Source organism: Longimicrobiaceae bacterium, assembly GCA_036375715.1.
Classification (GTDB): Bacteria; Gemmatimonadota; Gemmatimonadetes; order Longimicrobiales; family Longimicrobiaceae; genus DASVBS01.
In genome coordinates this window covers 1-57,671 of sequence record DASVBS010000013.1, presented here as the reverse complement: position 1 = coordinate 57,671, position 57,671 = coordinate 1, and the positions used below count along the sequence as shown (strand labels likewise).

49 protein-coding genes (1 of these 49 running past the window's edge) are annotated in these 57,671 nt (G+C 66.4%); 22 read left to right on the top strand and 27 right to left on the bottom strand.

All coding sequences use genetic code 11. The annotated features are described in order from the left end of the window. On the bottom strand, positions 1-348 hold the 5' end (the start) of the coding sequence (locus tag VF167_02250; protein ID HEX6924223.1) for a transglycosylase SLT domain-containing protein. The gene continues 387 nt to the left of window position 1, outside the view; the window shows 348 of its 735 coding nt (coding positions 1-348); its start codon is at positions 346-348; its stop codon lies off the left edge, out of view. Positions 349-743: 395 nt separating this feature from the next. On the opposite strand from VF167_02250, the gene VF167_02245 reads away from it, so the two are divergent. Beyond that, positions 744-2,234 carry a hypothetical protein gene (locus VF167_02245; GenBank protein HEX6924222.1) on the top strand — a complete coding sequence of 497 codons (1,491 nt, stop codon included), beginning with the start codon at positions 744-746 and terminating at the stop codon, positions 2,232-2,234. 138 nt (positions 2,235-2,372) lie between these two features. On the opposite strand, the gene VF167_02240 is transcribed toward VF167_02245, so the two are convergent. Then, on the bottom strand, positions 2,373-3,617 hold the full coding sequence (locus VF167_02240; protein ID HEX6924221.1) for an acetate kinase: 1,245 nt from the start codon (positions 3,615-3,617) through the stop codon (positions 2,373-2,375). A gap of 473 nt (positions 3,618-4,090) precedes the next feature. Then, positions 4,091-5,215, bottom strand: coding sequence for an A/G-specific adenine glycosylase (gene mutY / locus VF167_02235; protein ID HEX6924220.1), 1,125 nt, complete (start codon positions 5,213-5,215; stop codon positions 4,091-4,093). A 157-nt stretch (positions 5,216-5,372) separates the two neighbouring features. Between mutY and VF167_02230 the strand changes: the two genes are divergently transcribed. Together VF167_02230 and VF167_02225 are read left to right on the top strand one after the other, a co-directional pair. Then, a complete protein-coding gene (locus VF167_02230; GenBank protein ID HEX6924219.1) occupies positions 5,373-6,668 on the top strand; it encodes a VWA domain-containing protein in 1,296 nt (431 codons plus the stop codon). Beyond that, the gene (locus tag VF167_02225) at positions 6,665-9,616 is read left to right on the top strand and encodes an ATP-binding protein (GenBank protein ID HEX6924218.1); all 2,952 of its coding nucleotides are present in this window, start codon (positions 6,665-6,667) and stop codon (positions 9,614-9,616) included. The genes VF167_02230 and VF167_02225 overlap by 4 nt, the downstream gene beginning before the upstream one ends. Here VF167_02225 and VF167_02220 read toward each other — a convergent pair. Further along, positions 9,610-10,212: a NifU family protein gene (locus tag VF167_02220; protein HEX6924217.1), complete on the bottom strand. Its 603-nt coding sequence runs from the start codon at positions 10,210-10,212 to the stop codon at positions 9,610-9,612. The two genes, VF167_02225 and VF167_02220, sit on opposite strands and share 7 nt — an antisense overlap. Before the next feature lie 64 nt (positions 10,213-10,276). After that, positions 10,277-11,428 (bottom strand): transglycosylase SLT domain-containing protein, encoded by a 1,152-nt coding sequence (locus VF167_02215; GenBank protein HEX6924216.1) that lies wholly within the window; start codon positions 11,426-11,428, stop codon positions 10,277-10,279. A 147-nt stretch (positions 11,429-11,575) separates the two neighbouring features. Between VF167_02215 and murB the strand changes: the two genes are divergently transcribed. After that, entirely contained in the window at positions 11,576-12,529 is a 954-nt protein-coding gene (gene murB / locus VF167_02210; GenBank protein HEX6924215.1) for a UDP-N-acetylmuramate dehydrogenase, read from the top strand. Positions 12,530-12,693: 164 nt separating this feature from the next. On the opposite strand, the gene VF167_02205 is transcribed toward murB, so the two are convergent. From VF167_02205 to sufC, 12 genes are all read right to left on the bottom strand, one after another. Beyond that, positions 12,694-14,529, bottom strand: a complete 1,836-nt coding sequence (locus tag VF167_02205; GenBank protein ID HEX6924214.1) for a DUF4900 domain-containing protein — start codon at positions 14,527-14,529, stop codon at positions 12,694-12,696. After that, positions 14,526-15,695, bottom strand: coding sequence for a prepilin-type N-terminal cleavage/methylation domain-containing protein (locus tag VF167_02200; protein ID HEX6924213.1), 1,170 nt, complete (start codon positions 15,693-15,695; stop codon positions 14,526-14,528). Before VF167_02200 ends, VF167_02205 begins: the two co-directional genes overlap by 4 nt. Further along, positions 15,692-16,057, bottom strand: a complete 366-nt coding sequence (locus VF167_02195; GenBank protein ID HEX6924212.1) for a prepilin-type N-terminal cleavage/methylation domain-containing protein — start codon at positions 16,055-16,057, stop codon at positions 15,692-15,694. The genes VF167_02200 and VF167_02195 overlap by 4 nt, the downstream gene beginning before the upstream one ends. Before the next feature lie 2 nt (positions 16,058-16,059). Continuing rightward, positions 16,060-16,692 carry a prepilin-type N-terminal cleavage/methylation domain-containing protein gene (locus VF167_02190; protein ID HEX6924211.1) on the bottom strand — a complete coding sequence of 211 codons (633 nt, stop codon included), beginning with the start codon at positions 16,690-16,692 and terminating at the stop codon, positions 16,060-16,062. Positions 16,693-17,051: 359 nt separating this feature from the next. After that, positions 17,052-17,264: a cold-shock protein gene (locus VF167_02185; GenBank protein HEX6924210.1), complete on the bottom strand. Its 213-nt coding sequence runs from the start codon at positions 17,262-17,264 to the stop codon at positions 17,052-17,054. A 535-nt stretch (positions 17,265-17,799) separates the two neighbouring features. Then, the gene (gene fadI, locus VF167_02180) at positions 17,800-19,083 is read right to left on the bottom strand and encodes an acetyl-CoA C-acyltransferase FadI (GenBank protein ID HEX6924209.1); all 1,284 of its coding nucleotides are present in this window, start codon (positions 19,081-19,083) and stop codon (positions 17,800-17,802) included. Further along, entirely contained in the window at positions 19,080-19,526 is a 447-nt protein-coding gene (locus tag VF167_02175) for an SUF system NifU family Fe-S cluster assembly protein (GenBank protein HEX6924208.1), read from the bottom strand. The genes fadI and VF167_02175 overlap by 4 nt, the downstream gene beginning before the upstream one ends. Next, positions 19,523-20,794: a cysteine desulfurase gene (locus VF167_02170; protein ID HEX6924207.1), complete on the bottom strand. Its 1,272-nt coding sequence runs from the start codon at positions 20,792-20,794 to the stop codon at positions 19,523-19,525. The genes VF167_02175 and VF167_02170 overlap by 4 nt, the downstream gene beginning before the upstream one ends. Before the next feature lie 96 nt (positions 20,795-20,890). Next, the gene (locus VF167_02165; protein ID HEX6924206.1) at positions 20,891-21,217 is read right to left on the bottom strand and encodes a non-heme iron oxygenase ferredoxin subunit; all 327 of its coding nucleotides are present in this window, start codon (positions 21,215-21,217) and stop codon (positions 20,891-20,893) included. Then, positions 21,218-22,567, bottom strand: a complete 1,350-nt coding sequence (gene sufD, locus VF167_02160) for a Fe-S cluster assembly protein SufD (protein ID HEX6924205.1) — start codon at positions 22,565-22,567, stop codon at positions 21,218-21,220. It abuts the gene before it with no gap. A gap of 86 nt (positions 22,568-22,653) precedes the next feature. Next, on the bottom strand, positions 22,654-24,063 hold the full coding sequence (gene sufB, locus VF167_02155; GenBank protein ID HEX6924204.1) for a Fe-S cluster assembly protein SufB: 1,410 nt from the start codon (positions 24,061-24,063) through the stop codon (positions 22,654-22,656). Positions 24,064-24,164: 101 nt separating this feature from the next. Beyond that, positions 24,165-24,932: a Fe-S cluster assembly ATPase SufC gene (sufC, locus tag VF167_02150; GenBank protein HEX6924203.1), complete on the bottom strand. Its 768-nt coding sequence runs from the start codon at positions 24,930-24,932 to the stop codon at positions 24,165-24,167. 403 nt (positions 24,933-25,335) lie between these two features. Here sufC and VF167_02145 point away from each other — a divergent pair, with 403 nt between their 5' ends. Together VF167_02145 and VF167_02140 are read left to right on the top strand one after the other, a co-directional pair. Continuing rightward, complete coding sequence (locus tag VF167_02145) at positions 25,336-26,193, top strand: patatin-like phospholipase family protein (GenBank protein ID HEX6924202.1); 858 nt, start codon at positions 25,336-25,338, stop codon at positions 26,191-26,193. Between the two features lie 31 nt (positions 26,194-26,224). Next, positions 26,225-27,682 (top strand): glycoside hydrolase family 140 protein, encoded by a 1,458-nt coding sequence (locus VF167_02140; protein HEX6924201.1) that lies wholly within the window; start codon positions 26,225-26,227, stop codon positions 27,680-27,682. Positions 27,683-27,686: 4 nt separating this feature from the next. Here VF167_02140 and VF167_02135 read toward each other — a convergent pair whose 3' ends face one another. The 3 genes from VF167_02135 to VF167_02125 all read right to left on the bottom strand — a co-directional run bounded on the left by VF167_02135 (position 27,687) and on the right by VF167_02125 (position 30,534). After that, entirely contained in the window at positions 27,687-28,400 is a 714-nt protein-coding gene (locus tag VF167_02135; GenBank protein HEX6924200.1) for a hypothetical protein, read from the bottom strand. Then, positions 28,397-29,128, bottom strand: a complete 732-nt coding sequence (locus tag VF167_02130) for an ABC transporter ATP-binding protein (protein HEX6924199.1) — start codon at positions 29,126-29,128, stop codon at positions 28,397-28,399. The genes VF167_02135 and VF167_02130 overlap by 4 nt, the downstream gene beginning before the upstream one ends. Before the next feature lie 80 nt (positions 29,129-29,208). Beyond that, positions 29,209-30,534, bottom strand: a complete 1,326-nt coding sequence (locus VF167_02125; protein HEX6924198.1) for an HDOD domain-containing protein — start codon at positions 30,532-30,534, stop codon at positions 29,209-29,211. 119 nt (positions 30,535-30,653) lie between these two features. On the opposite strand from VF167_02125, the gene VF167_02120 reads away from it, so the two are divergent. Together VF167_02120 and VF167_02115 are read left to right on the top strand one after the other, a co-directional pair. Beyond that, positions 30,654-31,310 (top strand): hypothetical protein, encoded by a 657-nt coding sequence (locus tag VF167_02120; GenBank protein HEX6924197.1) that lies wholly within the window; start codon positions 30,654-30,656, stop codon positions 31,308-31,310. A gap of 220 nt (positions 31,311-31,530) precedes the next feature. Continuing rightward, positions 31,531-32,367 (top strand): fumarylacetoacetate hydrolase family protein, encoded by an 837-nt coding sequence (locus VF167_02115; GenBank protein ID HEX6924196.1) that lies wholly within the window; start codon positions 31,531-31,533, stop codon positions 32,365-32,367. Here VF167_02115 and VF167_02110 read toward each other — a convergent pair. Beyond that, a complete protein-coding gene (locus tag VF167_02110; GenBank protein ID HEX6924195.1) occupies positions 32,351-33,952 on the bottom strand; it encodes an aldehyde dehydrogenase (NADP(+)) in 1,602 nt (533 codons plus the stop codon). The genes VF167_02115 and VF167_02110 overlap by 17 nt on opposite strands. Positions 33,953-34,321: 369 nt before the next feature. Here VF167_02110 and VF167_02105 point away from each other — a divergent pair, with 369 nt between their 5' ends. From VF167_02105 to VF167_02095, 3 genes are all read left to right on the top strand, one after another. Then, positions 34,322-34,858 carry a hypothetical protein gene (locus tag VF167_02105; protein ID HEX6924194.1) on the top strand — a complete coding sequence of 179 codons (537 nt, stop codon included), beginning with the start codon at positions 34,322-34,324 and terminating at the stop codon, positions 34,856-34,858. 200 nt (positions 34,859-35,058) lie between these two features. After that, complete coding sequence (locus tag VF167_02100; protein HEX6924193.1) at positions 35,059-37,218, top strand: hypothetical protein; 2,160 nt, start codon at positions 35,059-35,061, stop codon at positions 37,216-37,218. Positions 37,219-37,304: 86 nt separating this feature from the next. Then, positions 37,305-37,469 (top strand): hypothetical protein, encoded by a 165-nt coding sequence (locus tag VF167_02095; GenBank protein ID HEX6924192.1) that lies wholly within the window; start codon positions 37,305-37,307, stop codon positions 37,467-37,469. Positions 37,470-37,523: 54 nt separating this feature from the next. Here VF167_02095 and VF167_02090 read toward each other — a convergent pair whose 3' ends face one another. Genes VF167_02090 through VF167_02080 form a run of 3 tightly spaced genes read right to left on the bottom strand, consistent with a single transcriptional unit; the run spans position 37,524 to position 39,831 of the window. Next, positions 37,524-38,585 (bottom strand): PDZ domain-containing protein, encoded by a 1,062-nt coding sequence (locus tag VF167_02090; GenBank protein ID HEX6924191.1) that lies wholly within the window; start codon positions 38,583-38,585, stop codon positions 37,524-37,526. Further along, entirely contained in the window at positions 38,585-39,229 is a 645-nt protein-coding gene (locus VF167_02085; GenBank protein ID HEX6924190.1) for a hypothetical protein, read from the bottom strand. The genes VF167_02090 and VF167_02085 overlap by 1 nt, the downstream gene beginning before the upstream one ends. After that, the gene (locus tag VF167_02080) at positions 39,217-39,831 is read right to left on the bottom strand and encodes an RNA polymerase sigma factor (GenBank protein HEX6924189.1); all 615 of its coding nucleotides are present in this window, start codon (positions 39,829-39,831) and stop codon (positions 39,217-39,219) included. Before VF167_02080 ends, VF167_02085 begins: the two co-directional genes overlap by 13 nt. Positions 39,832-39,957: 126 nt before the next feature. Here VF167_02080 and VF167_02075 point away from each other — a divergent pair, with 126 nt between their 5' ends. From VF167_02075 to VF167_02035, 9 genes are all read left to right on the top strand, one after another. Beyond that, positions 39,958-40,620, top strand: coding sequence for a TetR/AcrR family transcriptional regulator (locus tag VF167_02075; protein ID HEX6924188.1), 663 nt, complete (start codon positions 39,958-39,960; stop codon positions 40,618-40,620). A gap of 108 nt (positions 40,621-40,728) precedes the next feature. Then, positions 40,729-41,253, top strand: coding sequence for a MarR family transcriptional regulator (locus VF167_02070; protein ID HEX6924187.1), 525 nt, complete (start codon positions 40,729-40,731; stop codon positions 41,251-41,253). A 74-nt stretch (positions 41,254-41,327) separates the two neighbouring features. Beyond that, on the top strand, positions 41,328-42,833 hold the full coding sequence (locus VF167_02065) for a TolC family protein (protein HEX6924186.1): 1,506 nt from the start codon (positions 41,328-41,330) through the stop codon (positions 42,831-42,833). After that, positions 42,830-44,002: an efflux RND transporter periplasmic adaptor subunit gene (locus VF167_02060; GenBank protein HEX6924185.1), complete on the top strand. Its 1,173-nt coding sequence runs from the start codon at positions 42,830-42,832 to the stop codon at positions 44,000-44,002. The genes VF167_02065 and VF167_02060 overlap by 4 nt, the downstream gene beginning before the upstream one ends. Positions 44,003-44,004: 2 nt before the next feature. Beyond that, positions 44,005-47,265 (top strand): efflux RND transporter permease subunit, encoded by a 3,261-nt coding sequence (locus tag VF167_02055; protein HEX6924184.1) that lies wholly within the window; start codon positions 44,005-44,007, stop codon positions 47,263-47,265. 36 nt (positions 47,266-47,301) lie between these two features. After that, entirely contained in the window at positions 47,302-48,150 is an 849-nt protein-coding gene (locus VF167_02050) for an ABC transporter permease (protein ID HEX6924183.1), read from the top strand. A gap of 273 nt (positions 48,151-48,423) precedes the next feature. Then, the gene (locus VF167_02045) at positions 48,424-49,191 is read left to right on the top strand and encodes an ATP-binding cassette domain-containing protein (GenBank protein HEX6924182.1); all 768 of its coding nucleotides are present in this window, start codon (positions 48,424-48,426) and stop codon (positions 49,189-49,191) included. Next, positions 49,192-50,154, top strand: coding sequence for an MlaD family protein (locus VF167_02040; GenBank protein HEX6924181.1), 963 nt, complete (start codon positions 49,192-49,194; stop codon positions 50,152-50,154). It begins immediately after the preceding gene. Between the two features lie 156 nt (positions 50,155-50,310). Then, on the top strand, positions 50,311-51,984 hold the full coding sequence (locus VF167_02035) for a sodium:solute symporter (GenBank protein HEX6924180.1): 1,674 nt from the start codon (positions 50,311-50,313) through the stop codon (positions 51,982-51,984). 21 nt (positions 51,985-52,005) lie between these two features. Here VF167_02035 and VF167_02030 read toward each other — a convergent pair whose 3' ends face one another. From VF167_02030 to VF167_02020, 3 genes are all read right to left on the bottom strand, one after another. Beyond that, entirely contained in the window at positions 52,006-54,516 is a 2,511-nt protein-coding gene (locus VF167_02030; protein ID HEX6924179.1) for an ATP-binding protein, read from the bottom strand. A 1-nt stretch (position 54,517) separates the two neighbouring features. Further along, the gene (locus VF167_02025) at positions 54,518-54,907 is read right to left on the bottom strand and encodes a hypothetical protein (protein HEX6924178.1); all 390 of its coding nucleotides are present in this window, start codon (positions 54,905-54,907) and stop codon (positions 54,518-54,520) included. A gap of 134 nt (positions 54,908-55,041) precedes the next feature. Beyond that, positions 55,042-55,881: a menaquinone biosynthesis protein gene (locus tag VF167_02020; GenBank protein HEX6924177.1), complete on the bottom strand. Its 840-nt coding sequence runs from the start codon at positions 55,879-55,881 to the stop codon at positions 55,042-55,044. A 269-nt stretch (positions 55,882-56,150) separates the two neighbouring features. Here VF167_02020 and VF167_02015 point away from each other — a divergent pair, with 269 nt between their 5' ends. Beyond that, a complete protein-coding gene (locus VF167_02015) occupies positions 56,151-56,432 on the top strand; it encodes a DUF4212 domain-containing protein (protein ID HEX6924176.1) in 282 nt (93 codons plus the stop codon). 152 nt (positions 56,433-56,584) lie between these two features. After that, a partial coding sequence (locus VF167_02010) for a VC_2705 family sodium/solute symporter (GenBank protein HEX6924175.1) occupies positions 56,585-57,671 on the top strand: 1,087 nt, incomplete at its 3' end.

The window sequence follows — 57,671 nt, the reverse complement described above, 5'->3', positions numbered from 1 at the left end:
CGCCTCGAGCGCCTGCTCGACGATGTCCCGGGCCAACTCGGGGGAGATGTCGTAGCGACGGGAGTAAGCTGCAGCGAGCGGCTCCCCACTGGGGGTAAGCGCCGCCGAGTCCGCCATGCCAGGGATCCCGGGAGGAACCTCGACCGCCCCGACGTACTCGGACTCGACGTACGGGACGGGTTGCAACTGCAAGTCGCTCTTCTCGCCGTGGCCGCGAATACCCGCACAACCGGTCGCGAGGCCCACAACACTCACCACCGCCAGAAAGGCAGGCAGCATCCGACCAAGTGGGCCGTCTACCCGCGCTCGCATTGGAGGCGGGGTCGGCCCCTCGCGGAAGCCCGTCATGCACACTCCACACGCTGGTAAACACTTCACCCCCACAAACAACCCCGGAGGTGCAGCGTAGCTCGGCAGCCGAGCCTTTCCCAGAACGGCCGCACAAGTTGTATTCGGGTTGCTGACGGCGCAACCCTGTAGCCGTTAAGCCGTTGTAGCGTAAGCGATTGCCAGGGAAGATGGGGATCGATCGCAAGGGAGGGATATTGAAATCGGTGCGTGCCGCGAAAAGTTTGCTGGCCGGGAGCGGAAGACGTCTATCACGCCCTTTGTGGCTCGGGGAGGGATGGAACGGGTCTCGCGTGCCGAAGGGGCGGGATCCGGCGGAGCCGGGTCCGATCCGGGCGTGGCGTCACCCGCTTCCAGGATTCTCCTTCTTTGGACTCGCTGATTCAGGAGCCGAAATGTTCCGGAGTAAGGTCTGGTTGGTGGCGGTATCTGGTCTGGCCGCTTCTGCCTGCGTCGGCTCACCCGCCGTCGCGCCGCCGCCCGTCGATGCGGATCCCGGAGAACTGCAGGCGGTGGAGCTGCAGCAGGAATGCCGGTCCGCGAGGGACCGGGTGGATTGCTACAGCCAGGGTTTGTTGAGGCTTCTGGAGCGTGAAGGTGTTACGGCGGCCATGTTCGCGCTGGAGGAGCTGGGTGAGAGGGATGCGTCAGTCCGGCGCGAGGGGCACATGTACGCGCACCATATCGGGCTCGCGGCCTCGCCCTCACCCGACAGCGTGGGCGAAACCTTCCGTCAGTGCCGGCCTTCGTTCCAGTCCGGCTGTTATCACGGCGTGATTCAGGCCTATTTCGCCGACCTGACGTCCGCCGGGGCAGAGATCGATGCGGAGGTCGTGAACGGCCTGTGCGCCGATTACCGTGAGAACGAAGCGGATCGCTGGCTCCTCTTCCAGTGCGTGCACGGGCTCGGACACGGTCTGACGATGCTGCACGACTATCACCTGCCGACGGCGCTCGAAGGCTGCGATCTGCTCGCCTCCGTCTGGGACCGGCAGAGCTGCTATGGCGGCGTCTTCATGGAGAGCATCGTGAACGCCACCACCCCGCATCACGCGGTGGGGCGCCCGCACGTTTCACCAGTAGCGGGTGCGCACGCGGACGGGCAGGCTGAGCCCGTGGGCGAGGCTGAACATGCCGAGCAGGCTGGCCAGGTTGAGCGCGCTGAACGCGCTGGCCACGGGGCGCACGCCGAGCATGTGGCCCAAGCTGGGCAGACAGAGCATGCTGGCCACGCTGGTCACGCCAATCAAGCTGAGAACGCGGCTCACGCTGAACACGCGGCCGCAGGTCACCAGCCAGGGGGAATGGAAGCGCACCAGCACCATGGTGGCGGTGCCGTGCAGACAGCCAGCCGTGAGCCGTTTCCCCCGTTGGACCCGGACCAGCCGCTTTATCCGTGCACCGTCCTCGAGGAGCGCTACCTGATCGCCTGCTACCAGATGCAGACCTCCGCGATCCTCTACTTCAACGGAGGGGACATTGCCGCCACTGCGCGGGCCTGCGACCAGGCGCCCGAGCGCTATCGAGGGCAGTGCTACCTCAGCCTCGGCCGCGATATCAGCGGGATTACCGTACAGGATCACGATCGCGCCCGGCGCGCCTGTTCGGTCGGGGATCCCGAGTACGCCGTCTGGTGCCACATCGGCTACGTCAAGAATCTGGTTGATCTGACCGCCGATCCGCTGGATGCATTGGAGTACTGCCGCGGTGCGGAGGGGGATCGCCTGAAGCAGGCGTGTTATCACGCGGTGGGGGAGGAGATCTGGGTTCTGACGAGCGATCGGCAGCAGGGGGAGGACTGGTGCGCCCTGGCGGAGCAGGGCCACGTAGACAACTGCCGCCGGGGTGCCGGGCTCGTGTCCTGGAGAGAGGTGGCCGCCGGGTAGCCCAACCCGCTTCGGGTCCCATCGCCGGCATCGGCCGGGTGGCGGGCCGGGGCGCCCTCGCCCACTGTCGCAGGGGTGTGAGACCCGCCCCCGCGCAAGGTGTCGCGAGGTCCGGCCCGGGCTCGCTACCGAGCTCGGTCAGTAGCGGGTATCCATTCCCAGGACGAGCCTCGCCGTGTCCCGGGCGATGAGCAGCTCCTCATCGGTGGGGATCACCCAGGCGGCGAGGCGTGAATCGGAGGTCGAGATCGGCCCCTCCTTCCCGTCCACCGTGGCGGCGTTCGCCTCGGGATCGAGCGTCAACCCGAACCAGTCCAGGCCCTCACAGATCATGCTCCGGACCTCTGCGGCGTTCTCCCCGATGCCACCGGAGAAGATCACCGCGTCCGCCCCGCCCATGGCGGCCAGGTAGGCCCCGATCTGCTTCCGCGCACGATAGCAGAAGATCTCAATGGCGAGCCGCGCGCGCCGGTCATTGTGCTCGTGCGCCTCGGCCAGGAGATCACGCATGTCGTGGGTGAGACCCGAGATGCCGAGCAGGCCGGATTGCTTGTTGAGCAGGCTTTCGACTTCCGGCAGGGTCATCCCCTCCTTGTTAGCGATGTAGTCCAGAATCGCCGGGTCGACGTCGCCCGAACGAGTTCCCATGACCAGACCCTCCAGCGGCGTGAAGCCCATCGAGGTGTCGACAGAGTCGCCGTACATGTTCGCGCAGGCCGAGCACCCGTTGCCGAGGTGAAGAGTGATGAGGCGCGGCTTCTCCCTTGGTTGGCCGGTCAACCGTCGATAGCGGTAAGCGATGTAGCGGTGCGACGTGCCATGGAAGCCGTACCGCCTCACCCTGTGGCGGCGATAGAGGGAATACGGGATCGCGTAAAGGTAGGCGTAATCGGGCAGGGTGAGATGGAACGACGTATCGAACACCGCCACCTGGGGGATCTGCTCTCCAAGGGCCGCCCGTACCGCCTGAATACCACGAAGGTTGTGCGGGTTGTGCAGCGGGGCGAGGTCGATCGCATCCTCGATGCGATTGCGTACCTCTTCGTCGATGATGACGGACCGCTGGAAGTACTCGGCGCCGTGCACCACCCGGTGGCCCACTGCGTCTATCTCGGCGAGTGAGCCGAGCAGGTGGCCGCTGGGCGGATGCGTGATCCAGCCGAGCACTGTATCGAGCGCCGCGCGAAGGTCCCGGATGGGTTGGGTGGCGCGATGGATCGGCTCCCCTGTCACCTCCAGGGTGATCACCGCATGCCCCCCGATGCGCTCGATCAGCCCACGGGCCAGCCGCACGTCCGCGTCGGCGGCGATCTGCTCGGCACTGGTCTGAATGAGCTGGAACTTCAACGAAGAGGAACCGGCATTCAGGACGAGGACGTTCATGGATGCGGGGCGACGAGTGGGGCAAACGACCGGATGTCCGCCAGATCCCCTGCAGACGATGGGCCGCGTGGGGAAGGATTACGGATTACGAATTACGAATTACGGGTGCCAATTCTGAATTTTGAATTGGATATGGGTCGGGTATTCCGACCTTGCAATGTCGGCCTTGCAGGAGTGTTGTGAGCGTCAGGCAGGAAGTCGTGATTCGTAACTCGTAATTCGCAGTTCCCGCGGCCCCTCGATGTCGGATGACAAACTGGAGAGTTGGAGTAGGGCATAAAATTATGAAAGGGCGCCTCGAAGGAGGCGCCCTTTCGCCTGCCGGCGGCTGGGAGGTCGTCGTGCCAACGAGGCCCGCATCCGTGCCCGCCGGAGAACGAGCGAAGAGAGCGGGGGTCAGATCGGCATTCTAGGGCCAGGGACACGAGCGGCCACCCCGGACCGGACCCGTGTGAAGACGGATCCGCAGGCCCCTACGACATCCGTTCCGCAGGGGTTTCAGCTTTTCGATGCCGCTGATCGTCCGAGCGTTGCCGTAGAGCGAGGGCGGCAATGCGCTGCTGGGCTTTAGGGAGGGCGAGGGAAGCGAGCTCACGGGGGTGTACCCAGCGCACCTCCTGATATCCGAGCGGCCGGGGGGTGCCCTCGAGGAGCGTGCCCCGCACCACATGGTAGCTCACGCGAACGTGCGTGAAGGTGTGAACCACCATTCCCAACTCCGATCCGGCCGCGATCCGGACGCCTAGCCGAGCGGCCAGGCCGCGCTCGGCGCCAGGGCCCGGAGCTTCTTCGGTGCGCAGGCAGTCGCCGGGAAACTCCCACAGGCCCGCAAGGCGCCCGCGGGAGGGGGCGCGCGCCAGCAGCAGTCGCCCGTCCGACTCGACAACTGTCGCCACGCGGGCTTCGTGGGGAAGCGGGCCCCGTCGCTTTGGTCGCGGATGCTGCTCCTGCGTGCCAGCCGCCCGGGCGGCGCAGCGCGAAGCAGCGGGGCAGGCTGTACAGCGCGGCGCGCGTGGCGTGCAGACGATCGCGCCGAGTTCCATCACCGCCTGGTTGAGGCAGCCGGGACGCGCGCCCCGGACCAGTCGCCGGGCGAGATCCCACAGCTCCGGCTCGCTCGGCTCGGGGCGCTCCAGCCAGCGCGCGAAGACCCGGCGGACGTTCCCGTCCACCACGGGTTGCTCGTGACCGAAAGCGATCGACATCACCGCACCGGCGGTGTATCGACCCACCCCGGGAAGACTTCGGAACGCATCGGGGTCCCCCGGGAGAGCGCCCCCGTAGCGCTCGTGGACCTCGCGCACGGCGCGGTGGAAGTTGCGGGCACGGGAGTAATAACCGAGCCCCTCCCAAGCCTTCAAGATGTCGTCGAGTGGAGCCTCAGCAACGGCTTGCAGTGTGGGAAAGCGCTCCAGCCATCGATGGTAGTACGACAGAACGGTATCCACCCTGGTCTGCTGTAGCATGACCTCGGATAGCCAGACACGATACGGATCCGGCGGTGTGCCGTTTTCGAAGCGCCAGGGAAGATCGCGGCGGTTCTCGTCGTACCAGGTGAGCAGCGCGGCGCGAAGCTCGCGCAGGTCGGAATCGGTCATGGTCTCGCATACCCCAACAATTGCCGTCCGGTGCGACCTCCTGTTGCGAGCGTTCGGGCGCGACCGGCTGTTGCATCAGGTGATAGCGTCATAGTTTGCATAATAGCGAGTCGCGACGCGCGGCCGCGCTGGTCTCCATCCTCGACCTTCCGGTGCCATGAGATTTACCAACTACACCCGATACACGGGTCACCGGGCCGACGCGCTGAACCTCGAGGCTCTCCTGGAGCACCTTTCCGACTTTCTGCTTCAGAGCGGCTTTGCGGGAGGTCCGTACTTCCACCCCTACTGGGGCGAATTCGGGGATGACGATCGCTCGCTCGACGCCCTGAAGGAGGCGCTGCTCCGCGCGCTGATCGAAAGCGGGCAGCTTACGCCGGAGATGATCAAGGAGCTCCGCGGGGAGGGCGAGGGGGACGAGGAGGTTCGCAACCAGATTGCCGAGCTGCTCGACCGGCTCGTGGAACGTCTGGTCGAGGAGGGCTACCTCAACCTCTCGCAACCACCCACGATGCCGGGAGGCAACTTCCAGCCTACAGACGTGCCGGGGACGATCGACGAGGCACGCTCGGCGGCGCAGCAGGTAGAGTTCAACCTGACCCAGAAGGGGATCGACTTCCTCGGCTATCGCACCCTTCGCCACCTGCTGGGCGCCATGGGGCGGTCCGGCTTTGGCGCGCACGACACTCCGCACCTCTCCACCGGGGTCGAAGCCGAGGCAGCCAGTCGCCCCTATGAGTTCGGGGATACGTTGAACCTGGACATTCCCCGCACGCTCACCAGCGCGCTGGCGCGCAACGGGCTGCGCGAAGACGGAACGCTGGAGCTCGATTACGGTGACCTGCATGTCCACCAGACCGAGTATCGCTCGAGCTGTGCGACGGTGCTGCTGCTCGACACCAGCCACTCGATGATCCTCTACGGCGAGGATCGGTTCACGCCGGCGAAGAAGGTGGCGCTCGCCCTGACGCACCTGATCCGCACCCAGTTCCCGGGCGATACGCTGCGCGTCGTTCTCTTCGGCGACCGGGCGGAGGAGATTCCCCTCTCCCGGCTGGCCCACGCCAAGGTGGGACCCTTCCACACCAACACCGCCGAGGGGTTGAAGCTGGCGCGCCGCCTCCTGCTCTCGCAGAACAAGGAGATGCGTCAGATCGTCATGATCACCGATGGGAAGCCTTCGGCGATCACCCTCCCCAACGGTCAGGTCTACAAGAACCCGATGGGTCTCGACGCGCGAGTGTTGCGCGAGACCTTCGCCGAGGTAGCCGCCTGTCGCAAGGCCGGCATTCTCATCAACACGTTCATGCTGGCTCGTGACGCCGCGCTGGTCGCGTTCGTCAACCAGGTATCGCAGATTGCGCGTGGAAAGGCCTACTTCACGACTACGATGACGCTCGGCCAGTACATCATGCGCGATTTCCTGCGCCGCAGGACGCGGAGAGCGGGGTGAGTTCTCCGTCCGGAGCGGTAGGCAGCGCCGATCCGGAGCCGTCGTCCTCTCCTTCTCCCGAACTGCTGGAAGTTCCGGCGGGCGGTACTGCCTTCCGGTGGCTTGCCGCGTCCCTACTGGGAGGCGCCGGCTTTCTCCTGAACCTCCTCCCCGTGCAACTGTCTCCCGGCATCGACATGCTGCTCGGGGGAGTGTTCGCGCTGCTCGCGGCGGTTGCGTTCGGACCTGCCAAGGGGCTGCTGGCTGGCGGGCTGGCGGGAGCCCGGAGCCTGGCGCTCTGGGGGCACGGGTGGGGGTGGCTCATCTTCACCCTCGAAGCCGGGTTCGTGGGGCTGCTGGCGGCGCGCCGCAAGGTACGCCCGATGGTGGCGGATATGCTGTACTGGGTGGTGGCCGGTGCGCCGGTGCTCTACCTGGCCTCTTGGGTGGCGCTCGACTACGACGCCACGACCTTCGGGGTCATCGTCCTCAAGCAGGTCCTCAACGGGCTGTTCAACGCGGTCCTCGTCGAGCTGCTGCTGCTGATCCCCTTCGTCCGCTGGGCGTTGCGGATTCCCCGCTTCCCGGGGCTCCAGTCGGTCATCGCCGTGATCACGGCGACGGCAGCCATCGTACCGGCACTCGTCTTCGGCATCTGGATCGGTCGGCGGGAGTGGTCGCGCAATCTGTCCGCTGCCGAGCAGCGGGTGTTGACTTACACCCAGGCCTACGCTTCGAAGCTCGAGCAGTACGTGCTGCTCCACGAGCATGCGCTGCGGTCGGGGGTGCTCGCCTCCGAGCGGTCGGGTTCCTTTGATTCCGCCCAGCTGCAGCGGATTGTCGGGGTCGTTCGCGAGCAGTTCCCCGGCTTCGTGGGGGTCCACGCTACCGACGCGTCCGGCCGGATCGTCGCGATCGATCCCGGCGGAGTGATCCCTGTCGCCCGCGAGCGGCCGGTTGTGGTGGCCGACACCGCCCAGGGCCCACTTGCCGGCGACCTCAGGCGAACCCTTTCCCCGGAGATCATGCGCTCCCCTTCGGGGAGCCTGATCCCGGTGGTACTGGTGTCGTACCCCGTGATTCAGGCGGACACGGTCGCGGGGCACCTGGTCGGCGCGCTCGACCTGCGCACCCTGCCCGAGTCGAACCCACGCCCCTGGGAGTACGAGCGCCTGGTAGTGGCCGACGGACAGCGCTCCGTGATCTACGACAGCCACACGGCAACAGGCGCGTACCCGTCGACCTTCTCCGAGGTGGACTCAGTCGTGTTCGCGTCGGTGACTTCGCGTCCGCTACCCGCCACCGCCTACTTCACCCGCGACTCCCAGCGGCAGAGCGAGCTCGGCGCGGGGGGGCACCCGGAGTTTCTCGCGGGCGTCGCGGCCATTCCGGGCCTGGGGTGGTGGGTGTGGATGGAGGAGCCCTTCACCCGGATCCAGAGCTTCGTAGCCGAGTCTTACCTGCGGCTGTTCAGCCTCCTCATCGCCGTCAGCGTGCTGGCATTGCTGGCGAGCAACGCTCTGGGAAGGTATCTGGCGGCCCCGCTCCTCCGCATGCGGAGCGCAGCGGGGGCGCTTGCCGCGGGCGACCTCGTTGCTCGGGTGGGCCGACTGCCGGTCTCGACTCCAGTGGAGATTCGAGAGCTCGGCAGTGCCTTCGACGAGATGGCCGCGGCGCTCACGGGCCGCCACGAGGAGCTGGAGGAGTTGGGAGACATCGCCCGCTCCCTTGCCTCCACGCTGGACCTGCAGACCCTGTTGCCGCGCATTACGGAAGCCGCGGAACGGCTCGTCGACGCGGATGGGGTGGCCATTTCACTGGTGTCGGGAGCGGGGACGCGGCTGCGCCTGGCCGACTACACGCTGGGCCTGCTGGCGAGCTCGGCGGGGCAGGAGATCACGATGGAGTCCAGCGTGGCGGGCTGGGTCATCCGTAACCGGCGCTCGCTCCTGATCCGAGAGACGTGGCACGACACGCGGGCGAGCAGTGCCGACGTGGACCCCGAGACCATGCGCTCGGTGGTGTGTGCTCCACTCCTGGGGCGGTCCGGCGCGCTCGGGGCGCTCACCGCGGTGAGCGCCCGTACCTCGACGACCAAGGTCTTTGGCAAGGCCGACCTCGAGCTGTTGGAGCGTCTTGCCGGCAACGCGGCTGTGGCAGTGGAGAACGCCCGCCTCCTCGAGGCCGCGGAAGCGGCGTCGAGGGCAAAGTCGGCGTTCATCGCGACCATGAGTCACGAGGTGAGGACGCCCCTGAACGGCCTGCTGGGAAATCTGGAGCTCCTCGAGCTCGGGATCTACGGAGAGCTCGCGCCGCGTCAGCGGGAGACGATCGCACGCATGCAGAAGGCTACGCAGCAGCTGCGCACCCTCATCGAGGATGTCCTCTCCTTCTCGCGGCTCGAGGCCGGCCGCTTCGAGGTGCAGCTCGCCGATTCCGACCTGTGGCACGTCGTCGAGGAGGTCGCGGCGATCATTCGTCCGCTGGCCAGGGAGAAAGGGTTGGACTTCGTGATGGAGAACGAGGTGCCGGAGGAGGAGCGGCGGGTGGTGAACACCGACCCCGACAAGGTACGGCAGATCCTGAGCTACCTCGCCGGAAACGCCGTGAAGTTCACCCGCGAAGGGCGGGTTTCAATCACCCTGTCGCAGGACGCGAAAGAAGTCTCCATTCGGGTATCGGACACGGGGATGGGTATCGCGCGGGAAGATCAGTCCCGACTCTTCCTACCCTTCGAGCAGCTGGACACCGGTCTGTCGCGGGCGCACGGCGGCGCCGGGCTCGGTCTCTATCTGGCGGGGCGCTATGCGGAGCTGCTGGGCGGCAGGATCCTGGTGCGGAGCGAGCCCGGAGTGGGGAGCGACTTTACCCTGGTGCTTCCACTCCAGCAGGTACGGGCCAGGCAGAACCTGTGGATGCCCTCGCCCGGTATCGCTTCCCCGCGCCAGGACGCTTCGCACCCTCAGTAGTAGGGATTTACCCCGGCGGTGTGGTCGGTGACGTCGATGATCTCCCGGATCTCGGGCACCTGCTCGCGAACCATCCGCTCAATGCCCATCCGCAATGTGGCCGCCGAGGCAGCGCACCCCTGACAGCCGCCCCCCATCCGGAGATAGAGCGTGTCATCGCTCACGTCGACCAGCTCGACGTAGCCTCCGTGCGCGGCGATCGCAGGGTTGATCACCTCGTCGATCACCTGCTGAACCCGCTCCGCCATCGGGCCCGAGATGCGCAGCTCGCTGGGCTGGTGCCGCGCCGCGGCGGCGCGTGCCCTGGGATCCTCGACGCGGAATCCACCGTTGCCGTCTTCCTCGACCCAGTCGATCGTCGCTCCGCTGAGCAGGTTGGAGGTGTCCAGGTTCAGGAAGACCCGGATCTCATCGACGTTGATGGCGATCTCGGTACGCAGTCGATCATCCCGCTCAACGAGCGAGATGGTATAGCTGCGGACAAGCGGCGAGGGGTTTGAGCGATCCAGCTCGATGCGAAGTGCCGGATCCTGCACCACTGCCTGATCTACCAAGCTCTGTATCTGGGCCCGCGCTGCGGGGGTAATCTCGATCATAGCCAGCTCCCAGGGTGGTCGTTCGCGACGCTGTACCCCGCAATCGCGCGTAGGTGCGCCTCGATCATCCCTCGGCGGGGATCTTCAGTGTCCTGCCGGCAATGATGCGGTTGCCGGTAAGCGAGTTAGCATCCTTGATCGCCTGTACGGTCACCCCGTGTCTACGGGCGATTCCGAGTAGCGAATCGCCCCTGCGGATCCTGTACTCGCGCACCGCGTACGTCTTCTGCTTACGGACCTCGGGCCAGTTCACCAGGAAGGTGGTGCGCGTGCCGGGCGGGACCCGGAGCACGGAGCGCTGATCGTTGCGCGTGCGGTTGAGCCTCAGCTGCGGGTTGAGCTGCTTAAGGTCACCAAGCTCGACGCCGGCGGCCTCCGCGATCGCCTGCAGCGGGGTACCGGGATCCACAACCACCTCCTCGTAGGAAAGCGGCGCCTCCAGCTCGACGTCTCCGAACCCGTACTTCTGCGGCTCCTTGGCGATGCGTGCGGCCGCGATCATCAACGGGACGTAATCACGCGTCTCGCGAGGTAGCCGGTCCCAGATCTCGTAATAAGAGTACTCCGTCCCCTTTTCGGAACCCGTCACTTCCCGCATGATTCGCCCGACGCGGTTCTCGCCTGTATTGTACGCCGCCGCGGCGAGATACCAGGAGCCGAAGCGGTCGTACAACTCGCTCAGGTAGGTGAGGGCGGCATCGGTCGCCTTCTCGGGATCGTTGCGCTCGTCCACCGCTCGGTTGATCTCGAGACCATAGCGCTCCCCCGTTTCGGCGATGAACTGCCAGAGCCCGGAGGCCGCCGCCGGGGAGTACGCGCGGGGATTGAAGCCGGACTCGATCATCGCCAGATAGATCAGGTCCTGCGGCATCCCGCGCTGCTCGAGCTTGGCGGAGATCATGGGGACGTACCGCCCCGAACGCTGCAGGAACCGCTCGAACTCGTCCCGCTTGGTGGTGGTGAAACGCTCGATCCAGTAGTCGACGCGTTCGTGATCCAGGTTGGGGAGGTCCCAGGTGACGTTGTCTGGCGCCGGAGCGGCGGATTCCACGTTGGTCGCGACCAGCGGCGAAACCCCCGTGACGGGATCGAAGCGTTGCTTGCCGGCCACTGTGCCCCCGATCCAGGCGGCCCCGAGGATCCCGGCAATCGCGAGCGTGGTAGCCTGTGCGCGGCCGAACCCCGCTGAGCTCTCGTCGATGCGTCCTCCCGCCATCGATCCTCCTTTGTGGGTTCGGCGAAGTCGTTGTACTACATGGAATTACAAATCACTACGGGAGCCCGGCGACACAAGTTCCATGCCTCGTAAAGCCTCGGAACAGGCCTTGCGCCCCTCCCCGTCCGACGTCTACCGACACGCTCAATGACGCTGAACCGCACGCTGCAACACGCCCTCGAGGAGCGTCTGGGTAGGGACAGGCTGGCGTACGATGAGCCGCTGGCCCCGCTGACGACGTTTCGCATCGGCGGACCGGCGGATGTCCTGTATCGGGCGAGAACCGCTCAGGAGTTGGTGGGTGCGCTGCGGCTCGCCCGCGAGTTGGGGGTGCCGCACTTCCTGCTCGGGTTGGGGGCGAACATCCTGGTGGGGGATGGGGGCTTCAGGGGGCTGGTGATCCGCAACGAAACGCGCCGGATCGAGTTCCTGGACGAAACCCGCGTTCGGGCCGAAAGCGGGGTGATTGTCTACCACGACCTCATCCAGGCCACGGTGGAGCGAGGGCTAGGCGGGTTGCACCATTTCGTCGGGATTCCCAGCACCGTGGGAGGGGCGATCTGGCAGAACCTCCACTTCCTGTCGCCGCCCCCTGAGCGTGAGCGAACGGTCTTCGTGGAGGAGGTAGTCGAAGCGGCAACGCTGCTGACCGCGGAGGGTGAGGTGAAGACCGTCGACCTGGACTATTTCCGCTTCGGTTACGACTACAGCATCCTCCACGACCGGCCCGACGTGGTGCTGGACGTGACCTTCCGGCTCCAGCCAATGCCGGAGGAGGTTCTGCGGGAGACCATCCGGGAAAACCTGCAGTGGCGCGATGACCGGCACCCCGACCTGTGGCTCTTCCCCAGCGCCGGGTCGATCTTCCAGAAGATCGAGGGGATCGGCGCGGGCCGCCTGATCGACGAATGCGGCCTGAAAGGCTACATCCACCCCGGCGGCCGCGCCCGCATCTTCCCGCGCCACGCCAACATCATCGTCAACCTCGGTGGCGCCCGCGCCCGCGAGATCCGCGAGCTGATCTCCCTCTGCCAGGAGACCGTGCAGCGCCAGCTGGGCTACGAGCTCACGCCGGAGATCGGATTCGTCGGCGAATTCTGAGCGGCGTCGAACTACGAATTGCGAATTACGAATTACGAAGTACGAATTACTGGAGGCGGTGCCGAGGGGTTCTGTCCGAGTTCAATTCAGAATTCAAAACATTCAAAATCCAAGAATTCAAATTTGAGCCTCGTAATTCGTAATTCATAATTAATAATCTGTAATTATCCAGCAGTGATCCGGTCGAAATACTCCGCGATATCGAACCCCGCGGGGTCGACCTCGAAGAGCCGGCCGCGGCCGAAGTAGCCGGTGGTCGGATAGTAGGGTGGCGGGGCGGTGGCGGCGCACTGGTCGTAGGAGTAGCGCTTGAGGTAGCCGGTGATCGAGGAGCCCGAGCGCTGGCCTACCGCCCCGCGGCGGCTCTGGATGATTCCCCCGGTGATGTAGAGGCAGCCGCGGCCCGCGTTGGATCCTTCGCAGTCGTCCGCGTTGGCCCACCCGCCGGAGTAGTTCTCCACCGAGAAGCTGCGCAGCGTGAGCAGCACGCCGTGAATGATCTCGTCCGGCGTGGAGTCGAAGGTGCGGTACATGTTGCCGGAGCTGGACACTTTATAAGGCGAGTTCAGGTGGTTGTCCGCCACGACGATCTCGCCGCCGGAGAAGAGGCCCAGGATGTCGTTGCAGGTCGCCGCCGCCGGGTCGGTGGCGTACGTCAAGTCATCCACGATGACGATGTCATCCGTGGTCGCGAGCGTGACCCGGCCACGGAGTACGCCGCTCACCGCGACCTTCCCCGTCACGTGGATCACCCCCTTGAAGTTGGGGTTGAAGGTGCGGCTCAGGGGGAAGAGGTAGTCCCGGTCCGCTCGGCTGGCGATGGCCGCCGGCATCGGGGCCGCCCACGTGCCCGGGTAGGGAACCCACTGGCCGCGGTAGTCGGTGGCCTGGAAGTTCAGGTTCAGCGAGAGCGAATCGGAGCCGCCCGGATAGCAACGCGCCGGCTGCTGACCGGACTGGCCCTGAAGGACCTCCATCTTGCTGGCGTTGTGGGTGCTGGAAGTGTTGTTGTGCCACGACGCCGTGTAGAACTGCACGGTGCTGCCGCTGATGTGGCGGTGCCCGCAGTTGGGCGAGTCCTCCGCCGGCGTGGCGGTGGAAGCGACCACCCAACGGGCCCCCGAGGTGGTGTTGCTATTCGCGCGGTAGACCTTGAAGAACCCCTCGTCGGGCCCGGTGGTGTTCCCGTCTCCGTCCAGGTCGATGGCCACGAATTCGATGCGCATCGTTGCCTCGCCCAGGCCACCGGCCGTGGAGCTCACCAGGTTTGTGTTCCCACTTGCTGCCAGCGCCCTCAGCTTGTCCAGTTCGGCGACATCCGGCAGCTCGATCCGCGTGACCCCTTCTTCGTAGCCCTGGCGGAAGCGCGCGCGATTCGCGTTGACGATGTCGCGCGCGGTGGTGACGGACCCGTGGAAGATAGGCCCATTGGGGGCATCGTAGATCCGGATGCGGTCATTCGAGTGGACCGGGCCGAAGAGCTGATCGCCCGGTGCGAAGTAGATGGGATCTCCCGACGGATCGGTTTCCAGATCGGTAAAGTAGGCGAACTTGGAGAAGCTCTCCTGGGCCATCTCGCGTCGGAAGATTGCGCGGTTCCCCCGCGGATCCTCCACGACCGACACGATGCTTCCGAAGATGCCGTACTGCCCCGTTGCTACGCCCGTGGGACCGACGTACACCCGGCGGGTGAAACCCGTGAGCCGCCTCCCTGAAGCGTCAGTCAGGGGCAGGCTGTCGCTGGGAAGCTCCCGGAAACCGGAATCCGGGTAGAGCTGAGGGCGCCGGTTGATCAACGCACGCGCCATCTCCGCGCCGGAGAACGCAGCGTACTCCATCTGCGCCTGCTTCTCCGCTTGCAGGTTGATGATGCGCGCGTTGCCAAGCATCGACACCGCCGAGACCGACAGCGCGGCCACCAGCAGTGCCAGAAGCAGAACCATGAACAGGGCAAAGCCCTCCTCGCCCCGGATTCGTCGGGGAATGAGCGGCTCGATCATGGCATTATCGTGACCGGAGATGAGGTGCGCAGAGGCGACATCGAGGGCGTGCAGTCCTGAGCGGCCACGGCATACTGGTAAACGCCGCCCACCTCGGCGCTCGCGTCAGAGAAGATGTAGGTGGCGTTTCCGGCCGGTACGCTGAAGATGGGCTCGTTCCATGGGCCGGTTGTGCCATTCCGCCGATAGATCGCATAGCGCACCACGTCCTGCTCGCCGCTCGACTCGTCCACCGACCGGCTCCAGATAACCTCCACCGATGGCGCGCCCGCGCTCCCCACCTGGTTGGCCACGATGGACGAGCTGAACAGCGGCGGCTCGCCGCAGGTCTGCAGCTGCATCTGTCCCGCGTTCGGCATGCGGATCAGCCGGCGCAGCGCGGCATCCTGTGAGGTCTCTCCCCGCCTCCCATCGGTGGAGCGCAACGAGACCTGCACGGCCCGGATGCGGTCGATGCGGGCGACGGCTCCGGTGTCCGCCGGGGACATGTGGATGGGCGCGGAGTGACGCAGCGGTAGCCGGTTCGGAGCCACCCAGTTCACCGTGGGAGGGGCGGTGTCGCTGACGAGTACTTCCTGGTAGCGGAAGAAGGGGCGCCCCTCGTCGCGCAGGAGGTTGCGAGCGACCACCTCGGCCGGGCGATCGTTCACCCGGCGATAGAGGATGAAGTCGTCGGAACGCGGCGTGCTCGCGTCGGGGGCGAAGTAGAAGATGATGGTCTCCGCCGCGCTGGTAGCGCCTCCGTCGCGGTAGGTGCTGTCCGGATAGGCGAAGCTGGTTTGCGGGAGGGTGTAGCGCCGCGCCCGCGTCAGCGATCCGACCTCCTCATCGCTCGCCCCGAGGTCGCGATATACGGCGAAGACGTCGGCCGAGTCGTTTGTGGCGTAGTCGGCGTTGAAGGCGATGGTGGCACTGTCGGCATAGACCAGGAACGGCTGACCCGGCACGATTCCCGTCCCCGCCGTGCGCAGGTTGCGCTCGAGCACGTCCGCTGCGAAACGGTAGTTCTGCAGGGCGGCCATTCTGCCGGATCCGAAGCCGAAGGCCATTTCCTGTTGCCGGACGAAAGACAGTATGGCCGAGACCAGAAAGCCCATGATCACCAGACCGACGACCAGCTCGATCAGGGTCACGCCCTGGCGATCGCGCAGGATGGATGGCTTCATGGGGCGCCCACCACTACAGTCTGGCGGACGGTATCCGCCCACGTGGGAGTGACCACGCTCACGGTGATCACCGTGTATCCATTGGCCACCCGTACGTCGGTCGATCGCCGGTAGCGCGGAAACCCTGGGACGGAGTCCTCCACGCCGTCGTAGCGGGCCGGAATCAAGGTGTACTGCGGGTCGCTCTGGACTTCCGTCAGCCGGTCGGCGGCGAGCTGCAGAGCTGTCGCTCGGAAATCCTCGTGACCCACGTCGCGCACGAACCGGTCGGTGATCGCGGCCTGCAGCCCGAGCACGGCGAAGCCGAGGAGGACCATTGCCACCAGCACCTCTATCAGCGTAAAGCCTCCTCTGCTCGACATTTTCAGAACTCCTGCCTCCACGATGATCCCTCCCGCCTGAACCAAGTCGGTCGGCCAGTCGCTCGCTCGATCCGCAGTGCCCGCGTGTCCTGCTGGTATCCGGAGTCGGATTGGGCGCGGGCGCTGGTGAGGTGGAATCCTCCCTCCTCGCTAGCGGCACCGTTTCGATAGAAGACCACTGCCGGCATGCCGTCCTGCCGCCCGGTGAACGAGATCGCTTCGGGGGTTTCGAAGAACGAAGGCGCACCCCCGCGTCCGAAGCGCACGCTCTCACCCAGCGGCTCGTACAGAACCGACTCCCCGTTGTCGATCAACAGGTTGTTGTTGGCATCGGAGTGCACGCGCACGCGGGAGTGCGCAAGGTCGAAAGCTACCACGACGTTGTGCCCTTCCTGAACGGCCGTCCGCTGCGCGGCGAGCAGAACCGATCCGACCGCCTGCATAGCGCCCTCGATCTGGTACCGCCCAAAATCGAGACGCGGGGCCGCGAGGGCGGTAACGATCGACAGCACCACGAGGATCGTCAGCACCTCGATGAGGGAGAAGCCGGCGCGCGGATCGTGCTCGCAAGCTGAGTCCGCGGTGTTGGCGTACAGAGGTGAAAGACCACCGCGGGGGGAGGGGCTGCGGACCATGGTTCCAGATGCTTGGGAATGTCCGACCATTGCTGCGACCATGCCCGAGGCAACGTGCTCACCATGTCGCGCGCGCGGGTGCTTCCCGCTGAACTACTGAGTATCGGCCGATGGGCTCGATCTGTTTAGCGGGGGCGAGTCCCTGTGGACTGCCTGAAGGCGGGCGTTTTGGCGGTGACTACGGGCCCGAGATAGGAAGTTGAGCGGAGCGGAAATGGGTGGAGCGGCAGTGCTAACTCGATGAACTGAGTGACTGTCGATGGGGCGGTGGTTGTGTCCAAAGAAACCGGCCCGCGCCTCGTGACGCGGGCCGGACTGTCAGGCCGTACGGCACCACCGGTGGCGCCGATCGCGACTGCTCAGCTCGTGATCCGTGCGACGTTCTCGGCAGCCGGGCCCTTTTCACCCTGCACCAGGTCGAACTCCACCAGTTCACCCTCGGTGAGCGACTTGAACCCGGTGCCCTGGATGGCGGAGTAGTGGACGAAGCAATCGCGATCTCCGTCCGCTGGGGTGATGAAGCCAAAGCCCTTGGCGTCGTTGAACCACTTCACCGTTCCGGTGGTCCGCATGAGGTACTCCTGTGTGACGATGGGACCGGACTCCACGTACTGGACGTCGCGGCTGGATACTCGTGGGCTATCAGATGCCCCCCACGTTGGGCACGATCGCGAAAAGCTGATGATCTGCTATGGTATTGGCCCGCTGGGGCAACCGATCGAGGATCTGCGGCGTGTGACGACGGCGGCACGTACGAGGATTGCGTGGCGACATTTCCATCCTACCACCCTGCCCGGCCCTACCTTCGAAAAGCCACGCGGCGACTGGGAAAGCCGCGGGTCAGCCGAGGTTTCGCCGTCAACGTAAATGCGACTTCCCGCTCTGTCAAGCCATTGTTGCTGACGAAATGAAGGGGGAGATTGGCCGACAAATCGCAATTAATTGTCGGATAATGGATTGCGTTTGTCCCTGGCGGCCGCGGTCAACTCGAGTCGCCTCCTGTCAACTCGAGCATCCCCGTCGAGTCAGGCAATCCGCGTCAACGCGAACTTCCCTGCATCGCGAACCCGTGAGTGGCCTGTCGCGAGTGGGAACCCTCGCTGGAGCTCAGGCCGCCTCGACCACCATCGCAAAGCCCATTGCACCGGCGGCGCAGACAGTGATCAGGCCCAGGCCAGCGCCGCGGCGCTTCATCTCGTTCAGCAGGGTGATGGTGATCCGGCCGCCGGTGGCGCCGAAAGGATGGCCAATCGCGATGGACCCACCCATCACGTTGATCCGGTCTATCGCCGGATGTCCGACCGGCTCGGAGAGACCGAGCCGCTCCTGCGCGATCTTGCGGGATTCCAGCCACTGGAGGTTGGACAGCACCTGAGCCGCGAACGCCTCGTGCATGTCCATGAGCTCGATGTCCGCCATGCTGATGCCTGCCCGCTTCAGAGCCACCGGCGTGGCGAACACCGGGCCCTGCAGGAGCTGATCGGATGGAGAGAGGGCGGCGTAGGCGTAGCCGCGAATGTAGCCGAGGGGCTCATAGCCCAGAGCGCGCGCCTTTTCCTCGCTCATCAGAAGCACCGCCGAAGCGCCGTCCGTGAGCGGTGAAGCGTTACCCGCGGTGACGGTGCCGTACCGGCGGTCGAACACGGGCTTGAGCTGCGCCAGCTTCTCGAGCGAGGTGTCCGCGCGAATGCCGTTGTCGCTGGTGATGGCTACACCGTCCACGTAGACGGGAGCTATCTCACGGGTCAGCCGCCCGTCCTGGGTGGCCGCCCAGGCGAGCTGGTGAGAGCGGAGCGCCCATCGATCCTGCTCCTCGCGGGTGATGCCGTTCTCCTGGGCCATCTTCTCCGCCGATTCCCCCATGGTAAGACCCGTGGTGGGCTCGGCGATCGCGGGTGTGATGGGCGCGAGGTGGCGAGGGCGGATGCTGGCAAAAGCCTTGATGCGATCCTGAAGGGTGCGGGCTTTCGACGCCGCCACCAGGGCGTCGCGCATCTCGTCCGAGAACAGGATCGGAACGTCGGTGAGCGACTCGGCGCCGCCGGCGATGACCACGTCGGCCATGCCGAGCGCGATCTGCTCAGCCCCGGAAGTGATCGCCTGACTGGAAGAGGCGCAGGCCCTACCCACCGTGAAGGCGGGCACGCTGGCGGGGATGCCCGATCCCAGGGTGACCTCGCGGGCAATGTTCGGCTCCTGGACCGATTGGATCACGGTTCCATAGATCACGTGATCGACCTCGTGCACGTCTAGGTTTGCCCGGTTGATGAGCTCGCGGACCGCGACTTTGCCGAGCTCGACCGCCGAGAGCGCCTTGAAGGCCGTCCCCGCCTTGGAAAAGGGGGTGCGGCACCCGTCCACGATGGCCACCCTCCGCCCGTCGCCATTCATCGAGGTTCCTCCTCCGCTTCGAGGGATCGCTGTGCTTCAGCCAGGGCGTTCCAGGCAAGAAGCGCGCACCGCACGCGCGCGGGGTAGCGGGCGACCCCCACCAGCGCCCTCAAGTCGCCAAGTGAGGGGTCGCGCGCTGCCTGAGCATCACCATGGAGCATCTCGGTGAACCGTTGCGCGATGGCCGATGCCTCGGCAAGGGTGCGGCCTTCGAGTAGCGACGCCATCATCGACGCGGAGGCCTGCGAGATGGAGCAGCCCTCTCCCTGGAAGCGAAGCGTTTCGATCCGCCCGTCCCGGATCCCGAGGAAGAGGCCGATCTCGTCGCCGCAGGTGGGATTCCGCATCCGCACGCTGGCGTCCGGGGTCTCCAGCGTGCCGCGGTGTCGCGGGTCCCGATAGTGCTTGAGGATCAGCGCCTGATAGAGTGACTCGAGGCTCATGAGATCTCGCCGCAGCCGAATAGTTCGCGGGCACGGTTCAGCGCTTCGACCAATCGGTCCACGTCCGCGTGCGTGTTGTAGAGATAGAAGGAAGCCCGTGCCGTGGCTGAGACTCCCAACCTCCGCATCAGTGGCTGGGCGCAGTGGTGTCCGGCGCGAATTGCCACACCCTCCGCGTCCAGGATCGTGGCGAGGTCATGAGGATGCACGTCGGCGAGGGTGAAGGAAATGACGCCGGAGCGCTCCTCGAGCGCAGTCGGTCCGAACACCCGTAGGCCCGGGACCTCACGCAAGCGCTGGAGAGCGTACGCGAGGAGCGTCCGCTCGTGACGGTGAATCCGGTGCATTCCGACCGACTGCAGAAACTCGATGGCGGCGCCCAGCCCGATCGCTCCGGCGATGTGCGGTGTTCCGGCCTCGAATCTATGGGGAAGGGGAGCATAGGTGGATCGCTCCAGCTCCACTTCGTCGATCATGTCGCCACCCCCGAAGAGAGGCGGCATCTGCTCGAGTAACTCGCGGCGACCCCAGAGTCCGCCGATCCCGGTGGGGCCGCACACCTTGTGGCCGGAGAAGGCGAAGAAGTCGCACCCCAGCTCCCAGACGTTGACCGGCAGGTGTGGGGCAGACTGCGCTCCATCGACGACCACGATCGCCCCGACCGATCGTGCACGATCCGCGATGGTTCGGATGGGGTTGATGGTCCCCAGCGCATTCGAGACGTGGGCGACGGAGACCACGCGGGTGCGAGGCGTGAGCAGTTGATCCAGGTTGGACAGATCGAGGCACCCCCGGTCGTCGATATCCAGGAAGCGCAAACGGGCGCCGGTGCGCTCCGCCACGAGCTGCCAGGGTACCAGGTTCGAATGGTGCTCGAGCACGGACAGCAGGATCTCGTCTCCGGGGCGGAGATTGGATCCACCCCATGACCAGGCCACGAGGTTCAGACCCTCCGTGGTTCCCCGCGTCCAGATGAGCTCCGCCGGGTCATCGATGCCGAGAAAATTTGCAACCCGTACCCTGGCCGCCTCATATGCTTCTGTGGCGCGCGTCGAGAGCTCGTGCAGTCCACGGTGCACGTTGGCGTTGTCCCGGCGGTAGAATCGCTCGATCGACTCGATGACCGCGCGAGGCTTCTGGCTGGACGCGGCGCTGTCGAGATAGACGAGCCGGTGGCCGTTGACCTGCTGCTGCAGAACGGGGAAGAGGGCAGCGAGCGTCGTTGCCTGCTCATCCTGGTCGGTGTCGAGGGGCGCGAAGGTATGCATCGTGGCTCCCGTGGGACGAAAACAGAGAAGGGGGCGGACAACGTGCGCACCCCTTCCAAATACCTGGCAGATCCGGCCGGTCGGCTGTGATTGCAATCACACCCTCCCGTTCTCCACATCGACGTAGATCTCGCCGTTCTCGACCCGGCAGGCGTACACGGCCACCGGGCTGATCGCAGGCAGACACAAGGCCTTGCCGCTGCGGACGTCGAACATCGCCCCGTGCCATTCGCAGGTGACCGTGCAATCCTCCGTGTCCAGCTCGCCGTTCGAGAGAGGGAAGTCGCGGTGTGAGCAGTTGTCCGCGAAGGCGTAGATCTCTCCTTCGCAGTTCGCCAGGCACACCCTCCTTCCGCCCGCTTCGACCCCCAGCAGTGAACCCTCCGGCAGCTCGGATAGAGCCGCCACCCTCTCGAAGGCCATCTACGCCCGGCGCCCCCCGAAGAGCTTCCTCTCGATGGCCCGAACGATCTCGGCCCGCACCTCTGGCACCTCGAGCTGCTCCAGCACCTCCCCGAAGAAGCCGAAGATCACCAGCCGCATCGCCTCCGGGCGGGGAATACCCCGGCTGAGAAGGTAGAAGATCTCCTCCTCGTCGAGCTGACCCACCGTCGCCGCATGTGAGCAGCGGACGTCGTCGGCGCCGATCTCCAGGTTCGGCAGCGAATCGGCGCGCGCCCGGTTAGAGAGGACCAGGTTGCGGTTCGTCTGGTATGCGTCGGTTCGCTGTGCCCCGGGGTGCACTCGGATGAGGCCGCGGAAAACCGAGCGCGCCTCGTCGTTCAACGCCCCCTTGAAGAGCAGATTGCTCGACGCGTGGGGGGCGACGTGATCCTGCAGCGTCTCGTGATCGAAGTGCTGCTTCCCCTCGCCGAGATACAGGCCGAGCATGTCGACGTGAGCGCCCGGCGCCTGGAGGCGGCAGCGCACGTCGGCGCGGGTCAGGTCCGACCCGAGCGTGGTGTAGAGGGTGGTGATACGAGCATCCCGACCCGCGACCAGCCGGTCGGTGGTAAGGTGGATGACCCCGGAACCCCAGCGCTGCAGCGACACGTAGGTGACCTTGGCTCCCTCGCCGGCCAGGATCTCCGCGGCCGCGTTCGAGAAGCTCTGCCGTTCGAAATCGGCGGAGCCCACCTCGTCCATCACCACGACCTCCGCGTTTTCCTCCGCCACGATCAGCGTGCGGCCGAAGAGGGCGCTACCTTCGTCACTGATCCAGCGGAAGGAGCGCACCGGCAGCTCGACCTTCACGTTCCGGGGAACGAAGAGAAAGGTGCCGCCGGTCCAGTTGGCCGTGTTGAGGGCGGCGAACTTGCCGTCCTCCGCGTTCACCGCCGTCCCCAGATAGCGCTGTACGAGGTCCGCGTACTCGCTCACTGCCTGCTCGAGGCTGGTGAGGATGACCCCTCGGGTTGCGAGCTCTTCGGAGAGCTCGCGCTGGACGACCGAGGCGTCCACCTGCACGACGGAGGCGCTGCTCTGCCCCGCCGCCTCGATCAGGGTTCGCAGTCCTTCGGGAAGCTCGTCGAGCGAGCGCACCGGCGCGTGCTCATCCGCCAGGTCCAGCGACTCGATCTGCAGCCGACGGCCGATGTCCGTGTACCGCCACTCTTCCTCGCGCGTCGTCGGCATCGGCATCGCCACGAAGGCATCGTACGCCTGCAGCCGCTGCGTCCGCAGCCACTCCGGCTCCAACTTCCGCGTCGACAGGATCTCCGTCTGATCGCGCGTGAAGACGCCGAGGGACTCAGCTAGTGTCGTATCCGCCACGATAGTCTCCGATAATTGCGAATGACGAATTACGAATTACGGTACCGAGCGGCCGGTGATCCGTAATTCGTAATTCGTAATTGTTGTCAGCCGACGCTTCCTTCCATCTCCAGCTCGATCAGGCGGTTCAGCTCGACCGCGTACTCGAGGGGCAGCTCCTTGGCGATGGGCTCGATGAAGCCACGCACCACCATGGTGGCTGCCTCGTCCTCGGACAGGCCACGGCTCATGAGGTAGAAGAGCTGCTCGTCGCCGATCTTGGAGACGGTGGCCTCGTGGCCGATCTGGGCGTGATCGTCCTCGATCTCGATGTACGGATAGGTGTCGGTCCGCGCCTGCTCGTCGAGGAGCAGCGCGTCGCACTCCACGTTGCTCTTCACGTGGTGGGCGCCAGGCGCCACCTTCAGCAGTCCGCGATACGAGCTGCGACCGGAGCCCTTGGAGATCGACTTGGAAACGATGCGCGAGGAAGTGTGAGGCGCCATGTGGACCACCTTTCCACCCGCATCCTGGTGCTGCCCGTTGCCCGCGTAGGCGATGCTCAACACCTCGCCACGAGCTCCCTCGCCCATGAGGTAGCACGAGGGATACTTCATGGTGAGCTTGGAGCCCAAGTTGCCGTCGACCCACTCCATGGTTCCGTCTCGCCCGACCGTGGCGCGCTGGGTCACCAGGTTGTAGACGTTGTGGGACCAGTTCTGGATGGTCGTATAGCGGCAGCGCGCCCCGTCCTTGACGATGATCTCGATCACGCCGGAGTGGAACGAGTCCTGGGCATAGGTCGGCGCGGTGCACCCTTCGATGTACTGGACCTGGGCGCCCTCCTCGACGATGATCAGCGTACGCTCGAACTGCCCCATCGACTCCGCGTTGATGCGGAAGTAGGCCTGGAGGGGCATGTCGAGCTTCACCCCCTTGGGCACGTAGACGAACGACCCGCCCGACCACACGGCCGTGTTGACCGCGGCGAACAGGTTGTCCCGGTAGGGCACCACCGTGCCGAAGTACTCCCGCACGATGTCCTCGTGCTCGCGCAGGCCGTCGTCCATGCTCTTGAAGATGACGCCCTGCTTCTCCCACTCCTCCTTGAGCGAGTGGTAGACCACCTCGGACTCGTACTGAGCGCCGACGCCGGCGAGGATGCGCCGCTCCTGATCCGGAATGCCGAGGCGATCGAAGGTTCGCTTGATCGGCTCGGGTACCTCGTCCCAGCTCCGGCCCACCCGATCGGAGGGGCGGATGTAGAAGTAGATCTCGTCGAAGTTCAGCCCGGACAGATCGCCGCCCCAGGTGGGCCAGGGCCGCTGCTGGGCGTGCTTGAGAGCCTTGAGCCGGTTCTTCAGCATCCACTCGGGCTCGTTCTTCTGAGCCGAGATCTGCCGCACGATCTCCTCGTCGAGACCCTTGCGCGTCTTGAAGACGTACTCGACCTCGTCGCGGAAGCCGTACTTGTATTCGTCTAGCCCCAACTGGGCGACTGCTTCATTCGCAGGCATGGTGCTCCTTCCGTTGGTGGGGGCTATCGGCTAGCGGCTACCGGCTGACGGTCGAAACCGTATCCGCCACCGCCAGGGACGACACCCGGTACGCTGATGCTTCACGCGGTGGTGAGCTCACGGGCCCACTCGTACCCCTTCTCCTCGAGCTCCAGCGCCAGCTCCGGCCCGCCGGAGCGGATGATCCGCCCGTCTACCATGACGTGCACGAAGTCCGGCTTCACGTAGTTCAGCATGCGCTGATAGTGCGTGATCAGCAGCACGGACATGTCCTTCTCATGCTGCGCCTTGATCTTGTTGATTCCGGCGGAGACGACCTTGAGCGCGTCGATGTCGAGCCCCGAGTCGGTCTCGTCCATCACCGCCAGGGTGGGCTCGAGCAGCGCGAGCTGGAGGATCTCGTTGCGCTTCTTCTCGCCACCGGAGAAGCCTTCATTCACCGAACGCTCGGCGAACTCGGGGTCCATATCCAGCATCTCCATCTTCTCCAGCAGCAGATCCTGGAACTCGAAGATGTCGATCTCCTCACCGCGCTTCGCGTTGAGCGCGGTGCGCATGAAGTTGGCGATGGAGACGCCAGGGATCTCGACCGGGTACTGGAAGGCGAGGAAGATGCCCGCCTGCGCGCGCTCGTCCGGCTCCATGTCCAGGATGCTCTCCCCGCGGAAGAGGATGTCCCCGTCCGTCACCTCGTAGGCGGGATGCCCGGAGATCACCTTGGAGAGGGTGCTCTTGCCGGAGCCGTTCGGCCCCATGATCGCATGAATCTCCCCCTCCCCGATCTCGAGGTCCACGCCACGCAGGATCTCCGTACCTTCTTCTGCGATCTCCGCGTGGAGATTCACGACCTGAAGCAGGGGTTCAGCCATCGTTGTTCGTCTCCTCGTGCCGGCGCAGCCGACCATCCGAAAGGGTTCAGCGGACGAGCCGCGATGTTCGGTCCAGACTATCAAGAATGATTCTACGTATCAACCCGGAACCTATGCCCTACCAGTGGGAGAGTCAAGGCGTCGCCGCCGGTATCTGCGGGGACTGCCGCGGGGCCTCGCTCCGGGCCGAATCACCCTGATTGCCGGGTGAAAAACACATCCGATGCAGATCCCGGATTGCGACCAATAAACCTGCACTCCCTGGGGTGCGCCGTGATCTTGGTCGCTTTCGCCGCTTCCGCGCAAATTTGAGAATCCCGCGTCCCACGCCTGGATCTTGCTGGGGCGGTCTCCGGTATGAACGGGGCGAAGGCACGACGTTCACCCGACAAGCACGATTCGAATGACCTCACCCGAGTCGGTACTGGCCATCCCACCGACTCCCCCGCGGACGATTCTCGTGCTGGGAGGCGGTGGGATGAAGGGCATTGCTCACATCGGGGCCTGGAAGGCGCTCGAGGAGGCGGGGATCGTGCCGGATGCCATCGTGGGAACGAGCATCGGCGCGCTCATCGGCGCGTGCCTGGCGGGCGGGATGGGGTGGCGAGAGCTTTCTGAAGTGGCGCGGCGGCTGAAGCGCCAGGACATCGTTTCGGTGAACCGGCGCGCGATGTGGCTGGGGGGCGTGCGCGAGCCGGCAGTCTTCGAGGGAGAACACTTTCTCAACTACATCCGCCGTTCCCTTCCGGTCCAGGACTTCGCTGAGCTGCGCATTCCCTTCCGCCTGAATGCGGTCTCGCTGGTGTCCGGAGAGGAGGTATGGTTCGGCACCGACAAGCGCGCCGACGTCCCGCTGGCAGAGGCCGTGTATGCGTCGTGCGCGCTGCCGATGTATTTTGCGCCGGCCCGAATCGGGGACGACGTGCTCGTCGACGGCGGTATTCTCGACGTCTTTCCGGTGCGACAGGCGCTCGAATGGGGGGCGGAGCGGGTCATCGGGGTGGATGTCGGCTCCGACTTCCTTCCCCCCAGCGTGGGCTACTTCGAGCAGGGGATGCTGGCCATCCACGACCGGGTGCTCAACCTGAACCTGCAGGAGCAACGTGCGCGCTGCCTGGAAGAGCTGAAGGATGCGCCGCTCCTGTACATCCGACCGAAGATCGGCCACCTGCACAGCTTTGATTTCGAGCGCACGCAGTTCTTCCTCGAAGAAGGCTACCTCGCGGCGCGAGAGGCGCTGCGTGATGCGGCAGCAGCCTGAGAAAGCTCCGTAACCTCCAACCCTCTCCTGGATGCCATCTCGTCCGTTCCTCCTTCGTGCGGGCACGCTTCTGCGCGTTGTCATCCCGCTCGTCGTCCTGCCAAGCACCGTCATCACTCAGGCGTGCGCACAGGGCGCACAGGAAGGTGCTCCCCCGCTCTTCACCGGCCCCTCGGTCGATCTGAGCCATGGGCCGTTGCGGGTCTCGGACGACGGTCGGAGGCTGGTGCACGCCGACGGTACGCCCTTCTTCTGGTTGGGCGATACCGCATGGCATCTGTTCCACCGGCTCGACCGGGAAGAAGCGGAGGTATATCTGGAGGATCGCCGCAGCAAAGGCTTCAACGTGATCCAGGCGGTTGTGCTCGCCGAGCACGGCGGACTGACCGTTCCGAACCCCTACGGAGATCTCCCCCTCCACGACAATGACCCGACTCGCCCCGTCGAAGCCTACTTCGAGCACGTGGACTTCATCGTCCAGCGTGCCGCGGAGAAGGGGATGTTCATCGGGATGCTGCCGACCTGGGGAGACAAGTTCAACCAGCGCTGGGGCGAGGGCCCGGAGATCTTCACGCCGGAGAACGCCCGCGTCTACGGAGAGTTCCTGGCGCGCCGCTACAGCGGGAAGCCGATCATCTGGATTCTCGGCGGGGATCGAAACCCGGAGACTGAGGAGCATCTCGCCATCATCCGCGCGATGGCGGCCGGCATCGAGGCCGGGTGGGATGGCGATCCGGTGATCACCTACCATCCGATGGGTTCCAGCGCCTCGTCGACCTGGTTCCACGAGGACGAGTGGCTCGACCTGAACCTGTTCCAGTCGGGCCACTCCGCGCGCGACATCGCGAACTATTCAATGACGCTGCACGACCTTGCGCTGCAGCCCGCCAAGCCGGTGGTGGACGGTGAACCGCGCTACGAAGACCACCCGGTCGATTGGAATCCGGAGAAGGGTTGGTTCGACGACTTCGACGTGCGACAGGCGGCCTACTGGTCCGTGCTGTCCGGGGCGGCGGGGCACACCTACGGCAATCACGACATCTGGCAAATGTGGGAGCCCGGGCGGGAGCCGATCTCGTCCGCCCGCACGCCCTGGCGGGAGGCGCTGGAGCACCCCGGTTCGCGTCAGATGGGCATCCTGCGCCGATTGATGGAATCGGGACCGTTTCTACAGTTAATCCCCGATACCACGTCGCTGCGCTCGGGCCGCGGTGAGGGCGCCGGCCACCAGGTGGCGGCGCGTGCCCGGGACGGGAGCATCCTCTACGCGTACACCCCGCTGGGTGAGCAGATCGCGGTGGCGACGGACTGGGCCCCTACTGCGAGGCTGCGGGCCAGCTGGTTCGATCCTCGAACCGGTGCGCGGACCGCCATCGGCACCGTGCCCCGCGGCGGAGAGCACAGGTTCGATCCCCCGGGGGAGGTAGGTCGAGGCAACGACTGGGTGCTCCTCCTCGAGGCGGAGGCGGGGGCGCCTCGAGGAGCGTGACTCGCTAGAGGCGCGGGCGGAAGCGAACCAGGAGCGCGGCGGCCGTGAGCCACACCAGCCCGTAGGCAGCGGCGTATACCACGGCCGGCCAGGCGATGCTGGCCAGGATCAATCCGCGATATACCTCCTGCAGGGCATGCTGGGGCGGGAGGGCGAAGAGCAGGATAGAGTAGACCCTTGCCGGAAGGCTCGCTTCGAGCCAGGTGAGAATCGCCGGCACCGGGGTGGGCAGGAAGAGCAGGAACACCAGCCATCCCTCGCCACCTCTCAGCAGGGCGGAGAAGAAGGCCATCAGCCCTCCGTACACCAGCGCCGCCAGCAGGGCGAGCAGCATCCCCGGTGCGCCGCCGCGAACCTCTCCCCAGGCAACGAGCTGCCCAGCGATCAGGAAGACCAGCGCCGCGCAGAGCGTGACGGCCAGCGCCAGGAGCCAGCGGGTGGCGTAGAAGGCGAGTGGTGAAGTGGGGTGCGAGAACAGCAGAGCCGTATATCCCTCCCGCACGTCCCGGGAGATGAACCCGCTCAGCAGCAGGATCATCGACAGCGCCGACAGGTAGGCGAGCGTGGCGGAGATGCCGATGGGCCCCACGTCTCCCAGGAACTCCGGGTCCACCGGACCGTGCTGGTGGAAGGCCGGTTCCAGGAAATAGAGACCCACCGTAAGCAACGCGACCGTCGCGATCCGCCAGCGAAGATCCCAGAGCATTATCGGGATCACGCCGCCCGACCCTCCTCCCCCACCAACCGCAAAAAGGCGTCTTCGAGCGAGGATCCCTCCCGCGGGGCGAGCTCCGCGATCAGTTTGCCCTGGTGGAGGACGACAATCCGGTCGACCACCTGCTCTACGAAGGGGAGGTGGTGCGAAGCCACCACGATCACTCGCTCGGGATCGGCGGCACGCCAGCGCCCGATCAGGGCGCGCAGCTCGGCGATGCCCAGCGGGTCGAGCCCATCAGTCGGCTCGTCGAGGATCAGCAGCTTGCGGTCGCAGAGCATCGCCTGCCCGATCGCCAGCCTCTGCAGGTTCCCCTTCGAGAGCTCCCGCGTGCGCCGATTTCGGACGGTGTCCAGACCCTGTTCCCGCAGGGTGACAGCCAGGCGGACCGGTAGGTCGTCGCCCACGTTCCCGAGCAGGGCGTAGGCGCGGAGTGCCTGCTCCACCGTCCATTGCCGCGGGATCGACACGCGCTCCGGGACGTACCCGATGCCGTGATTCTCCACGTAGTGACGCGGGGGGAGGCCATTGATGCTGATCCGACCGGAGGTGGGGCTCAGATACCCGAGCAGCAGCCGGATCAGCGTCGTCTTGCCGGCTCCGTTCAGACCGATCAATCCCACGGCGGACCCGGCTTCGATCTCCAGGTCGAGCCCGTCGAGAGCGCGAACGGAAGACCGGAGCTGCCACGGCCGCCGATAAACATGGGTGACCCCCGCAATCCGGATCATGCGGAGAAGCTACCCGGCGATCTTGTCCTCGTGAAGGGGAGTGTGCGGATGCAAAGGGGGTCTGCCGCTCAGCGGCTGCCTCAGCGGCTGGCGGCAAGCCGGCGTGGCCAGCGCAGGAAGGAGCGCATCCGCTGGAGCAGCCCGCGCATCGCCGTGGGGTGCCGGGTTGCCGGCTCTGGATCAGGCTCCGGCTCCGCCCGCTCGCGCACGGGAATCGGGATCGATTCCTCCGTGATGCGTGCATTCCCCCACGGGAGCGCTTCGAGGTACAGGCGGCTGACCTCCTCGACCGGGATCTGCAGGGCGCTGGCAAGCGCCTCCATCTCGTCCCACCGCCCCGCTTCGTAGGCCTCCACCAGTGCCAGTACCTCGCCGTCGGGTCCCTCGCGTGAGAGCAGCGCCGCCTTCAGCTCCTCGGCGAAGGGAATCTGCTCCACGATATGCTCGATGGAGGTCTCGAGCAGCAGGTCCAGGCGCGAGAAGAGACCGAGGGTGAAGAGGGTGTCGGCGGCCCAGGGGCGACCAACCGGCTCCGCCAGCAGCTCGCAGTGACGCGCGCGCACCACCGCGGCGGCAGCGATCTCTGCGCTGACCCCGGAGGTGCTGAAGGGAACCAGCAACAGCAGCGACAGCCAGCGGGCGAGCGCCTCGCGTCCCATCAACCGGATCGCGTACGAGATCGAAGTGATCTCGACGCCGCCGACCGCCGCCGAGTTTACCATGCGCAGGAAGCGGTAGGTGAGGCCCGGATCGCGGTGGAAGGCTTCGATGATCTGCGCGTCCTCGACGTCGGGGTTGCGGAGATCCTTCAGCAGCCGGAAGGCGCGGAGGTGCTCCACCGCCAGGTCACGCTGGGAGATTTCCTCGGGCTGGTTGAAGGCGTAGCCCTGGAACATGCGAAATCCCAGCCGAGCGCAGTCGTCGCGCATGCGGGCGTTCGACACCCCCTCGGCAACGAGTTGCAGCCGCCGAGCCCGTAGCTCCCCCGCCAGCAGCCGCAGTCCGTCACCGGTGGTTTCGCGTACGTCGACGCGGGCCACCTCCACGACGTCCAGCAACTCCTCCTGGGGCTCGCCCGAAAAATCGAGGTCGAGTGCCAGGTGATACCCGAGGTCGGCGTACTGCTGGCAACGGGCGATCACTCCCGGATCGCTCTCGGCGCCGTCGATCACCAGCACCACGCCCCGCCGGTCGAGCAGCTCCACCGCGCCGGTGAGCAGCATCTCACGCGTGACGTTGAGGAAAGCAATGTTTCCCTTGGTCAGCCGGTCCACACCAGATTCGAGGAGGGCGTCGAGCGCAGCGTGGTTCGAGGCCTCTGCATCGCGGTCGCGATGAAAGATCTGGTAGCCGATGATCTTCTCCTGGTGGTCGAAGATCGGCTCGCGGGCAAGCATGGTGTTCATGGCTCTAAGGTTCGGGCGGGACTGACCGATCCTTAACCATGGATGCATGTCCCGCCGGCGCCAGCCGCCGGGCCAGGGGTGAGACCTTCACGCACCGTCACCTCTATCGCTCGCTCCGGATGAGTTACAAACCTGCTGGCCGCCGGTCGAAGATCCGCGGCTCCGAGCTCCAGGAGCAGCTCGACGCGCTCGAGAAGAGAGCCGCCGGACAGGAGCGTCATATCCAGGCGAGGCTGTACAACACCGCCGCGGACCTCTGCCTTCGCGCGGGCGACCACAGTCGCGCCAAGGCCTACTCCGGCCGTGCGATCGACGCCTACCTGGAGGCCGGGTACTTCGGCGCCGCCGCGGCGATGTGCCGGAAGCTGATCCGCCTCGAGCCGGACGTGATCCGGGCCCGCGCCACCCTGGCCGTGCTCTATCTGGGGAAGAAGCTGGTGGAGGATTCCGCCTTCGAGGTCGAGCTGGTGGACGACTATATCCGGGCGGCGCGTCGGGAGGGGGACGAAAAGCTGCTGACCTATCGCCTCCGCGTGATGGCGCACGCAACCGCGAATCAGGAGCTGAGGGTGCTGATCGCGCAGCGCCTACTCGAGCTGGGTGACGAGGAGGCCGGCCGCCGGATCCTCCACACCATCTACCGCGAGATCAACGGGCTGGTCGAGCCGCCGCATCTCGACCCGGCGGAGCAGTGGGAACGGCTTCTCAGGGCTGCGTTGATGAGCCCACAGGAGCTGACCGAGAGTGGTCTCGAGGCGCTCGAGGAGATCGCCTGAGGACGCAGCGGCGAATCAAGAGAAGCGGGTATTCGCGGGCACGAGCAGCGATCTGCTCGTGCCCGCTTCTGTTTCGAGCCCGATCGTCAGCGGCACGCGGCAACCGCTGGCCGGGAGGCGCGACGACGGCCCGCCAGGAGCGTTGGGGGTGGTGCGCTCGGCTTACCTCACCCCAGATTGCCGGGGTCAGCGATCACTCGCATCCACGGAGGCGGCTACGATGAAGGTGTACCGGACTTCGGCAGGAACGGTGGCCGAGGTAGATGGCGAGCACTTCGCGCTGGAGCGGGTCGCATGGTCGGGTCTCTTCACCACGGCCGACCCTGTAGCGGTCGTCAGGCGGGCGGTGGCGGCGCTGCCGGAGGGATCGGAGCGGGCCCAGCCCACCCGGGAGGAGCTGCTGGCGCCAATCGATCGGCAGGAGGTCTGGGCGGCGGGCGTAACCTATCTGCGCAGCCGCACTGCGCGCATGGAAGAATCTCGCGACGCCGGTGGCGGCACCTTTTACGACCGGGTGTACAACGCTGAACGCCCGGAGCTGTTCTTCAAGGCCACGGCTGGGCGAGTGGTGAGCCCCGGCCGCGAGGTGCGCATCCGAGCCGATTCCAGGTGGAACGTTCCCGAGCCCGAGCTGGCGCTGGTGATCAATGCTCAGGGGAGGATCGTGGGGTACACGATCGGGAACGACATGAGCTCGCGCGACATCGAGGGAGAGAACCCGCTCTATCTCCCGCAGGCCAAGTGCTACGACGGGTCCTGCGCCCTGGGACCCGGCGTGCTGCTCGCGGAGAAGCCGCTCCCCGGCAGCACCGAGATCTCCATGGACGTGCTGCGAGGAGGCCGCACGATTTTCTCCGGTTCCACCACGCTGTCGCAGATGAAGCGGTCGCCGGACGAGCTGGTGGAGTACCTCTACCGCGAGCTGAGCTTTCCGTACGGCTGCATCCTGATGACCGGGACCGGGATCATCCCGCCCGACGACTTCACTCTGTTGGGCGGTGACGAGATCCGCATCACCGTGCCTCCGATCGGAACGTTGGTCAATCGCGTGGCCTGATGGGATCGCGGGTGAGCTCCCCGTTCACCATCCTCCAGATCCCGCGCTCGTTGGCGTCGCGAAGCTCGACCGGGAGTACGGCTTCCGGGAAATCCTGGTAGGTGACAGGGCGGGCGAAGCGCTCGATCGCCGCGGTGCCGACGGAGGTGGTGGACGGCGCGGTCGTGGCAGGGTAGGGTCCGCCGTGCTGCATGGCGTGAGAGACCTCGACTCCCGTGGGGTAGCCGTTGAAGATCAGGCGCCCCGCCCGCTGCACCAGGAGCTCCACGAGCTCGCGCTGGCTGTGCAGGTCCTCCTCGGTACCGTGGATCGTGGCTGTCAGTTGCCCTTCCAGGGAACGCGCGACCTCGAGCGTCTCTGCAGGATCTTCCGTGACGACCACCAGGCTGCTGGGGCCGAACACCTCCTGACGAAGCTCCGGCTGTTCCATGAAAGCGGTCGCGCGCGTCTTGAAGACGGCGGCTCTGCCGAGACGCTCCCCCACGTCGGTATCCGCTGCCTCCGCCACCACCTCCACCGCCGGGTTTGCGCGGAGCGCCTCCACCCCCTGCCGATATCCACTGCAGATGCCGGCGTAGAGCATCGGGCCGGCCGGCACGGCAGAAATCCTCTCGGCGAGCCGTTTCAAGAAGGTGTCGAGCTCGGGACCGCGCGCCGCTACCACCACTCCGGGGTTGGTGCAGAACTGGCCCACCCCCAGCGTGATCGAGCCGGCGAGCCCCTGGGCGATCTCGTCGGCGCGCTCGCGCAGCGCGGAAGGGAGGAGAAAGACGGGGTTGACGCTCCCCATCTCGGCGTAAACGGGTATCGGCTCCGGCCGCGCGGCCGCGGCGTCGTACAGCGCGCGGCCGCCCCGCAGTGATCCGGTGAACCCGATGGCGCGGATGAGGGGGTGCCGCACCAGGGACAGCCCCACTTCGTGGCTCTGGCCCTGGAGCAGCGTGAAGACTCCCTTCGGCATCCCCGTCTGTTCGGCGGCCCGGAGGAGCGCCCGCGCGGTGAGCTCGGAGGTGCCGGGGTGCGCGGGGTGCGCCTTCAGGACCACCGGACAGCCCGCGGCGAGTGCGGAGGCGGTGTCCCCCCCGGCCACGGAAAAGGCCAGGGGGAAGTTGCTCGCCGCGAAAACCCCGACCGGACCGAGCGGGACGAGCATCCGGCGAAGGTCGGGACGGGGGACCGGCGTGCGCTCGGGGAGGGCCGTGTCGATCCGGGCCCCGACCCAGGAGCTCTCCTCGACCACGTCGGCGAAGAGGCGGAGCTGACCCACCGTTCGCCCACGCTCGCCGGTCAGGCGGGCTTCGGGAAGGCCGGTTTCCGCGCTTGCCCGCGAGATAAGCAGGTCTCCCAGGGCGGAGATCTCGTCGGCAACGGCCCGCAGGAAGACCGCTCGTCGCTCGGGGGATGTGCGTCGATACTCATCGAACGCCGCTGCGGCCGCATGGACCGCACGATTCACTGTGGCCTCCGTTGCTTCGTGGAAGGCCGGGTCCAGCGACTCGCCGGTGGTCGGCGAGACGGCGCGGAAAGTGGAGCTCCCCTCATCGGGGGCGGGTTCGGGGACGAGGCTGGTGCCGAGGAGGTTCATCGTTCGCGCAAGCCTGGGTCATTGAGCAGTGCACCCGCAAGGTAGACCTGCCGGGCGGGGCGAGCAATGCAAGCCTGGGCCGTCGCGATCCGGAAAGAGTGTTCCACCTGGCGGCAAGAATTTCCGGCAACTTCCGCCGGGTCAGTGACGGGCAGGTGGTGGGGAACTCGAGGCTGCTAGAGGAATATCCCAGTATTCATGCGGCTTGTTGTCACCTTGCGAGCTACCCGTCCTGGCTGGCACCCTATGTGATATGCGACGCGTGCGAGCGCGCCCGTAGCGGCCGTGCCAGAGCGCTGCCTGATCCGGGGGCGCTCCAGACCGCACCCGAATCGTCGAGCGACCATGCGCAAGAAAGCTCCTCCGTCCATGTCGACCCTCGTCCGGGCTCTCGCCTGCCTCGACCTCGGCGACCAGTTCGCGAAGGCGGGAGAGCGCGACCGAGCCCTGGACTACTACGGACGCGCATTGAATGATTACCTCGGCGAAGGCCTCCACGGGATGGCCGCCGCAGTGGCGCAGCGCATGGTGGAGCGTTACCCGGATGTGGTGCGCGCGCGGATGACACTCGCGGTGTTGTCGCTTGCGGAGGGGCTGCGGGTGCTGCCTGCGGGTACGCTGAAGAACACCTGCCCCGACTTTCAGGATTACGTGCGGGCGGTACGTGAGGCCGGTCAGGAGGCGATCGCGGTGCGGGAGCTCCGCAGGCTGGCGGCCGCAACGGAGAGCGTGACGGTAAGAGAGCGGCTGGCGGAGTTCCTGGTGGATCTGGGCGACGAGGAGGGTGCCCGGGCGATCCTCGACGGCTCACCGCTCGCTGCCGCGTTCCTTCCCGAGGGCGCTGAGGAGGTCGACCAGAACACTCGCTGGGTACAGATCCTTCTCGGCCCCGCCCGGGCGGCCTGACCTCGACGGTCGCGAGCGCTCCCTCAAAGAAGAACTCGGAACGAGAAGCAGGCGCGGCCCGTCCCCGGTGATCGGGGGCGGGCCGTGCGCGTTTCTGACCCCTGCTCTATCTTTTCTACCTTCTCCGCACGTGCGCCCGGATCTGCTTCACCTGGATGTGGTCACGCAGCGTCCTGCCTTCCTCCTGCGAACGTCAGTAGATGAACCGGCGATTCTTCCTGCAGTCGGTATCCGAGGGCATTGCAGCCTGCGCTCTGGGTCTGGCCGCGTCTCCCCTGCACGCCGCCACCAGGGGTGCCGTGACTCCCCAGGGAATCGATCGCCGCACCCGGGTGGATCGCCACGCGCCGCTGGTGCGCGCCGTCGACCCAACCGCCACCCTCAGCGTCGGCAACGGGCGCTTCGTCTTCACCGCCGACGTCACCGGTCTGCAGACCTTTCCGGATGCCTATCAGGAGCTGCCTCTAGCGACCCAGGCCGAATGGGGCTGGCACTCCTTCCCGAATCCGGAGGGATACACGCTGGACCAGGCGACGACCCTCTATGATAGCCACGGCCGCAAGGTGCCCTACCCAGACCAGCAGGGCTCGCCCGCCGGGGCGTGGCTGCGCGAGAACCCCCATCGCCTGTCGCTGGCACGGATCGGGTTCGACCTCCGCCGCGGGGACGGCTCCCCGGTGCGTCCGGAGGATCTCGCGGCAATCGAGCAGCGGCTCGACCTCTGGAGCGGGGTTCTGAACAGCCGCTTCAGCGTGGATGGCCGGGAGTATCGCGTCGCGACGTGCGCCCACCCCGACCGCGACCTTCTAGCAGTGCGGATCGAGGGGGCGGATTTCGCGGCGGATCGCGTGGCGATCCGCTTCGCCTTCCCCTACGGCTCCCGTATCCATACCGGCGATCCGGCCGACTGGACGCAGCCGGAGCGGCATTCCACTACGCTTCGCAACCGGGGCAGGAACAGCCTCGAGTGGCACCGCCAGCTCGACGCGGACGAGTACTTCGTGCGGGTGGCATGGCAAGGCGAGGGCGAAATGTCACGGGAGGCCGACCACCAGTTCAGGCTCGCTCCCTCCGCCGGCTCAACGCGCTTCGACCTGGTTGTCGAATTCAGCCCGGAGGCCAGGACGGAGGCTCTCCCCGACTTCGGGGGCGTGCGGGAGGCGAGTCGCCAGAGCTGGGCCTCGTTCTGGAGCAGCGGTGGGGCGATCGACCTGTCCGGCACCGCCGATCCCCGCGCCAGAGAGCTGGAGCGACGGATCGTCCTCTCCGAGTACCTCACGGCATTGCAGTGCTGCGGGACCATGCCTCCGCAGGAGACCGGGCTCACCTTCAACAGCTGGCACGGCAAGTCCCACCTGGAGATGCACTGGTGGCATGCGGCGCACTTCGCACTGTGGGGAAGGGTGGACCTGCTGGAGCGGAGCCTCCCCTGGTACACGCGGGTGCTCGACCGTGCGCGCGAGACGGCGCGCAGGCAGGGATACCGCGGGGCTCGGTGGGGAAAGATGGTGGGACCGGACGGGAGGGAGAGTCCGTCGGGAATCGGCCCGTTCCTGATCTGGCAGCAGCCCCATCCGATCTACTATTCCGAGTTGGTCTACCGGGCGAAGCCCCAGCGCGCCGTGCTGGAATCGATGGCGGAGATCGTCTTCGAGACCGCCGAATTCATGGCGTCCTTCGCCTACCGGGAGGGAGCGACGGGTCGATACGTACTCGGCCCTCCTGTGATCCCGGCGCAGGAGCTGCACCCGGCCCGCACGACCTTCAATCCGACCTTCGAGCTCGCCTACTGGAGGTGGGCGCTGGAGGTGGCGCAGCGCTGGCGGGAGCGGTTGGGTCTCCCGCGGCAGCGGGAGTGGGACCGGGTCATCCGGGGACTCTCGCCTCTTCCGACCCGAGACGGCGTCTACCTCAACGCCGAGTCGGACGCGGTGACCTGGACGGACATCGACAAGCGGCGCGACCATCCGTCGCTGTTGGGCGCGCTTGGCTTCGTGCCGGCCACCGAGCGGGTGGACCCGGAAACCATGCGGCGAACGCTGCGCCGGGTGATGCGGGAATGGCAGTGGGAGGAAACGTGGGGTTGGGACTACCCTCTTACGGCGATGACCGCCGCCCGCCTCGGAGAGCCGGAGATCGCGATCGAGGCCCTGTCGATGGACACGGTGAAGAACCGCTTCCATCCCAACGGGCACAACTACCAGCGGCCGGGCCTCACCATCTACCTTCCGGGAAACGGAGGGTTGCTCTTTGCGACCGGGATGATGGCCGCCGGCTGGGAGGGAGGGCCTCAGACGCCCGCGCCAGGTTTCCCGAGAGCCTGGACCGTGGCCGCGGAAGGGCTGTTGCAGGCGCCGTAAAGGCTTAAGCGCGCAATCCGTCGAGTCGATACTGCCGATAGAACGGCTAGGTTTGTCTCCCCAACGGCCCTCGACTTCAGACGGAGATGATCGTCGCGCTTACCGCGGCCTTCCTGCTCACCCTCGAGCTCGCCCGACGCGGGCTCGAGCCGGAATGCCCCTCCTGTCACGGCAAGCGCTGGGAAGCGCTGTCCACTCGACTGCACTGCCTGCGTTGCGGCTGGAACGGCGCCGGGGAAGAGGGCCAGTAGAAGGCCCGATCCACCCCGGCGTCTTCCATCCTCCCGGTGCGCCGCGACCCTCCGCTACTCCCAGCGAATCGTCAGGTCGCGACGCTGCCGCTCCCTGAGCACTTCCAGGCGGATCTCGCGGTCGGTCCGATCTCCCGCGCGCGCCACGATTGCGCGTAGCTGCTCCACGCTGCGGACCGGGCGGTCGTTCGCCTCGAGAACGACGTCTCCTGCCTCGAGCCCGGCACGATCGGCCGGGGTCCCCTCGGCCACTCGGAGCACCAGCAGTCCTTCGTCCGTTCCGAAGTAGCTGGACAATCCGTCGTTCATCTCCTCGAACTCGGCGCCTGCCACCGCCCGCCGACCCAGGGCGAAGACGCGTGGACTGCCCCCGCCCGGGACAACCACCACAACATCCTCGTCCAGAGAGCGGATGGCGGGGCCGAGCTCCGTGCGCAGCTTCGCCCGTAGCTCCTTCTGCAAGCTGTCGGCGTGGACCGCCAGACTGTCGAGCCTGAACCGGTTGCGCCAGAAGAAAGCAATGCTGTCCCCCTTCCAGCCCCTCATGGGGCCGAACTCACGGAACTGGCGCTGCAGCTCGACTCGGCTCCTCTCCAGCTCTTCCTGCAGTCGCTCCCATTCTTCCGGCGACACGCCGGCCCAGGGGCGGTCTCTGAGGCGGCCGAGCTTTTCCTGATACTCGTGTAGCTCCTCCTGCCAGCGCTCCCACTCCTCCTGCGAGGCACCCGGTGGGCGCGGTAGATCGAAGCGGGCGATCGCGCTGGGCGGGCGCTGGTCCGCGATGACCAGCATGTCCCGATCGCGCTCGTCACCGCGACGTACCCGCAAGCGAACGGTATCGCCCGGGGCCAGACGCAGGTTTTCGAGCACGCCCTGCACATCTTCGTCGCCGTTCCAGCGGACGATACGATCGCCCTCGCGTAGCCCTGCCGTCGCGGCAGGAGAGCCAGGATAGACGCGCTCGATGCGGATCGATTCGTCGCCCCCGTCGTCGTCTGCGGTATAGGTGAAGCCCAGCCAACCGCGCCGCGGTGCCTCCTCCTGTGCGGAGAGGGGGTGCGCGGCGACCAGCAGGAACAGCGCTCCAGCGGCTAGCATGCAGGCTCGCGCTTTCATCAGAACCACTCCTGTTCGTCGTCAGACTCCTGCGCCGGCCGCCTTTCCAGCTGACGCAGGATGGCATCGCGCTGCTCGAGCGCGGTCAGATGATATCCGTTGATCACCGGGTCCGCGGGCGCCTCGTCGAGCGCGGCGCCGGTCATGAGCACGATCCCCTCGAGCGCCGCCAGCCGGCTTACCGGGTCGGCGGCGGGAATGGAGCCGCCCAGCCGGGCGTAGGCGGCAAGGGCGTCGGTGTAGCGCGCTTCCGCCTCCTCCACGCGCTGGGCCGCCTCCGTGAGCGTGGTCGGGGGCGAGCGATCCGCGGCCGCCGCGCCTTCCGCCGCGACCGCGCCACGCCCGAGATAGCCGGTGAGCCCCCCGGCCGCGAAGAGCGCGACCGAGGCGGCAATGCGCAGGCTGCTCCGCATGCGGTGGCGGCTGGAGAGGCGCAGCCCCTCCAGCGCCATCACCGCGCGCAGTCGGGCGGCCAGGTGTGCCGGCGGCTCCAGATCCGGCAGCTGCCGAAGCGTCTCCGTCTGCAGGCGGAGCGCGTCGAGCTCCGACGAGCAGGCGGCGCAGAGCTCCAGATGAGCCGACTCCTCGTCGGTCGGCTCATCGTCCACCAACCGGGCCAGCTCCTCGTCGTTCAGATGCTGCATACTTCCTCTCCCTCAACAGTCTGACGCAGATGGGCTCTCAGCTTCGCCCGCGCCTTCGATAGTTGACTCTTGCAGGTTCCCGCGGCGACCCCGAGCAGCTCGCCGATCTCCTCGTGGGTGTAGCCTTCCACATCGTGCAGGACCAGCACCCGCCTCATCCCATCCGGTAAGGCATCGATCGCCTCTTCGATGCGCATCCGTAGCAGCGGCCGCGAGCCGCCGACCGAAGCCGGAAGGCTGTCGGGCAGCTCCAGCTCGCGCAGGCGGTTCCGCTCGCGCTTGCGCCGCCCGTAGAGGGCGCAGTTGACGGCGATGCGGTGCAGCCAGGTGGAGAACATTGCCTGACCGCGGAAGGTCGGCAGCGACCGCATCACGCGCAGCCACGTCTCCTGCGCGGCGTCCTCCGCCTGCGCGTCGTCGCCGGTGAGCCGGCGCACGACGCTGTAGACACGCGAGGCGTGCCTCCGATAGAGGGCGTCAATGGCGTCGGCGCTTCCCTGCTTCGCCTGTTCGATGAGGTCGTGCTCGGTCATGATCCGGTCGCGGGTCCACACCGTCTGATGCCCCACGATACCAGACGGTTGCCCGCGCGTCGAGAACATTCGTTTCCCGCGCTGAACAGTGTTACGTAAACCCCATTGACTTTCACTGAACACCGTTTATCGTGGGGGACCGTTTTTTCGCGCGCGGCAGAAAAGGCGGTCGGCAACTCACCCAACGCTGAGATCATGAGCAGTACGCAGAGGCGGGAACAGGCCAAGGAAGCGTTGCGGACGCGGATCGTGGAGGCAGCGCGGGACATCGTCTCGGAGCTGGGGCTCGATGCGTTGTCCATGCGCGCCCTGGCGGAGCGGATCGAATACTCCCCGGCGACCATCTACCTCTACTTCCGCGACAAGGACGAGTTGCTGCGGGAGGTGGTCCAAGAGGGTTTTCGCCGGCTGACTGAGAAGGCGCAGGAGGAGACGGAGGCCGTGGGACCCGAGGCCAGCCCCACCGAGCGGCACCGAGCGCTGGGCCGTGCCTACGCCCGCTTCGCCCTGGAGAATACCGCCTACTTCCGGGTGATGTTCGAGTTGCCGACCGTCGCCCGGGTGGGCCACGAGAAGTGCAGGCCGGAGGGACGGGCGGAGGCCGCCGGACCCTGGTGCGACGTGGTGAGGACGGTCCAGCAGGCCATCGATGAGGGGTTGATCGAGGTCAAGAACGCGGAGCACACCGCGGTGATCGCCTGGGGTCTCGTGCACGGGCTCACCTCGCTGTACCTGAGCGGCCACCTCAGCGAAATGGTGGACGGCCACGACTCCTTCCTCGAATTGCTGGAGCTGGCGATGGCCTCCCTCGGCTTCGGCTGGCGACCCAGAGAAACCTCGGCGCGCGAAGTCTCGTAGGGCCAAGGGCCCGGTCAACAAATGATCTGTTCAGAACGTTTAGTATTGACTTAACGGAACGAGTGCGTTAGCGTTCCCCGGGTAATTCATCGACCTGAAGGGGAAGGCATGCACGAATCAGTTCGGGAGTTCGTTGAGAAGATGGGACTCACGCTGGAGGCGGAGGGGCTTCCGCGGACCGCGGGGCGATTGATCGGGTTCCTTCTCGTTCATCCCGAGTCGTATTCGCTCGACGAGCTCGCGGAAAAGCTGCAGGTGAGCAAGGCCTCGGTCAGTACCAACGCTCGGCAGCTCGAGGAGCACCGGATCCTGGAGCGGATCAGCGCCCCGGGCGACCGGCGAGACTACTACCGGATGAAGCCGGACGCCTGGGAGGGGATGTTGCGGGCGGCGCAACAGAAGTGGAGCACCACCCGCGAGCTGCTGACGGCGGCGGCGGCCGCGCTCCCGGACGAGATGGAGGAGGGTCGCAGCCGACTGATCGAGGCCGAGCAGTTCCATCTCCTGCTGATCGATGGAGTCGAGCGGATGCTGGAGCGCTGGAGTCGCAGGCAGGCGGAGTTCCAGCTCGCAGGCGCGATGAAGGACGAATCCCGAAACGACGGCCCCCGGCGGGCTTCGGAGGAACCATGAGGCGACTGGGTAAATCCATCTGGGGTGTTCTCACACTCTGGATTCCACTGGCGGGATCAGTTTACGGACAAGAAGTGCCGACTCCTGCGGCTCCGGGGGATACGGTGGAGTTGAGCCTGGAGGAGGCGGTGCAGCGGGCGCTGAGCGAGAGTGAAGAGGTGAGGCTGGCGCGGTCGCAGGTGGCGCTTGCCAGCGCGCAGATCGGGACGGCCCGGGCGGCCATTCTGCCCCAGGTGAACGCCAGCTTCGGGTATACGCGCACGCTCGCCTCGGTCTTCCAGGGAGCAGGCGCCCCCGAGATCCCGGATTCGCTGCGCTTCGATCCCGATCCGTCGCTGCCGCTCGACGAGCGGGTGGCGTATCTCGAGGACCGGACCCCGATCGCGGCTCTGGGCGCGCTCGGCAGCCTGTTCAGCGACCTCCCCTTCGGGCGCGAGCACGCCTACACGGCCTCGCTGAGCGGGTCGCAGCTCCTCTTCTCCGGCGGTCGGGCGTCGGCGGCGCTGAACATCGCGCGGGACTTTCGTGCGGCCTCCCTCGCCACGCTGGCGCAGCAGGAAGCGCAGATCCAGTTGCAGATCCGCAGTGCGTATTACCAGGCCCTGCTGGCCCAGGAGGTCGCCGCCATCGCGCAGGCGGCCTACGAGCAGGCGCAGGCTTTCCTGGAGCAGGAGCAGCTCCGCTTCCGGGCCGGACAGGCGTCCGAGCTGGATGTGATGCGGGCGGAGGTGGAGCGCGACAACCTGCAGCCGCAGGTGGTGCAGGGCCGGAACGCGGCGGATCTGGCGCTGCTGAACCTGAAGCGGCTGGTGAACCTGCCGCTGACGCAGCCGTTGCGGCTCACCACCCCGCTGGAGGTGCCGGCAATCAGCGATTCTTCACAGGTACGGCCTGCGGAGGAGCTGGTGCGGGCGCAGCAGGCGTCGATCGCCGCGGTGGAGGAGCAGGTGGATATCCGCCAGCAGCAGGTGCGCATCGCCCGCGGGGCGTTCTTTCCGAACATCTCGCTGTCGACGGCCTATGCCCGTCAGCTCTATCCGAGCGGGCCACTGGCTTTCAACGACCCGTGGCAGACGGACTGGACCGTGTCGCTCCAGGTGTCGCTTCCGCTCTTCTCGGGCGGACGACGCGCCGCGGAGCTCGGGCAGGCGCGGGTGCAGCTCGAGCAGAGCCGGCTGCAGCTCGCCCAGCTTCGCGAAGCGGTGCAGCTCCAGTACGAGCAGGCGTCCGGCGAGAAGCAGCGCGCGCTCGCGGCGATGCAGGCGCGTCAGCGCACCGTCGACGTGGCGCAGCGGGTCTACGACCTGACGGTTCTCCGCTACGAGAGAGGCCTGGCGACCCAGCTCGAGGTGTCAGACGCGCGGCTGTCGCTGTTGCAGGCGCGAACGAACCTCGCCCAGGCCATCTCTGACTTCTATACGGCGGATGCGGGCCTGGTTACCGGCGCGTCGCTGGGCGATCTGTCGGGGGCGGCAGGTGAAGCCGCACAACAGGCCCAGTCCGTACAGCAGACGCAGGGATCGCAGGGCATTCAGGCGGGCATGATGGGCGGCGCCCAGACGATGGGAGCGGGTCAGTGAGAAACTATCGGAACCAGCGGATCGCGATGAACGGATACAGCAGCAGTTCACTGAGGCGGGTGCTGGGCGCAGCGCTCGGGGCGACGCTCGTGCTCGCCGGGTGCGGTCCCGGTGAGACCGCCGCGGGCGCCGCTCCGGAGAACGACGGCGTCGTGCTCGCTCCGAGCGACCTCGCTACTGCGGAGGAGACCGAAATCACCGGGGGAATCGTGCTGACCGGTACGCTGAACCCGTACCGGATCGTAGAGGTCAAGGCACAGGTCCCGGGAACCATCATGAATCTGCAGGTGGACCGGGGCGACGCCGTCCGCAGCGGTCAGACGCTGGCCGTGATCGAGGCCGAGGGTATCCGCAGCCAGGCGGCTGGAGCGACCGCCGCGGTGGCGGCGGCGGAGGCCAACCTCGCGCTGGCCGAGCAGCAGCTCGAATCCGCCCGTACGCTGTTCGAGGCGGGGGCCATGTCGGAGATCGACTTCCGCGCGGCCCAGGCGAGTCACGAGGCCGCCCGGGCCCAGCTCGCGTCGGCGCGGGCGCAGGCGGCCGGGGCGGGGGAGCAGGCGCGGCGCGCGACGGTGACTGCACCGATCACCGGAGAGGTGAGTGACCGCGGAGTGAACGAGGGGGAGGCGGTGAGTGTGGGTCAGACCCTGTTCACGGTTGTCAACTCCACGAAGCTGGAGCTTGCAGGCCAGGTGCCGGTGGGCCAGGCGACGCGCGTTCGCGCCGGCATGCCTGCCGAGTTCACGATCGACGCGTACCCGGGCCAGGTGTTCCGGGGGACCGTGGCGCGGGTTGAGCCGACCGCCGATCCCGCGACGCGGCAGGTGGGAGTTTATCTGCAGCTGCCGAACTCCGACCGGGCGCTGGTGGGCGGCCTCTTCGCCACCGGCAGGGTACTGGCCGAGGGCGGTGAGACGGCGGTCGTGGTACCCGTGGCCGCCGTGCGGGGAAGTGGCGGGAACAGCTACGTGTGGGTGGTGGAAGAGGGAAGGGCGGTGCGGCGGCAGGTTACGCTGGGAGCGCGCGACGAATCGAGGGGGGTGGTGGCGATTGCGTCCGGAGTGCGTGCGGGAGAGCAGGTGGTCGTCTCGCCGGGCGAATTCGAGGACGGGGCGGCGGTCAGGATCACGGCTGAGGTCGCAGGGGAGAGCCCGGCGGCAGAGGAGTGAGCATGGAGCGAGATAACGGACGGCAGCCACCCGCCACCGAGGCCCCGGAGTCTCGGCAGGCGGTCCACCACCACGCGGAGAGTACGGTTGGTGGAGGATTGAGCGGCGTCTCGATTCGCCGCCCCGTATTCACCACGATGTTGATGCTGGGGCTCATCGTGCTGGGCATCTTCGGCTATCGCCGGCTGCCCATCGACGAGTTCCCGGAGGTCGACATCCCGGTGGTATCCGTACAGACGACCTATCCGGGCGCCTCTCCCGAGACGGTCGAGCGAGAGATCTCGCGGCGCCTCGAGGAGAGCTTCAACACCGTCGAAGGCGTGGACCGGATCACCTCCATCTCCCTGGAGGGGGTGTCCCAGGTGATCGTCGAGTTCGTCCTCGAGCGCGACGGTGACCAGGCGGCCCAGGACATCCGATCGAAGATCGACCTGGTGCGACGCGAGCTGCCCGAGGACATCGATCCTCCGATCGTGCAGAAGTTCGATCCGCAGGCCACGCCGATCCTGTCGCTGGCCCTTTCCTCGGAGACCATGCCGGTGTCGGAGCTGACGCTCCTTGCCGACGGGGTCATCCGGCGGCGGCTGGAGGCGGTGAACGGAGTAGGACAGGTGCAGCTCGCCGGCGGTCTGCTACGCGAGGTGCGCGTCTTCATCGAGCCCGACCGCATGCAGGCGCTGGGCGTCTCGGCGGGCGAGGTGATGGCGGCGCTTCAGGCGCAGAACATGGAGGTTCCGGCGGGCCGCGTGGAGCGGGGGCCGCAGGAGCAGCTCGTGCGCGTGCTGGGCCGGATCACCGAGCCGGAGCAGTTCGCCGACATCATCGTCGCGACGCGGGACGGTCAGCCGATCCGGCTGGGTGACATTGCGCGCATCGAGGACGGAACCGAGGAGGAGCGGTCGCTGGCGCTGGTGAACGGCCAGCGCGCCGTGTCACTGGACATCCTCAAGGTTTCGGGCGCGAATACCGTCGCGGTGGCGGACGCCGTGAACGAGGAGATCGCGGCGATCCGGCCTACCCTGCCGCCGGGGGTGGACCTGCAGGTGGTGGTCGACAACTCGGTGAGCATCCGCCAGTCGGTGGAGGACGTGATCCACGAGCTGTTCCTGGGCGCGATCCTCACCGTGCTGGTGGTGATGCTCTTCCTGAATGACTGGAAGGCGACCGCGATCACCTCGCTGGCTCTGCCGGTATCGGTGATCTCCTCGTTCATCCTGATGAACGCGATGGGCTTCACGCTCAACGTGCTCACCCTGATGGCGCTCTCGCTGTCGATCGGAATTCTGATCGACGACGCCATCGTGGTGATCGAGAACATCGTGCGACATCGGGAGATGGGGGAGGACCATTTCACCGCGGCGGGTCGAGGGACGCGCGAGATCTTCCTGGCGGTGATGGCCACGACCTTCTCGATCGTGGCGGTGTTCGTGCCCGTGGCGTTCATGGGCGGGATCGTCGGCCGGTTCTTCTTCGAATTCGGTCTGACCGTTGCCTGGGCGGTGCTGGTCTCGCTCTTCGTGTCCTTCACCCTGACGCCGATGCTCTCGGCGTGGTGGGGCGTGGATCCGCACTCGCTCGGTGCTCACGGCGGCAACGTGCTCACCCGCTCGATCTCGCGGTTCAACCGGTGGTTCGATAATCAGGCCGACCGATACCGCGGGGTCGTGGACTGGGCGCTCCGGCACCGGAAGACCACCATCGGCGTGGCGGTGGCTTCGTTCTTCGGGGCCTTCATGCTCTTCCCGTTCATCGGCGGCGGGTTCATGCCGGATTCGGACAACTCGCAGTTCAACGTGACGGTAGAGACGCCCGAGGGCTCCTCGCTGGCGTACACGCGCTCGAAGATCGAACAGATCGACGCGATTCTGCGGGCGCTGCCGGGGGTGGAGTACACCTACACCACGGTCGGCGCCGGTGCCACCGGGACGGTCACCAACGGGAACGTCTACGTCAAGCTGACGCCGCCCGATGAGCGCGAGCTCTCGCAGGACGAGCTGATGGTGGTGGCGCGTGAGCGGCTGACGCCGCTGTTCGGGGTGCGGACCGCGGTGCTGGACGCGGGCGGACCAGGCGGGGCGCAGCAGCCTCTGGCGGTGAACCTGCGCGGTCCTGACGTGAGGGAGCTGCAGCGGATCGCCGACGAGGTGGTCGCGATGATGGAGCAGATCCCGGGCATCGTGGACGTGAACTCGTCGCTGGGGCAGCCGAAGCCGGAGTACCGGATCAATGTGAACCGCGATCTCGCCAACGAGCTTGGCCTCAACATCGGTCAGATCGCCACCACGGTGCGTCCCCTGATGGCGGGCCAGACGGCCACCACCTGGGAGGACCCTACCGGTGAGGAGCGCGACGTGGTGGTGCAGGTGGCGCCTTCGCAGCGCACCTCGGTGGAGAACCTGGCGGCGCTTCCCATCGCTACTGGAATCCGCGACGAGTCCGGTGCGGCGCGCACCGTCCCGCTGGGCCAGATCGCCCAGATCGAGGAAGGAGAGGCCCCTGCGCAGATCGATCGACAGGACCTGCAGCGGGTTGCCACCGTGGCAGCGGGAACGACCCCCGAGTTGTCCATCTCGGAGGCATCGCAGTTGATCCAGCAGCAGCTGAACACCATGGATCTGCCGCCGGGCTACAGCGCCACGCTGGGCGGTGAGACCGAGCAGCTGGCGGAAACGGTCGGCTACGTGATCGAGGCGATCCTGCTGGCCATCATCCTGATCTTCCTGATCCTGGCGAGCCAGTTCGAGTCGATCACACAGCCGTTCGCGATCATGCTGTCGCTCCCGTTGTCGTTGATCGGGGTGCTGCTGGCTCTGCTGGTGACCAACGACACCCTCAACATGATGTCGATGATCGGCGTGATCATGCTGATGGGGTTGGTGACGAAGAACGCGATTCTACTCGTCGACAATGCCAACGAGCGTCGCAGGCACGGAGCCACGCGCCACCAGGCGCTGGTAGAGGCGGGTCGCGTGCGGTTGCGGCCGATCCTCATGACCACGCTCGCGATGATCTTCGGCATGTTCCCGATCGCGCTGGCCATGGGCGAGGGCGGTGGATTCCGAGCGCCGATGGCGCGCGCGGTGATCGGCGGACTGATCACCTCCACCCTGCTGACGCTCATCGTCGTGCCGGTTGCTTACACCTACTTCGACGACTTCGGCAGCTGGGTGCGGAGCAAGCTCGTCAGCCGCGAGCGAGAGCAGAAGCTGCGTGAGGAGCAGGAGCATGCGGGGCTCGCGCCGGAGCCGGTGTACGGTGACTGACGCCTCGGTGCGGACCGACCTTCGAGCCTCGAGCGAATGCAGGTAGAGCTACCGATCGGCGAGGAGACGCGGGCCGACCAGCGTCGCGGAGGGACCCCACTGGGTACCCTCCGCAACCGCGTGCTCGGGCGGATCGGCAGACTGGCGGAGGCAGTCGCGCAGCACGCCGGTGAGCTCAGCCTGATCATCTGGTCAGCGATCACGGGGGTGTTCACCGGCAAGGTCGGCATTCGGCAGGTCGTGCGGGAGATGCACTGGATGGGAGTCCAGAGCCTCCCGATCATCACGGTCACCGCGCTTCTGTCGGGGATCGTGACCTCCCAGCAGGGCGGGTATCAGTTCACGGGCTCGGTGCCGCTGTACGTGCTGGGTAGCGTGGTCGCGTCGAGCATCATCCTCGAGTTGGGGCCGGTGCTCACCGCAGTGGTGTTCATCGGCCGGGTCGGGGCGCGCATCACCGCCGAGCTCGGCACCATGAAGGTCTCCGAGCAGATCGATGCGCTGCATTCGCTGGGGCGCAACCCGGTACGGCAGCTGGTGGTCCCGCGCCTCATCGCTGGTGCGTTGTCGCTCCCGTTGTTGACCGCGTATGCCGATGCGGTTGGCGTGGGGGCGGGGATGTACACGGCGCGGGCGACGCTGGGGCTCGGATACGAGAGCTTCATCTACGGAGTGCAGCTCTTCTGGCACACTTTCGATCTGTACTATTCGGTCGGGAAGGGGGTCGTTTTCGGGTTCATCATCCCGCTCATCGCGGCGCACATGGGAATGCGTGCCTACGGCGGTGCGGAGGGGGTGGGCCGCGCCACCACCGCCTCGGTGGTCTTCATGATCATGGCGGTGCTGGTGCTCGACGCGACGTTTCCGATGATCTTTTTGAGATAGGCCTATCAGCTATCGGCGCTTGGTTATCCGTTATCCGTTATCCGTTGTCCGATATCCGTCGGGACCAGGCAGCTTGTCTCGCGATGCGTTGACCCAGGCCCCAGACGGGACCCGCCATCAATGTTCGGCGTCGGGCCCGGACCAGACCGCAGGTCTGGTGGAGCGTCTGCCGGGTTCGAAACAGGACCACCGGTCCAACGGATAACGGATAACGGATAACCACAAAGCCGATAACGGATAACCGATAGGTGACCGCCTTTTGCAGCATCCCCGATGGTCGAGTATCGCAACGTCTACAAAGCATTCGATGCACCGGTCCTGGCAGGGGTGAATCTCTCCGTGCAGACGGGCGAGACGATGGCGATCGTAGGCCATTCGGGCACGGGGAAGAGCGTCCTGCTGAAAACCACCATCGGACTGATCGTCCCCGACTACGGGGACGTGCTGATTGACGGGGAGAGCGTCTTCTTCAATGATCGCGCGACGATCGAGCGGCTCCGCCGCAAGGTCGGCTACGTCTTTCAGAACGCCGCCCTGTTCGACAGCATGACGGTGTTCGAGAACGTCTCGCAGGGGATCCCGGAGGACGAGCTGAAGCGGATGCGCTTCCGCGAGGTCCTGCGCCGGGTGGCGGAGGCGCTCGAGCATGTCAACCTGGATCCGCGCGCGGTGCTTTCGAAGCTTCCGTCGGAGCTCTCCGGCGGGATGCGCAAGCGGGTCGGGCTGGCGCGGGCGATCGTCGGGCGGCCCGAGATCCTCCTCTACGACGAGCCGGTAACGGGGCTGGATCCGGTCAATGCCACGGTGGTGCACGAGCTGATCAGCCGGCTCGCGGCCGAGCTGGGGGTGACTTCCATCCTCGTGACCCACGACATCGAAGGGGCGCTGCCGATCTCCGATCACGTGGCGATGCTGGATCGAGGCCGCATCCGCTTCGCCGGCACCCCGCAAGAATTCCGCGACAGCGAAGACCTTCTGGTGAGAGCGTTCCTGGAGCGGGACGCGATGACGGTATCGTCGAAGACTCTGGAGATGGTATAAATGGCTTCGGGATTGGACACTGCGCGGGGGCCGGGAGGTGGATCTAGTCGTCTGACGGAGGAGGAGCTGCTCTCCGCGTTGCCGCCGCGCTCGGCCAACCGCGAGGTGCGCGTCGGTCTGTTCGTCCTGATCGGCGTGGCGGCGTTCCTCATCACGCTCTTCACCTTCACGGACGTGGGCACCTTCCGTGGCCGTTACTATCTCCTCACCACGGTGCCCGATGCCGGTGGGATCCGGCGCGGTGACCCGGTGCAGATGCGGGGGGTCAACATCGGTCGGGTGGTCGGGTTCGAGATGGTCCCGGATGGGGTGCAGGTCAAGCTGGAGCTGTACGACGAGTACGAGGTGCCCCAGGGATCGGTGGCGCACCTGAAATCCAGCGGCCTGCTCGGAGGGATGACGGTCGACGTGATCCCGGGTGCCTCCGACGAGAACATGGGCGATGGGGACATTCTCCCCGGTACCTCCGCCAGTGGGCTCATCTCGTCGGCCGAATCGCTGAGCGCCGAGGCCGACACGGTGCTGCAGCGAATCACGTCTTTGCTGTCGCAGGAGACGATCGGGGCGGTGGGACAGAGCGCCACCGAGCTGCGCACCCTGCTGTTGGAGCTGAATGCGCTGGCATCCAGACAGCGGGAGGAACTGGCGGCACTCTCCGGCAGCCTGAGGCGCTCGGCCGAAGGGCTCGAAGGAGTGACCACCGGTCCCGAGCTGGCACGGGCGGTCGCCCGGATCGATTCGCTCACCGTGCAGCTCGGTACCACCTCGCTTTCGCTCGATGCGGCCGCCAGCTCCCTCGACGAGGTGCTGGGGCGCATCGAACGCGGCGAGGGTACCCTCGGTCTCCTCAGCACGGACGAGGCGCTCTACACCAACCTCAACACCGCGGCACAGAACCTCAACACCTTGCTGCTGGACATTCGGGAGAATCCCCGCCGGTACATCAATCTGGAGATCTTCTAGGACGTTCCGGCCAGGTCGTCGTCGCCTGGCCGGCCCCGGTCCGCCCTTCCGCACCTCTCCACTCCCCCTGTCGCCGCCGGCCGACGGGGCTTATCCTTCCCCGCCGCATCGGTCCAGCGTTCCTGCCATCAGCTTCCCGGTCGCAAAGCGAGTCAAATGTCCCCGATCGATTGGGTGATTATTGCCGCCTACTTCCTGGTTCTGGTCGGAATCGTCTGGTGGTCCGCTCGGCGTACGGCCACCTCGACAGATTATTTCCTCGCCAGCCGGGATGTAGGCTGGTTCGCCGTGGGGGCTTCGATCTTCGCGTCGAACATCGGCTCGGAGCACGTGGTGGGGCTCGCGGGCAGCGGCGCCCTCAACGGAATGGCCCAGGCACACTGGGAGCTGCACGCCTGGATCGTGCTCTTACTCGCCTGGGTCTTCGTTCCTTTCTACTATCGGGCCGGTGTCTTCACGATGCCGGAATTCCTCGAGCGGCGCTTCGACGGGCGAAGCCGCTGGGTCCTCTCCATCGTATCACTGGTGGCGTACGTCTTCACCAAGGTGTCGGTGACGGTGTACGCGGGCGCCCTGGTCTTCCGCTCGCTGCTGGCGGATGTGTTCGGCTCGCCGGACAACGCCTTCTGGGTCGGCGCATTCTCCACAGTAATCCTCACCGGCATCTACACGGTGTTCGGGGGGCTTCGTGCGGTAGTCTACACGGAAGTGCTCCAGACCGGTCTGCTCCTACTCGGGTCCGTATTCATCACCTTCCACGGACTCACGGCGCTCGGTGGCTGGGAGGAGATGCGCTCCGCGCTGGCCACCAACCCGGAGCAGTTCGCGCTCTGGCGGGACAACTCCGATCCGACCTTCCCCTGGCTCGGCGTCATGATCGCCTCGCCGATCGTGGGGATCTGGTACTGGTGTACCGATCAGTACATCGTCCAGCGCACCCTCTCAGCGAAGTCGCTGCAGGCTGCTCGTCGGGGCGCCATCTGGGGCGGGTTCCTGAAGGTGTGGCCGATCTTCATCTTCCTGGTCCCGGGAATGATCGGCTATGCGCTGCACCAGCGAGGGATGATGACCATTCCCACAGGGCCGAACGGGGAGCTGCTGGGGGACGCGGTCTTCCCTACCATGGTCGCGTCCCTGCTTCCGGTCGGTCTTCGCGGATTGGTGGTGGGAAGCCTGCTATCCGCACTGATGAGCTCGCTCGCCTCGCTCTTCAACTCGGCGGCGACGCTGTTTACGGTCGACATCTACGAGAAGATCCGGCCCGGCCGGCCCGAGCGGGAGCTGGTGCGCGTGGGCCGCATCGCCACCTCCGTGGTGGTCGGTTTCGGGATCCTCTGGATTCCCATCATGAAGGTCATCTCCGAACGGAGCGCCGGGCTCTACGATTATCTACAAAACGTACAGGGTTTCCTGGCGCCGCCCATCACGGCGGTCTTCCTGCTCGGACTGGCGAGCAAGCGGATCAATGCGGCCGGAGCGTTCTGGGGCCTCGTCATCGGCTTCGTGCTGGGAATGACGAAGCTCACGGTGCAGACGATGGTGCAGAGCGGGAGGATCCCGCCGGAGGGGTTGATCGGATCGTTCGGGGCGTTCAACGGCTACTACTACGCCGGTGTGCTCTTCCTCATCAGCGTCATCCTCATCATCGGGATCTCGATGGCCACCCGGCCCCAGTCGGAAGAGCAGATCGCCGGCCTCACCTTCGCCTCGGTGACGCCGACTCAGAGGGCGGAGATCCGCGCCAGCCTGAGCTGGCCGGATTACCTGGGCACGGCCGTGGTCCTCGGTCTGGTGGTCGGCATCTACCTCTACTTCAGCTTCTGGCTGTAGCGCGCGGCACGGCCGCGGTCGTCAGTTGGGGACCGCGGCGCCCATCCTGGCGCCGTCCAGCACCGCTCGCACCTTCCGCAGCAGCCGGTCTGGAGTGAAAGGCTTCTCCAGGAAAGGAGCCCCCTCGTTGATGATGCCGTGCCGGAGAACGGCGTCGTCGGTGTAGCCGGACATACAGAGGACGGCCATTTCAGGGCGCTTCTGCAGCAACCGCTCGGCCAACTCCCTGCCCCCGAGCGACGGCATGACGGCATCGGTCAGGAGAAGGTCGATGGTGCCCGGATATGCGGCGGCCACGCTCTCCGCCTCCAGGCCGTCCGAGGCCTCGATCACGTGGTAGCCGGCGCGGCGGAGCAAGCGGTACGCGAGTGCCCGCACCGCGCCATCGTCCTCCACCAGGAGGACCGTCTCCGACCCTCCCTGCGGTGGCGCCGCGTCGACCGGGGCTCTGACCTCCGCGGGCGCGTCCACCCGAGGCAGGTAGATCTTGAAGGACGTGCCCTTCCCGACCTCGCTGTAGACCCAGATCGTTCCCCCGCTTTGACGGACGATGCCGTAGGCGGTGGAAAGCCCCAGGCCCGTCCCCTTCCCAACCTCCTTGGTGGTGAAGAAGGGCTCGAAGATCTGCGCCTGGGTAGCCTCGTCCATCCCGCAGCCCGTGTCGCTGATCGCCAGCAACACGTACCGCCCGGGGGCAACCTGCGGGTGACCGCGCTGGTAGTCCGCGTCCAGCTCAACGTTCTGGGTCTCGATCAGGAGGGTACCCCCGTCGGGCATCGCGTCGCGCGCGTTCACGACGAGGTTCAGGATCACCTGCTCGATCTGGCTGCGGTCTGCGCGAACACGTCCGACGTCCGGCGCGGTCCGCTTCCGCAGCTCGATATTCTCGCCGATGAGGCGTCGGAGCATGCGCTCCATGTCGCCCACGACCTCGTTCAGCTCGATAACACTCGGCTGCAGGAGCTGCTTTCGCGAGAAGGCCAGCAACTGCCTGGTCAGGCCGGCAGCGCGCTCCACCGCCTCGCGGATCCCTTCGGCGTCGGAGCGGGACTCCGATCCGGCCGGTAGGTCCATGAGGAGGAACTCGGTGTGGCCGCGGATCGCCGTGAGCACGTTGTTGAAATCGTGCGCGATTCCGCCGGCCAGCCGCCCCACCGCCTCCATTTTCTGAGATTGGAACAGCCGCGCCTCCAGCTGCTTGCGCTCGGTGACGTCACGGGCGACGCCGACCAGCCCCACGATCGCCCCATGCCGATCGCGTGTGGGCATGGTGACCGTCTCCAACCATCGGGTGGAGCCGTCCCGATACGTCGCGACCGACTCCCGCCGGATGCTCTCCCCTTTCTGTAGAACGTCGACATCCTCCTCGGCGACACGCTGCGCCGCTTCCGGCTCGAGCAGGTCGACAAGCCGCCTGCCGATGAGGTTCTCGCGCGTCAGTGGGAGCAGTTCAGAGCGCACCATCACGTCCGCGTTGAACAGCCGAACGGCGGCCTCGTTGACGGCCAGGAAGCGCTGCTGCGCATCCTTGAGCCAGGCTGGATCGGGAATGCTGTGTAGGAGCGCCTCCTGCTGCTCGCGCAGCCGGTCGAGCGCCTCCTCGGCGCGCATGCGCTCCGCCGCCTCCGAGCGCAGCGAGATGGTAGTGTCCCGTAGCGCCGCGGTACGTTCCACCACCCTCTTCTCCAGCTCGGCCTTGGCCGCCTGGAGCTCAGCCCGTACGCGCTCCAACTCCGCGTTCTGTGCGCTGAGCCGGTCGTTCGCCTGCTGCAGCTTCTCCATCTGGTCGAACACTACGCGCTGCACCTGGCGCCGACTGAGCAGCACGATTTTCTGCTCGTCGAGCAGTCGGTCCGGGAGGAGCGAGATCACGACCGGGAAGGTCTCGAGACCGGAGAAGGTCTCGAAGGTGTCGAGGTAGCCCCCCTCGAAAAGGTTCGTCGCGTTCCGCTCGCCCACAATCGACTGCAGGTGGGCATCGAGGGCGGCCGCGACTCGCGTCAGGCGCGGCACCCATCCCTCCTGCGACACCCCCCCAGCGAAACCCGGGAGGGGCGGAGATTCCAGGGCGCCCTCGGGGACGCACTCCAGCCACGTCAGCAGCGGTCCAATGACCTGCGTGCCGCTCTGCCCGAGGAGCTCGCCCGCGCGCGCAAGCACCCGGGTGAGCATGAAGCGGCAGAGGAGAACCTCCTGTTGCGGTTCGGGCTCGAGGATCAGGCGGAAGGATTCGTTTTCCAGAAGCTCCGGAAACCGCCTGCGGATCGCGCGACGGAGGTCGAACCGGTCCACCGGGCGCGAATCCGATTCGGTGAGGTAGTGCTCGAACAGCAGGTACAGCGGGGCGAGCTCGCGCGCCCTCGCCTCTGGCGGAAGGGAGGAGAAGCTCTCCGCCCGGGCGAGCACGGCACGGGCGCGGTGCGGTGTATCGATGCGTGCTCTCAGAGTGGCGATCAGCCGCTCCGCGGGCCCCTCACCGGCAACCTCCAGGGAGCGGTTTCGCGCCCCCTTCCAGAGCCGCTTCAACAGCATCTCAGACCGAGGCGCTGGCGCGGTAGAGACGGTAGAAGCCGAGCCCCGTCAGAATCCAGGTCACGAGCAGCGCGATCACCCAGATCGCCTGACCCACATCCTGTCCAAGCAGGGTCTCGAAGAGGTTGAAGCCGAACAGCATCTCGCCCTGCATATGCAGGTGGCCGATCGCCATGACCAGGAAGCCCCAGGCGATCAGGGCCATTCCCTTACCGAGCCGGCCGCCGCGCAGAGCCCGAGCGGTCAGGAAGCCGAAGACGACCGCCAGCGCAAGAGCCGGCAACTCGACCAGGGCGTATGCATTCGACCCTGTGGAGGGGTGTGTCTGCGCCGCGAGTGGGGCGGCGATCACGAGGTGCATCGCCAGAACGAAGAGGACGCGTCGGATCATGGTACTGCGTCGGAGAGGTGTACAGATGCCCTGCTGCGGCCATCGCCGGCGGTGAGCCAGGCGCTGAGCCGGAAGGGGGATGTTCAGATGTGGGACTGAGTATCGGCAGGAACGGCGGAGAAGGTGAGCCAGCCTCAGGCCCAAGCGAGATCCGGAGCGACCTCCAGCTCCCCGATCTGGACGGCGAGGCGGTAGAAGCTGCGTAGCCCTTCCTGCATGGGCTCATCCAGTCGATAGATGAGACCACGCCAGTACTCGTCGAGAAGCCGGCGCGGCAGACCAAAATGCTCGCTGTAGTCGCGCGCGAGCCGGGCGTGGTTCTCCTCGAAGTACTCGCGCGAGGCTACCAGCATCTCCTGCAGACAGGCTAGCTGCTCGGGCGTGCCCCCTGATGCCTGCCACACCGCGAAGGCGAAGGGGAGGCCCGTGGCGGTGTACCACACTTCGCCCAGGTCGTACCGGTAGAGGATGCGCTCGTGCAGACCGGGTCGGAGCGCCACGTCTCCGATGAAGAGCGCCGCGTCGGCGCCGGTCACGAAGGGATTTTCCGAGGACTGGTCGAACCAGGTAAAGGTCGGCGCGGTGCCCCAGCGCAGGTGCAGCAGGATCTTGAGCAGCACCACCGACGTGGCCGACGCGGTGGGCAGCGCCACCACCCGCCCGTCCAGTCGGGACGGATTGTAGCGCGAGAGGAAGAGGATGCTACGCACCGGTCCCTTCGAGCCGATGACGAGATCGGGCAGGATCCGGTAGCGGTCCGCGTTCCGGGCGTATTCGATGCTGGACGAGGGAGCTACGTCGATCTCGCGCTCGCTCAACAGGCGGTTGAGGAGGGAGGGCGGCCCCGGCACCAGCTTCGGGTCTCCCTCACGGGGACGATCGATGAGTCTCGCGTGGACTGGAAAGCAGTTGCTGTAGATGATGTCTCCCAGTCGGAGCTCTCCGACCGTCTGCCGCTCTGTTGCCTCGCCCATCAGTGTCCGTTCACGTTGCCGCTACGCCCGCAAAAGTGGCGACAAGGTCGCTGGCCGACGTAGTCGGCGCAAGCCACGTTGCCCGCCGTGTTGCGAAGGCGACGAACCGCCGGTATTGTGCGCCGTCCTTCCGCGCCTCCCGTCATCGCTAGCCCTCGTTGCGAGGTGAGGCCGACGATCCGCGCACGCTCTACCAGCCAGCGCGGAGTTCGGGTCGTCGCGACGGTGGTGACGGGTGGGGATCCAGCCCACTCGCATCGTGGCTCCGTATGACCCCACACGCCGCTTTCGACAAGGACGCCTACTGGCGCCGCACCCTTCGCCGTCTCCTCACTCTGCTCGCCATCTGGTTCATCGCCGGTCCTTTGATGAGTATCGTCCTCGTTCGCTGGCTGAACGAGGTTTCGCTCGGCGGTGTTCCGTTCGGCTTCTGGATGGCTCACCAGGGCTCCATCTACGTCTTCGTGATCCTGATCTTCGTCAACGCCTGGCTCGCGGACCGACAGGACCGGGAGTTCGGGGTGGATGAACGGCAAGAAGCGAGAAGCTAGGAGCTGGAAGCCAGAATTCTCGATTCCGCGGAGTGGTCGCGCGGGCTGACTGTGAGCCCCCACGCTCGGAAGTCCGAAGTGGAGAATTCTAGCTTCTAGCTTCTCGCTCCTAGCTTCTTTCTTCCTCACCTGGGAACCTGAAGAGAGTCCCCATGTCCATCCAGACCTGGACGTACATCATGGTGGGGCTGAGTTTCGCGCTCTACATCGGGATTGCGATCCTGACGCGCGTGCGCAGCACCTCCGGCTTCTACGTGGCGGGGCAGGGTGTCGGGGCGGTGGCCAACGGGATGGCGACCGCGGCCGACTGGATGAGCGCCGCGAGCTTCATTTCCATGGCGGGGCTCATCGCCTTCATGGGGTACGACGGCGTCGTATATCTGATGGGGTGGACAGGGGGCTACGTACTGCTCGCGCTCCTGCTCGCCCCCTTTCTGCGCAAGTTCGGCAAGTACACGGTGCCGGACTTCGTGGGGGATCGCTACTACTCCTCGACGGCGAGGGTGGTGGCGGTGCTGGCGGCCATCTTCGTGTCCTTCACCTACGTGGCGGGGCAGATGCGCGGGGTGGGGATCGTCTTCAGCCGCTTCCTCGGGATCAGCATTGAGGCGGGGGTGGTGGTGGGGATGGTGATCGTGGCCTTCTACGCCGTCCTGGGCGGGATGAAGGGGGTGACGTACACGCAGATCGCGCAGTACCTCGTGCTGATCTTCGCGTATCTCGCCCCGGCGATCGCCATTGCCATCCTCCTCACCAACAATCCGCTTCCGCACACCGCCCTGGCCGAGGTGCTGCCCAAGCTGCGGCAGGTCAGCGTCGAGCTGGGGCTTTCGGACTATGCGGCGCCCTTTACCGAACTCTCCTTCATCAACGTCCTGTTCATCACCATCGCCCTGATGGTGGGAACGGCGGGCCTACCGCACGTGATCGTGCGCTTCTACACCGTTCGCTCCGTGCGGGCGGCGCGCTGGAGCACGGGGTGGGCGCTATTGTTCATCGCCCTGCTCTACACGACGGCGCCGACCATCGCCGTATTCTCCAAGTACTACATCCTGGATACGCTGGCCGGGCGGTCGGTAAGCGAGGTTGCCGCGGTGCCCTGGGTGCAGAGCTGGATGGAGACAGGACTCATCCAGCTGGAAGACGTGAACCAGGACGGAGTGGTCCAGGCGGTGGAGCTCTTCGGCTCCGCCGATCCCCCGGTGGCCGCGGCGATCGATCGCGATATCATGGTGCTCG

Coding starts and splice junctions, on each gene's coding strand:
- VF167_02245 (HEX6924222.1), top strand. CDS start 744: ATGTTCCGGAGTAAGGTCTGGTTGGTGGCGGTATCTGGTCTGGCCGCT.
- VF167_02240 (HEX6924221.1), bottom strand. CDS start 3,617: ATGAACGTCCTCGTCCTGAATGCCGGTTCCTCTTCGTTGAAGTTCCAG.
- mutY (HEX6924220.1), bottom strand. CDS start 5,215: ATGACCGATTCCGACCTGCGCGAGCTTCGCGCCGCGCTGCTCACCTGG.
- VF167_02230 (HEX6924219.1), top strand. CDS start 5,373: ATGAGATTTACCAACTACACCCGATACACGGGTCACCGGGCCGACGCG.
- VF167_02220 (HEX6924217.1), bottom strand. CDS start 10,212: ATGATCGAGATTACCCCCGCAGCGCGGGCCCAGATACAGAGCTTGGTA.
- VF167_02215 (HEX6924216.1), bottom strand. CDS start 11,428: ATGGCGGGAGGACGCATCGACGAGAGCTCAGCGGGGTTCGGCCGCGCA.
- murB (HEX6924215.1), top strand. CDS start 11,576: ATGACGCTGAACCGCACGCTGCAACACGCCCTCGAGGAGCGTCTGGGT.
- VF167_02205 (HEX6924214.1), bottom strand. CDS start 14,529: ATGATCGAGCCGCTCATTCCCCGACGAATCCGGGGCGAGGAGGGCTTT.
- VF167_02200 (HEX6924213.1), bottom strand. CDS start 15,695: ATGAAGCCATCCATCCTGCGCGATCGCCAGGGCGTGACCCTGATCGAG.
- VF167_02195 (HEX6924212.1), bottom strand. CDS start 16,057: ATGTCGAGCAGAGGAGGCTTTACGCTGATAGAGGTGCTGGTGGCAATG.
- VF167_02190 (HEX6924211.1), bottom strand. CDS start 16,692: ATGGTCCGCAGCCCCTCCCCCCGCGGTGGTCTTTCACCTCTGTACGCC.
- VF167_02185 (HEX6924210.1), bottom strand. CDS start 17,264: ATGCGGACCACCGGAACGGTGAAGTGGTTCAACGACGCCAAGGGCTTT.
- fadI (HEX6924209.1), bottom strand. CDS start 19,083: ATGAATGGCGACGGGCGGAGGGTGGCCATCGTGGACGGGTGCCGCACC.
- VF167_02175 (HEX6924208.1), bottom strand. CDS start 19,526: ATGAGCCTCGAGTCACTCTATCAGGCGCTGATCCTCAAGCACTATCGG.
- VF167_02170 (HEX6924207.1), bottom strand. CDS start 20,794: ATGCATACCTTCGCGCCCCTCGACACCGACCAGGATGAGCAGGCAACG.
- VF167_02165 (HEX6924206.1), bottom strand. CDS start 21,217: ATGGCCTTCGAGAGGGTGGCGGCTCTATCCGAGCTGCCGGAGGGTTCA.
- sufB (HEX6924204.1), bottom strand. CDS start 24,063: ATGCCTGCGAATGAAGCAGTCGCCCAGTTGGGGCTAGACGAATACAAG.
- sufC (HEX6924203.1), bottom strand. CDS start 24,932: ATGGCTGAACCCCTGCTTCAGGTCGTGAATCTCCACGCGGAGATCGCA.
- VF167_02145 (HEX6924202.1), top strand. CDS start 25,336: ATGACCTCACCCGAGTCGGTACTGGCCATCCCACCGACTCCCCCGCGG.
- VF167_02140 (HEX6924201.1), top strand. CDS start 26,225: ATGCCATCTCGTCCGTTCCTCCTTCGTGCGGGCACGCTTCTGCGCGTT.
- VF167_02130 (HEX6924199.1), bottom strand. CDS start 29,128: ATGATCCGGATTGCGGGGGTCACCCATGTTTATCGGCGGCCGTGGCAG.
- VF167_02125 (HEX6924198.1), bottom strand. CDS start 30,534: ATGAACACCATGCTTGCCCGCGAGCCGATCTTCGACCACCAGGAGAAG.
- VF167_02120 (HEX6924197.1), top strand. CDS start 30,654: ATGAGTTACAAACCTGCTGGCCGCCGGTCGAAGATCCGCGGCTCCGAG.
- VF167_02115 (HEX6924196.1), top strand. CDS start 31,531: ATGAAGGTGTACCGGACTTCGGCAGGAACGGTGGCCGAGGTAGATGGC.
- VF167_02110 (HEX6924195.1), bottom strand. CDS start 33,952: ATGAACCTCCTCGGCACCAGCCTCGTCCCCGAACCCGCCCCCGATGAG.
- VF167_02105 (HEX6924194.1), top strand. CDS start 34,322: ATGTCGACCCTCGTCCGGGCTCTCGCCTGCCTCGACCTCGGCGACCAG.
- VF167_02100 (HEX6924193.1), top strand. CDS start 35,059: ATGAACCGGCGATTCTTCCTGCAGTCGGTATCCGAGGGCATTGCAGCC.
- VF167_02095 (HEX6924192.1), top strand. CDS start 37,305: ATGATCGTCGCGCTTACCGCGGCCTTCCTGCTCACCCTCGAGCTCGCC.
- VF167_02090 (HEX6924191.1), bottom strand. CDS start 38,585: ATGAAAGCGCGAGCCTGCATGCTAGCCGCTGGAGCGCTGTTCCTGCTG.
- VF167_02085 (HEX6924190.1), bottom strand. CDS start 39,229: ATGCAGCATCTGAACGACGAGGAGCTGGCCCGGTTGGTGGACGATGAG.
- VF167_02080 (HEX6924189.1), bottom strand. CDS start 39,831: ATGTTCTCGACGCGCGGGCAACCGTCTGGTATCGTGGGGCATCAGACG.
- VF167_02075 (HEX6924188.1), top strand. CDS start 39,958: ATGAGCAGTACGCAGAGGCGGGAACAGGCCAAGGAAGCGTTGCGGACG.
- VF167_02070 (HEX6924187.1), top strand. CDS start 40,729: ATGCACGAATCAGTTCGGGAGTTCGTTGAGAAGATGGGACTCACGCTG.
- VF167_02055 (HEX6924184.1), top strand. CDS start 44,005: ATGGAGCGAGATAACGGACGGCAGCCACCCGCCACCGAGGCCCCGGAG.
- VF167_02050 (HEX6924183.1), top strand. CDS start 47,302: ATGCAGGTAGAGCTACCGATCGGCGAGGAGACGCGGGCCGACCAGCGT.
- VF167_02045 (HEX6924182.1), top strand. CDS start 48,424: ATGGTCGAGTATCGCAACGTCTACAAAGCATTCGATGCACCGGTCCTG.
- VF167_02040 (HEX6924181.1), top strand. CDS start 49,192: ATGGCTTCGGGATTGGACACTGCGCGGGGGCCGGGAGGTGGATCTAGT.
- VF167_02035 (HEX6924180.1), top strand. CDS start 50,311: ATGTCCCCGATCGATTGGGTGATTATTGCCGCCTACTTCCTGGTTCTG.
- VF167_02030 (HEX6924179.1), bottom strand. CDS start 54,516: ATGCTGTTGAAGCGGCTCTGGAAGGGGGCGCGAAACCGCTCCCTGGAG.
- VF167_02025 (HEX6924178.1), bottom strand. CDS start 54,907: ATGATCCGACGCGTCCTCTTCGTTCTGGCGATGCACCTCGTGATCGCC.
- VF167_02020 (HEX6924177.1), bottom strand. CDS start 55,881: ATGGGCGAGGCAACAGAGCGGCAGACGGTCGGAGAGCTCCGACTGGGA.
- VF167_02015 (HEX6924176.1), top strand. CDS start 56,151: ATGACCCCACACGCCGCTTTCGACAAGGACGCCTACTGGCGCCGCACC.